Origin of the sequence: Streptomyces sp. NPDC006372, assembly GCF_040612515.1 — a bacterium.
Taxonomy (GTDB): Bacteria; Actinomycetota; Actinomycetes; order Streptomycetales; family Streptomycetaceae; genus Streptomyces.
In genome coordinates, this window is sequence record NZ_JBEXQJ010000002.1 from 169,905 (window position 1) to 227,575 (window position 57,671).

Below are 57,671 nucleotides of genomic sequence, written 5' to 3' on the forward strand. Positions count from 1 at the left end.
CGTACGGCGGCGCGCCCTCCACCGCCGCGTACAGCAGACCGCCGAGCGACCACAAATCGGCCGCCGGGCCCGGCTTGTGCCCGCGCGCCCGCTCCGGGGAGATGTAGGAGGGCGCGCCGACGAGCATGCCCGTCGAGGTGATGGACGGGTCGCCCTCGACCTGGGCGATCCCGAAGTCGGTGAGCACGACCCGGCCGTCCTCGGCGATCAGCACGTTCGACGGCTTCACGTCGCGGTGCAGGATGCCCTCGCGGTGCGCGGACCGCAGCACGTCCAGGACGGCGAGACCGACCTCGGCGGCGCGCTTCGGCTCGAGGAGGCCGTCCTCCCGGATGACCTCGGCGAGCGACTTGCCCTCGACGAGTTCCATCACGATCCAGGGCCGGTCGTCCTCCTGGACGACGTCGAAGACCGTCACGGCGCTGTTGTTGCGGATCCGCGCGATCGCCTTGGCCTCGCGCAGCGTCCGCGTGATCAGCCGCCGCTTCTCCTCCTCGTCGATGTTCGACGGGAACCGCAGCTCCTTGACGGCGACCGTCCGCCCCAGGGTCTCGTCCTGGGCCCGCCACACGGTGCCCATGCCTCCCCGGCCGAGGACCTCGCCGAGCCGGTACCGCTCCGCGAGGAGACGGTCCCTGTTGTCCTTACGAGTGTCCTGACGAGTGTCCTGACGAGATGTGCCCGCCCGCTCCGCCTCCGACATGCGTCCCCTCATACAACCCGCCCTGACAGAGCCTCCATTGTCTCTCACCCGACAAGTGCCCGGCGCCCTGGGGCCCGACCACCGGGAACCCGGGTGCGGTACGCCGGGCGCCGCCCTGCATGATGGGCCCGGACCAGGGAGGAGGCCGCATGCCGCCGTTTCGGACATTGCTGGCGCTTCCTGTGTCCCTCGCCCTCCTCGGTCTGCCCCAGGCCGACTCCTCGGCCCTGTCGGACCCGCCCACGAACGCGGTGCTCCCGCTGCTGGTGACCCGGGGCGGAGCTCCCGCCGCGGCCCTGCTGGCTCGCGAGGGCGGCACCACCCGCTATGCGCACGCCGGGCGGGGAATCGCCCGGTCGGACCACTTCCGCGCGGGCAGCGTCACCAAGACGTTCATCGCGACGGTGGTGCTGCAACTGGCCGCCGAGCACCGGCTGTCGCTGTCCGACACCGTGGCGGAGCACCTGCCGGGCCTGGTGCGGGGAGCGGGCAACGACGGCCGCGCGCTGACCCTGCGCTCCCTGCTCACCCACACCAGCGGCCTGTACGACTTCACCGCGGACACCCGAGGAAGGGCGCCCCTCACCCCGAGTCAGGCCGTACGCATCGCACTCACCCACCCTCCGGGCACGCCCGGCCGCTTCTCCTACTCGAACACCAACTACGTCCTGCTGGGCCTGGTCATCCAGCAGGTCACCGGCCACTCGTACGCGACCGAGACCGAGCGCCGCATCCTCACTCCGCTGCGTCTGACGGGCACCTCGTTCCCCGGCTCCCGCTCCGCACTGCCCTCCCCGCACGGCCGCGCCTACTCCGCCGACGGAACCGACGTCACCGCGCTCGACCCGCGCGTGGCCGGCGCCGCGGGCGAGTTGGTGACCACGCTCGACGATCTGGACCGCTTCTACGCGGCCCTGCTCGGCGGCCGGCTGCTGCCCCCGCACCAACTGCGCGAGATGCTCGACACCCGTGCCGCACACGGCGCGTACGGCATGGGCCTGTTCCCCGAGAGACTGCCGTGCGGCACCACGGTGTGGGGGCACAACGGGTTCATATCCGGCAGCTATGTGCGCACCGCGGCCACCGTCGACGGCCGGCGTGTCCTCACGTTCCGCGTGAACACCGACGCGATCGCGGACCCCGAGCTCGAACCCGCGGTGCTCGCGGCCGAGTTCTGCCCGCGCGCCTCGTAGCAGGGCAGGGGCGCCTACAACGGCACGATGTCCGGCGCTCCCAGCCGCGCCGCGTCCGCCGTCAGGTCGTCCGGCTGGCGCTGCGACTCCCGTTCGGCCTCCACCCGCTTCTCGTAGTGCTGGACCTCGCGCTCGATCTGGTCCTTGTCCCAGCCGAGGACCGGCGCCATCAGCTCGGCGGCGGCGCGGGCGCTGCGAGTGCCCCGGTCGAAGGTCTCGATCGAGATGCGGGTACGCCGGGTCAGCACGTCGTCCAGATGCCGCGCCCCCTCGTGCGAGGCCGCGTACACGATCTCGGCGCGCAGGTAGTCGTCGGCCGCCGGCAGGGGCTCGCCCAGCGACGGGTCCTCGGTGACGAGCTCGAGGAGCTCCTCCGCCATCGCCCCGTACCGGTTCAGCAGGTGTTCCACCCGCACCACGTGGATCCCGGTCCGGGCGGCTATCCGCGCCCGCGCGTTCCACAGCGCCGGGTAGCCCTCGGCGCCCAGCAGCGGCACGTCCTCGGTGACGCACTCGGCGACCCGCATGTCGAGCCCGTGCACCGCCGCGTCCACCGCGTCCTTGGCCATGACCCGGTACGTCGTGTACTTGCCGCCCGCCACGACGACCAGCCCGGGCACCGGATGCGCCACGGTGTGCTCGCGCGACAGCTTGCTGGTGGCGTCCGACTCGCCCGCGAGCAAGGGGCGCAGCCCCGCGTACACGCCCTGGACGTCGTCCCTGGTGAGGGGCACCGCGAGCACCGAGTTCACATGTTCCAGCAGGTAGTCGATGTCCGCGCTGGACGCGGCCGGGTGCGCCTTGTCGAGGTCCCAGTCGGTGTCGGTCGTCCCGACGATCCAGTGCCGGCCCCAGGGGATGACGAACAGCACGGACTTCTCCGTGCGCAGGATGAGCCCGGTCGTGGAGTGGATGCGGTCGCGCGGCACGACCAGGTGGATGCCCTTGGACGCCCGTACGTGGAACTGGCCGCGCTCCCCGACCATGGCCTGGGTGTCGTCCGTCCACACGCCGGTCGCGTTGACGACCTGCTTGGCGCGGACCTCGTACTCCCCGCCTCCCTCAACGTCCTGCACCCGCGCGCCGACGACCCGCTCGCCCTCGCGCAGGAAGCCGGTCACGCGCGCCCGGTTGGCCGCCTGCGCGCCGTACGCCACCGCCGTGCGCACCAGGGTCGCCACGTAGCGAGCGTCGTCCATCTGGGCGTCGTAGTACTGGAGCGCCCCCACGAGGGCGTCCTTCTTCAAGCAGGGCGCCACGCGCAGGGCGTGAGAGCGGGTCAGGTGGCGGTGCATCGGCAGGCCCCGGCCGTGGCCGCGCGCCATGGACATGGCGTCGTACATCGCGACGCCCGAGCCGGCGTACAAGCGCTCCCAGCCCTTGTGCTGCAAGGGGTACAGGAACGGCACGGGCTTCACCAGATGCGGGGCGAGCCGCTCCAGCAGCAGGCCGCGCTCCTTCAGGGCCTCTCGTACGAGCGCGAAGTCGAGCATCTCCAGATAGCGCAGGCCGCCGTGGATCAGCTTGCTGGACCGGCTGGAGGTGCCCGAGGCCCAGTCACGCGCCTCGACCAGTCCCGTGGACAGGCCTCGCGTCGCGGCGTCGAGGGCGGTGCCGGCCCCGACCACGCCTGCGCCCACCACCAGCACGTCCAGCTCGCGCTCGGCCATAGATGCGAGTGACTCGGCGCGCTGCGCCGGCCCGAGTGTCGCTGTCCTCACCGCTGCCTCCCGCTCATCGGTCGCGCCGGCCGCACCCGTCGGGTGAGACCCCGTCCGTACCCCCCATGCCCAAATTCTGACCGGGTTGCCCGACTTCAGCCACCACGGGCCGACAGCCTGTGGACAACGCTCACGGAACACTCACCGAAACTCGGCCGAGCAATCCCACATAACGGTCATATTTACTCCTAGTCTGACATTGCGCTCGCCCGTCCTGTCCACAGGGCTTGCGCACCTGTCCCACTTCGGCTATCGGGAAGGACGGCCACGCCATGCCCGCAGACCTCGCCGTCATCGGACTCGGACCGTACGGCCTGCCCCTGGCCCAGGCCGCCGTCGCCGCCGGCATCCCCACCATCGGCTACCGGACCGGCCCGGAGGCCGGCTCCCTCAGCCCCGCCGAACAGCGCCGGATGCTCTCGGGGGGCTTCCGGCTCACGACGAACGCCGCCGAACTCGGCCGGGTGCGCACCGCGGTCATCTGCGCACCGACCCCCCGAGCCGCGGACGGCGGGCTGGACCTCACGCAGGTGGAGGCCGCTGCCCGCACCCTCTCCGCTCACCTGCGCCCCCACACGACTGTGATCCTTGAGTCCCCTGTGTACCCCGGGACGACAGAGGAATTCCTGCGCACCCTCCTCGAAGAGGGCTCGGGACTGCTGGCGGGCCGCGACTTCCACCTCGCCTACTCCCCCAGCCGCGTCGACCCCGGCAACCGCGACTTCACCCCCGCCAACACCCCCAAGGTCATCGGCGGTCTCACCCCGGCCTGCACCGAGTCGGCCGCCGCCTTCTACGGACGGCTGACCGACAAGGTGGTACGCGCGCGTGGACCACGGGAAGCGGAGACCGTGCAGGTGCTGGAGACCAACTACCGGCACGTGAACATCGCCCTCGTCAACGAGATGGCCGTCCTCTGCCACGACCTGGGCGTCGACCTGTGGGACGTCGTCCGCTGCGCGGAGACCAAGCCCTTCGGGTTCGAGGCCTTCCGTCCCGGCCCCGGCGTCGGCGGCCACACCGCCCCGCAGGACCTGACCGCGCACGGCGGCCGCACCCTGCGCATGGTGGAGCTCGCCCAGCAGGTCAACCGCCGCATGCCCGGCTACGTCGTCCAGCGCGCCGCCGCGCTGCTCAACGAGCACGGCAAGTCGGCCCGGGGCGCGCACGTCCTGCTCCTGGGCGTCACCTACAAACCCGACCTCGCCGACCTGCACGACACCCCCGCCCAGGAGGTCGCGCTCCGCCTGATGGAACTGGGCGCCTCGGTCAGCTACCACGACCCGTACGTCCCCGAGTGGAGCGTCCTGGACCGCCCCGTCCCCCGCGCGGACTCCCTCTACGAGGCTGCTGCCGACGCGGACCTGACCATCCTGCTCCAGCAGCACCGCACGTACGACCTCCAGGGCCTGTCGGTGAAGGCCCAGCTACTGCTGGACACGCGGGGGGCGACGCCCATGGGGGCGGCGCATCGGTTGTGAAGGGGGCGCGTGGGGTGCGCGCACCCCGGGAGCTGGTGGCATGCCGCGCGCGGCGCGGGTACCGTACGGAACCAGGTGGAGCCCACCGCAGTGGCCACTGCAGCGGGCTCCGGGCGATTCACGGAGTGTCCACCCCTAGGTTACGTAGGGGTGGCCGCTCATCGCCCGTAGATCCACAAGACACACCTCCTCCGGAACTTCACGAGCCGCAGCCAGTACTGAGCCGGCCGAAGCCGAATGCGGTCCCATCGGGTGGGCTTGCGGTGACGGCCCATGGGCGCGCCCCCTTCCACGACGCCACCCATTGGCCCGGTAGGCAGCACGTCGGAATTCGGGCCGGGCCCCGAGGGCCGGGGTCCGGAACCGTGTCCTTGGAAGGGGGCGCCCCAGACAACCGGGTCGCCGATCACGGACGCTACCGCCCCGCTACGCCCGTTCGGCCCACATTCGCCCCGAACGCAACCACGCGCCCCTGCCCCACAACGCGCCCCGTCCACGCACCCCCGAGCACGCAAAAGGGCCGGTCACCCCACCCGCAGGGGAGTGACCGGCCCTTTCCCAGACCTTGAGGCCTAGCGTCGGTGCTGTGAGTCCGCCACCGTCACCTCGACCCGCTGGAACTCCTTGAGCTCGCTGTACCCGGTCGTGGCCATGGCGCGGCGCAGGGCGCCGAAGAGGTTCATCGAGCCGTCGGGCGTGTGGGACGGGCCCGTGAGGATCTCCTCGAGGGTGCCGACCGTGCCGAGGGCGACCTTCTTGCCGCGGGGCAGCTCCTCGTTCACGGCCTCCATGCCCCAGTGGTGGCCCTTGCCCGGGCCGTCGGTCGCGCGGGCCAGCGGGGACCCCATCATGACCGCGTCGGCGCCGCAGGCGATCGCCTTCGGCAGGTCGCCGGACCAGCCGACACCGCCGTCCGCGATCACGTGCACGTACCGGCCGCCGGACTCGTCCATGTAGTCACGCCGGGCCGCGGCCACGTCGGCGACCGCCGTCGCCATGGGGACCTGGATGCCCAGCACGTTGCGCGTGGTGTGCGCCGCGCCGCCGCCGAAGCCGACCAGCACACCGGCCGCACCCGTGCGCATCAGGTGCAGGGCCGCCGTGTACGTGGCGCAGCCGCCGACGATCACCGGGACGTCCAGCTCGTAGATGAACTGCTTCAGGTTCAGCGGCTCGTGCGAACCGGAGACGTGCTCCGCGGAGACCGTCGTACCGCGGATGACGAAGATGTCCACGCCCGCGTCGACGACGGCCTTGGAGAACTGGGCCGTGCGCTGCGGGGAGAGCGCGGCGGCGGTGACGACGCCGGAGTCGCGCACCTCCTTGATGCGCTGCCCGATCAGCTCCTCCTTGATGGGGGCCGCGTAGATCTCCTGGAGGCGGCGGGTCGCGGTCTCCTCGTCCAGCCCGGTGATCTCGTCGAGCAGCGGCTGCGGGTCCTCGTGCCTCGTCCACAGACCCTCGAGGTTCAGCACACCGAGGCCGCCGAGCTCGCCGATGCGGATCGCGGTGGCCGGGGAGACGACCGAGTCCATGGGGGCGGCCAGGAAGGGCAGCTCGAAGCGGTAGGCGTCGATCTGCCAGGCGATCGAGACCTCCTTCGGGTCCCGGGTACGGCGGCTGGGGACGACCGCGATGTCGTCGAAGGCGTACGCCCGGCGGCCGCGCTTGCCGCGCCCGATCTCGATCTCAGTCACGTCTGTGGCCTTTCCCTGATGCGTTGCAGCGTCTTCCAGTATCGCCGACGGGCATGACGAGGGCGGCCCCGGATCCTTCCGAGGCCGCCCCATCAGGCCTGGTGCCTACTGACGGCTGTAGTTCGGCGCCTCGACCGTCATCTGGATGTCGTGCGGGTGGCTCTCCTTCAGGCCCGCCGAGGTGATGCGGACGAAGCGGCCCTTGGACTCCATCTCCTCGATGGTGGCCGCGCCCACGTAGCCCATGGTCTGGCGCAGCCCGCCGACGAGCTGGTGCAGCACGTTGGCCAGGGGGCCGCGGTAGGGCACCTGGCCCTCGACGCCCTCGGGCACGAGCTTGTCGTCGGAGGCCACCTCGGCCTGGAAGTAGCGGTCCTTCGAGTACGACTTCGCCTGGCCGCGGGACTGCATGGCGCCCAGCGAGCCCATGCCGCGGTAGGACTTGAACTGCTTGCCGTTGATGAAGAGCAGCTCGCCCGGCGACTCCTCGCAGCCCGCGAGCAGGCTGCCCAGCATGACCGTGTCGGCACCGGCGGCGAGGGCCTTGCCGATGTCGCCGGAGTACTGCAGACCGCCGTCGCCGATCAGCGGGATGCCGGCGGGGCGGGCGGCGAGGGAGGCCTCGTAGATGGCGGTGACCTGCGGGACGCCGATGCCGGCGACCACGCGCGTGGTGCAGATCGAGCCGGGGCCCACGCCCACCTTGATGCCGTCGACACCGGCGTCGATCAGGGCCTGCGCACCGTCGCGGGTGGCGACGTTGCCGCCGATCACGTCGACGGAGACGCTCGACTTGATCTTCGACATCCAGCTGAGGGCGTTGCTGTTGTGGCCGTGCGAGGTGTCGACGACCAGGAAGTCCACCCCGGCCTCGGCGAGCGCCTGGGCGCGCTCCAGGGCCTCGGGGCTGGCGCCCACCGCGGCGCCGACCAGCAGCCGGCCCTCGGCGTCCTTGGCGGCGTTGGGGTACTTCTCGGCCTTGACGAAGTCCTTGACCGTGATCAGGCCCTTGAGGATGCCCGCCTCGTCGACGAGCGGCAGCTTCTCGATCTTGTGGCGGCGCAGCAGCTCCATCGCGTCGACGCCGGAGATGCCCACCTTGCCGGTGACCAGCGGCATCGGCGTCATGACGTCACGCACCTGGCGGCTGCGGTCGGTCTCGAAGGCCATGTCGCGGTTGGTGACGATGCCGAGCAGCTTGCCCGCGGGGTCGGTGACGGGGACGCCGCTGATGCGGAACTTGGCGCACAGGGCGTCGGCCTCGGCGAGGGTCGCCTCGGGGTGCACCGTGATGGGGTCGGTCACCATGCCGGACTCGGACCGCTTCACCAGGTCGACCTGGTTGACCTGGTCCTCGACCGACAGGTTGCGGTGCAGCACGCCGACGCCGCCGAGTCGGGCCATCGCGATCGCGAGGCGGGACTCGGTCACCTTGTCCATCGCCGCCGACAGCAGCGGGATGTTGACCCGTACGTTGCGGGAGATCCGGGACGAGGTGTCGACCGCGCCCGGCAGCACCTCGGATGCGCCCGGCAGCAGCAGCACGTCGTCGTAGGTCAGCCCGAGTGTCGCGAATTTACCGGGCACTCCGTCGACGTTTGCAGTCATGACACCTTCCCCAAATGGCCTTGATCGGTGCGGATGTCCATGCTAACGGGAAGCGCGGCTGTCTCATTCCACGGTTCCGGTCGGCTCCCGGCTTCGTATGTTCGTACGGAAGCGACGCACTGCCTGTTCAACCAAGGGCTGTGGAAGGCCTACTGCTCGGCCAGCGCCCGCAGCCTGCTCAGCGCCCTGTGCTGCGCCACCCGGACGGCACCGGGTGACATTCCCAACATCTGGCCCGTCTCCTCGGCCGTGAGCCCCACCGCGATCCGCAGCAGCAGCAGCTCCCGCTGGTTCTCGGGGAGGTTGGCCAGGAGCTTCTTGGCCCACTCCGCGTCGCTGCTCAGCAGGGCGCGTTCCTCCGGTCCCAGGGAGTCGTCGGGCCGTTCCGGCATCTCGTCGGAGGGCACGGCGGTCGAACCGGGGTGGCGCATCGCCGCGCGCTGGAGGTCGGCGACCTTGTGGGCGGCGATGGCGAAGACGAACGCCTCGAAGGGGCGCCCGGTGTCCCGGTAGCGGGGCAGTGCGAGAAGCACCGCGACGCAGACCTCCTGGGCCAGGTCCTCCACGAAGTGCCGGGCGTCGCCCGGGAGGCGGGACAGACGGGTGCGGCAGTAGCGCAGCGCCAAGGGGTGGACACGGGCGAGCAGGTCGTGCGTGGCCTGCTCGTCTCCGTCGACGGCGCGGTGGACGAGCGCACCGATCGCCCCTTGGGCATGGACCGCCTCGTCGTCACGCATCGGTCCATGGTGCCTTGCGGCCGTCGGGCCCGTGACACCACGCCCGTTGTTGTGCACCGAAGCGTTATGAGCAAGTGCGCCGGAACTCATCCCCTGCGCCCTCCCCTTCCGCTCGACCGACTCGTCCCCGAGGAACTCCACACCCTCAAGGATGCGGCATCAGCCGCGAAACGAGCAGCGGGCACCGGGCGGGCCCCCGGCCCACCCCCGCCCACCTGGCTTTCCGTGCCTCCGCCGCGCTCCCCGCGCCACAGGCGGCCGCCGCTGGAGCCTGCCGTTCGGATCGCCCCGGGGACGCGGGGCCGCGCGTACACCGCCCCGAGCTCTCGACATCGCCCGGGCAGGGCGGCACCGCCGTCGACGGCCGGCCCGCGCCCACGTCCGTGCGGCTCGCGCGGGGGCATCCGCGTGCCCCCGCTCCCCGGTCCGCACCGGCCGCCGCGTGTCGCAGCAGGCCCGACCCTGTCGGTGTCCTGCGACCCGATCCGAACGCCAGGCCCTAGCGCACCAGACCCCACCGGAAGCCGAGCGCCACGGCGTGGGCCCGGTCCGAGGCGCCGAGTTTCTTGAACAGGCGCCGGGCGTGCGTCTTGACGGTGTCCTCGGAGAGGAACAGCTCGCGGCCGATCTCCGCGTTGGAGCGGCCGTGGCTCATGCCTTCGAGGACCTGGATCTCACGCGCCGTGAGCGTCGGCGCGGCCCCCATCTCGGCCGAGCGCAGCCGGCGCGGGGCGAGCCGCCAGGTCGGGTCGGCGAGGGCCTGCGTCACCGTCGCGCGGAGTTCCGCGCGGGAGGCGTCCTTGTGCAGGTAGCCGCGGGCACCGGCGGCGACCGCGAGCGCGACGCCGTCCAGGTCCTCGGCGACGGTGAGCATGATGATGCGCGCACCGGGGTCGGCGGACAGCAGCCGCCGGACCGTCTCGACGCCGCCCAGGCCGGGCATGCGTACGTCCATCAGAATCAGGTCCGAGCGGTCGGCCCCCCAGCGGCGGAGGACTTCCTCGCCGTTGGCCGCCGTCGTCACGCGCTCTACGCCGGGCACGGTCGCGACCGCGCGACGGAGCGCCTCTCGGGCAAGCGGGGAGTCGTCGCAGACGAGGACGGATGTCATGACCGCCCTCCGCAGCTGATGCGCGTCACCTTGAGCCTCCAGGCTGGTACGAAATCGTCACCTGTGCGGTCGACCGTCTCGGACACCAGCCCGAGCACTTGTTCCTTCAACCGCCTCGCACTCTCAACGACGGTCACTCGAAAGAGTTACGGGGCCGTCCGCCATCTTCGGCACTCTACGTGAGGGGGCGGACACGGTGCAGATATGCACAGCGGACCCTCGAACTTTCATCACAACCTATGCCCCATTCAGACCCATTTCTTCCACTTTGCCGGTGTCTGGAGCTAGATTCGCAATGAGTCATATTTTCATCTCCTTAGATCGTAGTTGTACGGTCGTGGACACCGGATCCGCACAGAACGGCTACAAGGGGTCACGTAATGGCAGATTTCTCCCGCCTTCCCGGACCGAACGCGGACCTGTGGGACTGGCAGCTGCTGGCTGCCTGTCGTGGGGTGGACAGCTCGCTCTTCTTCCATCCGGAGGGCGAACGCGGTGCGGCTCGGAGTGCTCGCGAGAACTCGGCCAAAGAGGTCTGCATGAGGTGCCCGGTACGCGCCGAGTGCGCTGCCCACGCGCTGGCGGTGCGTGAGCCGTACGGCGTGTGGGGCGGGCTGACCGAGGACGAGCGCGAAGAGCTCATGGGGCGGGCGCGCAACCGACTGGTGTCGGCGTCGACATCCAGCGGCCACGCCTCCTCGAACAACTGAAGGAACGTTTCTGCGGCACGGGCGTACGTGCCGTCGGCTGTGGCCGCGAGTCCGCCGCCGTCAGCGGCTCGCCGCCCGTGCCAGCTGGTCGAGCGTCGCCGCCACCGCCGGGACCTGCGCGAGATCGGGCAGGGTCAGCGCCACGATCTCCCGCCGTACCACCGGCTCCAGCGCCACGGTCCGCACGCCACGCGGCCGTACGGACTCGACGGCCAGCTGGGGAAGCACGGCCACGCCCAGACCGGCGCCGACCAGGCCGGCGACCGCCGGGTAGTCGTCGGTGGCGAAGTCGATGCGGGGGGTGAAGCCGGCCGCCGCGCACACCTCGACCAGCTGCCCACGGCAGCGCGGGCAGCCGGCGATCCACGGCTCCCGCGCGAGCTCGTCGATGGCGACGGACCGCGCGTCCGCGAGCCGGTGCCGTTCCGGCACGAGGGCGACGAGCCGGTCTGCCAGCAGCGGCCGTACGACGAGGTCGTCCCACTCCTCGGCGCCCGCCGCTCCCTCGTAGCGGAAGGCGAGCGCCACGTCGCAGTCGCCCTCGCGCAGCATCCCGACCGAGGCGGGCGGCTCGGCTTCCTCCAGGAAGACACGGGTGCCGGGGTGGGCGTCGCGCAGGGCGGCGAGGGCCGTCGGCACCAGGGTGGAGCTGCCGCTGGGGAAGGAGACGAGCCGGACCCGTCCCGCGCGCAGCCCGGCGATCGCGGCGACCTCCTCCTCCGCAGCCGTGAGCCCGGCGAGGATCCCGGCGGCGTGCCGCACCAGGGCCTCGCCGGCCTGGGTCAGCCGCATCTCGCGTCCCGTGCGGATCAGCAGAGGGGTGCCGACCGAGGTTTCCAGGGCCTTCATCTGCTGGCTGACGGCGGGCTGGGTGCAGCCCAGTTCCCGCCCGGCGGCGGAGAAGGAGCCGGTGGCGGCGACGGCGCGCAGGACGCGGAGATGACGAGCTTCGATCACCCTTCGAGGATAAGCGACCCTTTGCCTCTGCTCCGGATAATGCATCGACGCTTTGGGGTCCGCCCCCTTACCGTGCGGGCATGAGGCTTCTGTCAGTGAATCTGGGCCGCGCCGAGGCCGTGCCGTACACGGACAACCCGGCGGGCGTGACCGGGATCGACAAGCAGCCGGTGGACACGCCCGTGCGGGTGTCGGCGCCCGGGCCCAAGGGCGTCGGGGGCAGCGGGCTCGCCGGGGACGCGGTGTGCAAGCTGGAGCACCACGGCGGCGACGACCAGGCGGTGTACGCGATGGCACGCGAGGACCTGGACGCATGGGAGCGCGAACTGGGCCGGTCGCTGCCGCACGGGGCGTTCGGCGAGAACCTCACGACCGAGGGCCTCGACGTGTCCGGCGCGCGGATCGGCGAACGCTGGCGCATCGGGCCGGCGGTGGTGCTGGAGGTGACCTCCGGCCGGATCCCCTGCCGCACGTTCCAGGGCCACCTGGACGAGAAGGGCTGGGTGAAGCGGTTCACGCAGCGGGGCGCGCCTGGGGCGTACCTGCGGGTGATCGAGCCCGGGGAGATCCGGGCGGGCGACCGCGTCGAGATCGCGCACCGGCCGGACCACGACGTGACGGTGGCCCTCCAGTTCCGGGCGGTGACCACCGAGCGGACGCTGCTGCCGCGGCTGCTCCCGGCGGGCGAGGCGCTGCACCCGGAGGTGCTGCGGCAGGCACGGGAGTACGCGGAGCGGCACGGGGCCTGACGGCGGCTCACCGCGCCCGTCTCCACGGACCCTTCACCGGGGAAGCCCCTGATCGGAAGCGGACGCACTCCGTCCGGGTCACTAACCTTGCGCCATGACAACGGCTCTGATTACGGGATCGACGGCAGGCATCGGGGCCGCGTTCGCGCGGCGACTGGCGTCCGACGGGCACAACCTCGTCCTGGTGGCCCGCGACACCAAGCGGCTGCGGGAACAGGCGACCGAGCTGCACGACCGACACGGCATCGAGGCGGAGGTGCTGACGGCCGACCTGGCCGAGGACGAGGGCATCGAGGCGGTGGCCGACCGGCTCGGCGACCGCAGGAGCCCGGTCGACCTCCTGGTCAACAACGCGGGCTTCGGCAACAAGGGCCGCTATCTCGACGTCTCCATGGCCGACGAGTTGCGGATGCTGAAGGTGCACTGCGAGGCGGTGCTGCGGCTGACCTCGGCGGCGACCGGGGCGATGCGCGAGCGCGGCCGCGGCGGGGTCGTCAACGTCGCCTCGGTGGCCGCGTTCGTCCCCCGAGGCACCTACGGCGCGTCCAAGGCCTGGGTCGTGCAGTTCACCCAGGGCGCCGCGCGTGACCTGGCCGGCAGCGGTGTACGGCTGATGGCGCTCTGCCCCGGCTTCGTGCGCACCGAGTTCCACGAACGGGCCGGCATGGGCACGGACAATATCCCGGGCTGGATGTGGCTCGACGCGGACAAGCTGGTGACGGCGGCGCTGCACGACCTGGCCCGGGGCAAGACGCTGTCCATCCCGGATCCGCGGTACAAGGCGCTGATGGGGGCGACGAAACTGGTGCCGCGCGGGATGCTCGGGGCGATCTCGTCGCGGACGGGGCGGAAGTACGGGCCGCAGTAGGAGCCTTGGGCCAAGAGGCGACGGGCGGCTCCTGTTGGGACAATGAAGCTGTTCAGCCGGACCCAGGGGGGCCGGAGGCGAGGTCATGACCTTCGTACAGCTCATCGAATGCAGGACCAGTCGGCTCGACGAGATGAACCGGCTGATGGACCGGTGGGTCGAGCAGACCAAGGGCAAGCGGACCGCGACGCACAGTGTGGTGGCGAAGGACCGGGCCGACGCGTCGCATGTCGTCGAGATCGTGGAGTTCCCGTCGTACGAGGAGGCGATGCGCAACTCCGGGCTTCCGGAGACGGACCGGATCTTCCGGGAGATGGTGGCGCTCTGCGACGAGGAGCCCACCTTCACGGATCTGGACGTGGTGCGCGACGAGCAGTTGTACGCGGCCACCGCGCGCAGGTTCTTCGAGCTCGCGCCCGGCCAGGGCGACGCGCCCCCGTTCAACGACGTCTTCATCGAGGACTACCACGACCACGACCCCGCCAACCCGCAGGACGTCATCGGGCTGGACGCGCTGCGCCGCGAGGTGGAGGTGTGGCGGGGCGGCTTCGACTTCTCGTTCACGATCGAGGAGCAGATCGCCCAGGGTGACCGGGTGTGCACCCGGTGGTCCTGGAAGGGGCACCACAAGGGCGACTTCCTCGGGATCCCGCCGACCGGGAAGGACGTCACCATGACGGGGACGACCGTCCACCGGTGCGCCCCGGACGGGAAGATCGCCGAGGGCTGGTGGGAGTACGACCGGCTGGGGCTGATGCAGCAGCTGGGGGCGCTGGAGCCCACGGAGCTCTGACCTCGGGGTGCTCTTCAGGCTTCAGGGCAGCAGACCCGTGCGGCGACGGCGCGCACACGAGGTTGTGCGGCGTCCACACCCCGGTCTGGCGACCGCTGTTGTCGACACCGCACGATGTTCAGGGGGAGGGACGGGCAGCCGGAAACGGTGACCGTGAGCGCGATGCGCTGAGTGCGCCACGTGGCCCGGCGTCGGCAGCATGACGGCCAGGGCTCACGGAGCCGCCGCAGCCGAGACGTCCGGGCGTCGGTGTCAGTGGGGACGACTAGGATTTTGGACCTGTCTTCAGGGGAGGATCACCACGCGCGGCGCGTACGGGGCCTCCCGCCACCGTCTCCCGGAGGTGCTCGGTGCCCGCTGCTCCGAAACCGGCTGCTCCCACACCACGTGAACGCTGGTTTCAGCCGCGACGATCGGGTTTCCGCTGGGAGCAGGAGGGACTGGACCACCTCCGTGGACTGATGCCGGGGACCGAGCCTTATCGGGCGTGGGCCACGTTCCAGTTCACCGGGGCGTCCGGGCGCATCAACGAATGCGATGTACTGATCGCGGTTCCCGGTGGGGTCTACCTTCTCGAACTCAAGGGACATCCGGGCCGCGTCGTGAACCACGGCGACACCTGGCAGTTCCACGGCGACGACCGGGTGCGGACGCTGCGCAACCCTCTGCATCTGACCGACCTCAAGGCCAAGGAGTTGAAGGGGCAGCTGGAGCGGGCGGCCCGCACGCTGGGGATGGATCCTCGGCAGGTCCCCTTCATCAAGCCCGCCGTCTTCCTGCACGACCCGGGTCTGGTAAGCGGCCTCGACGAGTTCCAGCGCACTTCCGTCTACGGTCGCAACGACGGGGCGAGCGGACTGCCGAAGGTCTGGGACGACCTGCTCGGCCGCCCCCCGGAGCGAGAGAGCTGGCGCATCACGCCGGTGATCGGCCAGCGTCTCGAACAGCTGATGCGGCGCATCGGCATCAGCCACTCCACCGCCCACCTGCGGTTCGGCGACGACTGGAAGCTCCAGCCGCGCGCGCTGGACGCCGGCCCCGGCTGGGAGGACCGGCTGGCGGTGCGGGACGACGGGCTGGTGCAGGAGAGCGGACGGGTCCGTATATACCTGGCCGGGCAGGCCGCCTCGGCGGAGCAGCGGGCGAAGGTGGACCGTGCGGCCCGCCGTGAGTACCAGGTGCTCCAGGGGATCAACCACCGCGGCATCGTGCAGGCGGCGCAGATCCGTGAGCACCAGGGCGGTCCGGCGATCCTCTTCCGGCACCGCGAGTCCGATCTGCGGCTCGACGCCTATCTCGACGCGTACGGCGGCCGGCTCACCCCGGCGGTGCGGCTCGACCTGGTGCGCCAGCTCGCCGAAGCAGTGCGCTACGCGCACCACCGCTCCCTGTACCACCGGGCGCTGGCCGCCCGTTCTGTCTATGTGTCTGCCCGGGAGGACGGCAGCGAACCGGTGCTGCGCATCGCCGACTGGCAGACCGCCGCCCGCGACTTCGAGACGACGCTGCACCGCTCACTGGGCGACACCCCGCTCGACGCCGGTCTGATCGCCGACACGGCACAGGTGTATCTCGCGCCCGAGACGGACCAGGAGTTCGCCGACCCCGGCGATCTCGACGTGTTCGGGCTGGGGTCCCTCACCTATCTGCTGCTCACGGGCCGGCCGCCCGCGGACCGGCGCAGTGCGCTGCTGGAGCGGTTGCAGAGCGACGGAGGGCTGCATCCCTACGCGGTCACCGACTCGGTCTCGTCCGCCCTGGACACGCTCGTCTTCCGTGCCACGACGGCGGACGTACGGGACCGGCTCGCCTCTGTCGACGAGTTCCTGGAGCTGCTGGCCGCCGCGGAGGCCGACGCGGCGGCGCCGCAACCGTCCGCGGGGCCGTCGGCCGATCCGCTGACCGTGCAGCCCGAGCAGCCGCTGGGCGACGGCTGGACGGTGGTCCGGGTCCTCGGTACGGGCGCCACCGCCCGTGCCCTCCTGGTGCGCCGGCCGCTGCCGGAGGTCGAGGAGCAGGAAGTCCGCGTCTTCAAGGTCGCCCTCGACCGGGAGAAGGACGCCCGCCTGTACGCGGAGGCCAAGGCGCTCAAGGAGGTCGGCGGCGGCCGGATCGTCAAGCTGCTCGCCGAGCCGAGGGAGCTGGCGGGGCACACGGTCCTCGAGATCGAGTACGCGGGCGGCTACCGCGGCGCGGACGACCGGGAGCCGGTGAGCCTGGGCGCGCGGCTCCGCGACCAGGGCCCTCTGGGGTACGACCAGCTGGAGCGGTTCGGCAACGACCTGTTCCAGGCGCTGGACGCGCTGGCGGCGCGCGGGGTGCGGCACCGGGACGTCAAGCCGGACAACCTGGGTCTGTTCAAGCGCAGTGACGGCTCCTGGCAGTTGATGCTGTTCGACTTCTCCCTGGCCGACGCCCCGGACCAGGACGTGCACGCCGGTACCCGCGGCTACCTCGACCCGTTCCTCGGTGGGGCCGGCCGCTCCCGGTACGACGACCACGCCGAGTGGTACGCCGCAGCCGTCACACTGCACGAGATGGCGTCGGGCGAGCGCCCGGTGTGGGGCGACGGCCAGAGCGATCCCCGTATGGCCGCCGATGCCGCCCCGCACGTCGCCGCTGAGCTGTTCCCGCAGGCGCTCAGCGAGGGTCTGAAGGGCTTCTTCGAGCGGGCCCTGCACCGGGACGTGGAGCAGCGTTTCGACTCGTTGCGGCAGTTGCAGGAGGCGTGGCGGCAGGTCTTCCGGGCCGCCGACGCCGCCCATCCGGCGACCACGCCGGCCACCGTCGGGCTGAGCGCCGAGGATCTGGAGGACGTTCGCGAGCAGGCCGCGGAGGCCGCGACGCTGAAGACACCGCTGGCGGCGGCCGGTCTGTCGCCGCGTGCCGTGTCGGTCGCCGAGGGGTTGAAGGCGCACACGGTCGAGCAGCTCCTCGACATTCCCCCGCACCTCATCTCCCGGGCCCGGGGCGCGGGCAACGCGATCCGCAAGGAGCTGAACCGCCGCCACCGTCAGTGGACACAGGCGCTGCGCCGCCGTCCCGCGCCGACGCGGCCGGTCACTCTGGAGCCGGATGCGCCCGAGGAGGCTCTTGAGTCGGTCGACACCCTGGCCGCCCGGCTCACGCCGCCGGAGGGCAAGCGCCGGACCCGGCCGCGCTCGGACGTGGTACGGGCCACGCTTCAGCTGCCCGGTGTGCTGGAGGAGGATGAGGCGCTGGAGCCGTGGCCGGCGCAGAGCCTGATCGCGAAGGCGCTGGGCATCAGCCAGCCGACGGTTTCGCAGAACCAGCAGGTGGCGGTCGAGCAGTGGGCGGGAATGCCGTGGCTCGGCAGGGTGCGCGACGAGGTGGTGGCCATCCTCACCGAGCGGGACCGGGTGTCCACGGCGGAGGAGCTGGCGGCCGAGCTGCGGGCGCGGCACGGCGCGGAGGCCGGCGCTCCCGCCGTGTCCCTGGCCAGGGCGCTGGCCGTGGTGCGCGCGGCGGTCGAGGCGGAGATCCGCAAGCGGGACGACGCCCCGGCCGGGGCCGGCTCCGGTGGATCGGCCGAGGCACCCGCGCGGCTGGCCGTGCAGCGGCGCGGCGGCCGGGTCGTCCTCGCGCTGGAGGACCAGCCGGGCTCCGACGATCCGACCCCCGCCGAACTGGCCGACTACGCCGCGGCGTTGGGTGAAACGGCCGCCGGCCTGGCCCGCCGGGAACCGCTGCCCGGCCGGACCACGGTGCTGCGTGAGCTGCGTGCCGTCGCGGCTCCCGACGGCATGGCACCGCTCGCCGACACCCGGCTGGTGGAACTGGCCGCGTCGATGGCGGGCGGGGTGGCGTTCTCGCCGCGTCTGGAGCTGTTCCCGCTGGATCTGGGACTCTCCCGTGCTCTGCGCATCTCACAGGCCGCGGCGGGGGTTCGGCCGGAGAGCGGTATCCCGCTCGAGGACCTGCTGTCGCGGGTACGGGCGCGATTCCCCGGTCTGGCCGTGCTGGACGAGACGACGTACGTCGAGCTGACCGAGGCATTGACCGAGGCGGGTTTCCCTCTGGACTGGGACACCGGGCGGCGGCGCTTCTTCCCGAAGGCCGAGGAGGCCGGCGGCAGCCGACTGCCCCTGTCGTCCTCCGTACTGACCAGCACCGGCTCCCTGTACGCGGCGGCACAGGGCCGCATCGCCGAGGGCCGCGACCCGCGGGAGGTGCTGTCCGCACGGCTTGCGGAGTCCCGGCGCCTCGGCGGCTTCCTCGCGCTCACCCTCAAGGGCCCCGACCTGCCGGGCGTCGCCGACGCGCTGGCCGCCCGGTACGACACGGCGGCCGTGTCGCTGAGCGCAGTGTTCCTGGAAGCCCTGCGGAAGCTGGCCGAGGAGCAGTCAGTGCGCTGGCAGGCGCTGCTGAAGGCGGACGCGAAGTTCTCGGCGACGGGCACGCTGGGCGCGGCGCTCGCCTCGTACACGCGGCTGGCGGCGGAGCGGGTGAGGCAGCGGGTCGTGGACCTCGCCGAGGAAACGGGCCCGCGCACCGTGGTCCTGCTGCACGAGGCCGGTCTGATCGCCCGCTACTGGGACGCCGGCGGCCGTGAGCTGCTGGCCGGCCTCCAGCAGGCGGCCCGCCGCCCGGCGGACATGCCGCACGGCCTGTGGCTGCTGCTGCCGGCGGAGGACCCGCGCGCCACGCCCACGCTGGACGGGCGGACGGTGGAGGTGGTGGACCGGGCCACCGAGTGGGAGGTGCTGGACGGGTTGTTCCTCAAAGGGTTGAGAGCACTCTGAGAACGCTTTGTTCACCCACCTGATTACCGAGTTCGGCTTGCCAAGTCTCATTACCGACGATTCACTTGCACGAAGTCCGGTGAAACTAGGTTCTGGAAGGAGGTACGAGGTGCTTCTCAACTTCCGGGTGGCCAATCACCGGTCGATCAGGGACGAGCTGGAGTGGCAGCTGCACCCTGTGTACGACGGGGACCGGCCCACGGGTACATCCTGGCAGGCAGTGCCCGTGGCAGGGATCTTCGGGTCGAACGCGGCCGGCAAGTCGAACGTCGTGGACGCGCTGCGCTACATGGCGACCATGGTGATCCGCTCTCCGCTCCTGGCGGAGGACGGTGAGGGGATGCGCAGGCAGCCCTTCTTACTGGACACGGTGGCCCCCTCGGAGGCCTCCTGGTACGTCGCCGACCTCCTGCTGCGCGGAGTGCGCTACAGCTACGGCTTCGAGGTCGACGACGAAAGCGTCCTCAGTGAGTGGCTCTACGCCTATCCCACGGGCCGCAAGAGGGTGGTGTTCGAGCGGGACGGCGAGGACTTCCGCGTCGGCAGCTCGGAGCGTGAGGCCAAGGCCTTGACCACAGTGGCCGAGGTAACCGCGCCGAACGCCCTCTTCCTCTCCATGGCGGCCAGGTCAAGGGCGTCTGTGACATCGCTCGCGCGGGTGTACCGCTGGTTCCGTGAGGAACTGGTGTTCCGCGGTCCGACGTCGGAGCGTCGTTTCGGCCACCCACATTTCCTGATGCGGAACCTGGCCTCGCGGCTGAGCAGGGTCGGCGAGCCGGCTCACCTGAGGGACCTGCTGCGGGCTGCGGACCTCGGCATCGAGGACTTCCGGGTGGAGACCGTGGAGGAGGACCCCTTCGAGGACCGTCGGTCCCAGTTCAAGGGGCAGCCCGCCGTGGACGCGAAAGCGGCGGAAGCGGCGGAAGCGGTGATCGACACGCCGCGATCGGTACGCCACGTGCGGCACGAGCTCTGGTTGAGGCACACGGGCAGAAACGGCTCGTTCGAACTTCCCCTAAGCGCAGAATCGTTGGGAACGAAGGCGACCGTGGAGTACGCACTCGCACTGGAGCAGGTGACCAGCAGGGGCGGCACGCTCGTCGTCGACGAACTGGACAGCAGCCTCCATCCTCGTCTGAGCGCTTTCCTCGTCGGCCTCTTCCAGGATCCGGAGCGCAATCCGCACGGCGCGCAACTCCTCTTCACTAGTCATGACGTGAGCCTGCTCGGCCGCAAGGCCGGTGAGGACATTCTCAAGCGGGACCAGATCTGGTTCGCGTCGAAGAACGAGTTCGGCGAGACCTCGCTCTATCCGCTGTCCGACTTCCGGCCACGGCAGGACGAGAACAGAGAACGGCGGTACTTGAGCGGAAGTTATGGCGCAGTACCGGTGATCGACGATACCTTCGCGTTGGCGATTGCCGGGCGAGGGGGAGCGGGTGGCGAGGCAGCCGAAACCGGATGGCAGGAAGACACCGAGGCGTGAGTCCACGCTGTGCCGCAGGCCCGCCCACCGGGATCCACTGCCGCCGATCCTGGTGGTGTGCGGGGCGATGAACACGGAGCCGGCCTATTTAAAAGGCTTGCTAGCTTCCGTGGACAACCGCGCCGTCGCCGTGAAGATCAAAGTCTGCGCGCAGGATCCCGTGTCGGTGGTCCGCCACACCGTTGCCGAACGCGACAAGGCTGGCGACCATTACCACCAGGCCTGGTGCGTACTGGACGTCGACGAGTTCGCGCACCTGGACGAGGCGCTGAGGCTGGCCGCGGACAAGGACATCGAGGTCGCCCTGTCCAACCCGTGCTTCGAGTTGTGGCTGCTGCTCCATTTCCGCGACCAACGCGCCGCGGTCACCGGCTACGCGCAGGCCAAGAGGCACCTCTCCGGCCACCACCCCGACTACAGCAAGGCGGCGCGCGAGTTCGACTTCGGCCGGTACCGCTCGGGGTGGCCGGCAGCGGTCGAGCGGGCCCGGAAACTCGCCAAGAAAGGCGAGGAGGCCAAGGTGAATCCGTCGAGCGCAATGTGGCGGCTGGTTCAGCAGATCGTGCCCCACGCGCCCGCGGGTTTGACCGGTCGCCGATTCACAGCTGAGCGCAGGGGACGACAGTGATTGATTACAAGGACTTCATGCACGGCGCCGCGCTGGTGGCGATCGCCGACTCGGAGAAGTTCACCGCGCTCAACCGCGCCAGTGTGAAGTACGGGCACTACGTGGTGAACCACGACCGCCACCTGTTCATCAAGTACAACGCCGGCGAGGGGCCGGGGGATTACTTCTTCACCTTCTCCGGCGAGGACAAGAGGAGGATCGACTCCGAACCGGCACTCCTGGTCTTCGCCATCCTGGTGTGCGGCAACGAAGTGGTCACGGGAATCACGCGGGACGAGTTGTCACATCTCATTCCCCTCACCACCTCCGCCTCCTCGACCGTCAAGGTCGCGGCTCACCAGGGCAGGCAGCTCAGGGTCTCCGGACCGAAGGGACAGTTGCCACGGATCTCCCGCGGATCCTTCCCGGCTCGCATCCTGGCCTAGGCAGAGATCAGGGGTGGAGAGGACATGACGCCGGCAGTGGGGCGGGGCGACATCAGTCGACGGGTTCCTTGAAGTCCAGCCATTGCTCCTTGGCCTCGGACAGGGATTGACGCGACGAAGCTTCGGTCGTTTCGACCGGCCCCAGTTCCTTGCCGTCGACTGTGTACAACCGCTCACCGGAGACGACGAAGTTGGCCTGGGGTGCGCTCCCTCTCGCCGACAGTCTCGGCGAGCTGGGTGACCGCGGCGCGCGGCGAGCCGGATGCCGCGCGGCGTTTCTGGACGCAGGCCGCGGCTCTGTACGAGGAACTCGGCGACGGGCTGGCCGATGTGCTGCGGAGGCGGGCGGAGGATGCCACGGCCTCGGAGATCGGGGAGGGAGACGGCGGCGGTGGCCGAGCCGGGTGAGGTCGTGGTCGAGTGCTGCGGAAAGGAGTCGGCCGCCGACTGGTTTCACCGGATCTGCGAGGTACACGACCGCGTCTTCTCGGCCGAGGCGTTGGGGTCATCGACGGTGGGCCCGTCCTCCGCCGCGACGGACTTGCTGATTCCGTCGAACAGGGAGTAGTTGAAGCGGAAGCCGAGGTTCGCCGTTCCCTTCTTACCGCCCTGTCAGTCTTCCCGCGGGCCCGGTATCGGTCGTAGTGGATGCGGGAGGCGGGATCGTGCAACGCGGCGAACGCCGACAGGAACATCGCGCCAGTTGCTGGTTGCCGCCTCGTGGCGCGTGGGCACGGTCGGATTCGACGGCCGCTCGGCCTTGCCCTGAGCGGCGGCCCGCCGACGACGCACACGTCGGGCACCGCTGTGCAGGGACTCGTGATCGTGGCATCATCGGCTCGCGCCACGTTGGCTTCTCGGGGGAAATCCATGGCGGATCAGGTCAGTTCACGTCGCTCGTCGTACTGGGCCACCGGCGCCCTCTGCGGCACCGTGGCCGCGCTGAGCGCGACCGGTGACATCATCTTCGACCTCTTCGACGGGTCGACCGCCGTCGCCGTGGGAGGTGGAACGGCGGTGCTGATCGGCGGCCTCGCCTGGTACCACGCGGCGCGCACCCGGCCCGAGGCGGTCGCACAGCCGGTCGCACGCGGTGTGGTGCGGCACGAACTGCCGTCCACCGCGCCCTGGGTGGGCCGCCGGACGCTGCTCGACGGCCTGCTCGCCACGCTCCGGGACGTTCCGGCGCCGACGGGCGGGGCCCTGCCCGTCGACCTCTCGCACAGCCAGTCGAAGATCATCGCCGTCCACGGGGCGCCCGGCACGGGAAAGACGACGCTCGCCCTCAACGCGGCGCACCGGGTGAAGGACGAATACCCCGACGGCCAGTTGCACCTCGCGCTGCGGGGTGACGGCGACGAGCCCATGACGAGCGCGGACGCCCTGAAGGAGCTCCTGCTGAGGCTCGATGTCGCGCGCGAGGACATCCCCGCCCGCGTCGCGGACCGGGCCGCGCGCCTGCGGTCGCTGACCAACGACCTCCGACTGTTGATCATGCTCGACAACGCGCACAGCGCCGAACAGGTGCGTCCCCTGCTGCCGGTGGGTGCGGGGTGCGCGGTGCTGATCACGAGCCGCAGGGCGCTGTCCGTCGGGGACGTGGCCCGTCCCCCCGTGCACGTGTCCCTCCCGAACGAGGACGACGCGCTGAGTGTCCTCGCGCACTGGGCCGGCGAGGACCGCATCGCCGCCGATCTCGCCGCCGCCCTCCGGATCACGCGGTTCTGCGGCCGGCTCCCCCTGGCCCTGCACATCGTCGGCTCGAAGCTCAGGAACCGGCCGGACCTGAGTCTGGCCCAGATGCAGGACCGCCTCGAGGACGAGCGGGAGCGCCTGCGGGAGCTCTCCCGTGCCGACAGCAGCCTGGAGGCCTGTCTGGGCTTCAGCCACCGGGAGCTGGCGGAGCCCACGCGGGCGGCCTTCGGTCTGATCGCCTCGTTACCGGCAGGGCGGCTCACCGACTGGCACTTCGCGTCCGTCCTGGAGACCCGGGGAGCGGCGGTCGCGGCCTGCGACGAGCTGGTCGAGGTCAGTCTGATGGAGGCCCAGAGCGACGGGGAAGCGGACCCCGGCTACCGCGTCCACGACCTGATCCGGGTCTACGCGGCCGAGCAGTACGACCGGCTGCCGCCGGACGACCGACAGCACCTGGAGGCCCGCCTGGTGCGGGCGTTCCGGGACGCCGTCGTCCACCTCGCCGCACAGCGTGCCCCGGAGCTCGCGACGGAGGTGTCCGCGGAGCAGGTCGACGGCCTGGACCGCTCGTCGGCCGCCGCCTGGGTTGCGGGCGAGCAGAAGCGGCTGGAGTGGGCCATCGGCCGGGGCCGGAGTCTCGGCATGGACGTGGAGGCGGCCGAGATCGGCGAGGCGCTGTCGTACTTCCTCAACGACGTCACCCTGCCGTCCGGTGCCGCGGACTGGCTGTTCAGCGCGCCGTCCGGGACCAGGCCGCGGGTGCGGCGCAGTCTGCGGCGGGCCCGCGCGACGATGGCGCTGGCCGAGGGCTCGCCGGACACGGCACTGGCGCTGCTGGTGCCCGGCGGCACGGAGGACGGGGAGACGCCGGACGCGGTGGACCGGGCCAGGGACGAGATGGTCGTCGCCGCCGCTCACGCGGCGAAGCACGACTTCCGGGACGCGCTGCGGCACATGACCGCGGCGGTGGACCGGTTACGGACGGCCGGTGACTCCTGGCACGTCCTGAACTCCCTCGAGAGGCTGGGCGAGTTCCAGAGGTGGCGGGGGAAGCCGGAACTCGCGGAGCGGAGCCAGCGGGAGGCGCTGCGGCTGGCCGAGCAGGCCGGTGACCTTCGGGCGTGTGCCCGGCTGCGGCGGACGCTCGCGGAAACCCTCGGCTACCTGCGCCGGCCGGAGGAGGCGGCACCGCTGCTGGAGGCGGCGATCCACGACTTCCGTGTGCTGAACGACCGCAGATGGGAGGGCGCCTCCCGCTACGCCCTCGGAAAGATCTTCCGTCTCCTCGGCCGCCGCGACGAAGCGCTCGACTGCTACCGGCGGGCGGAGGAGATCTTCGGGCCGATGGGCGAACGGCACTGGGTGGGGCGGGTCGCCAACGCCAGGATCCGCGTCCTGGCGGGCCTGGGCGACCTGGACGCGGCCGGCGAGACGGCCCAGACGGCGATCGGGATCTTCCGGCAGGTCGGCGACGAGATGTGGGTCGCCCACACCCAGCGGGACGTCGGCTGGCTGCGTCTGAAGGCAGGCAGGCCCGCGGAGGCCCTCGGACCGCTCACCCATGCCGTCGAGATGACCGAACGCGCCGGTGACGCCTACGCCAACGCCATGGCCCGTCATCTGCGCGGGGTCGCCCACCGCGACCTCGGCCACTACGCGGAGGCGCACGCCGACTTCGACGCCGCCCTCGATGTCTACCGGTCGGGGGACTACGCGTGGAACGAGGCGGCGGTGGTCCACGACGTCGTCCGTGCCCTGCGGGCGGAGGGCCGGTCCGACGAGGCCGCCGCCCTGGAGACCGGCACCGCCGCGGCCAACCCGTTCTTCACGGGGATGCACGGGCGGAACGGCGCCGAGGCCGTCCCGGACGAGGACTGAACTGACGGCCTTCCGCTGTCCGGCCGGGCGCCGCACGTCCGCGGTGCCCTCGGACGTTCCCGGGGCCGGCCGGTCCGGCCCGCGCAGCACGTCATGGCGGGCCGGGAGCCGTGCCCCGGGGCGTCGGGTCCGCCCGGTGCGGGGGGCTTCGGCGCCGTCCGTGGCCGGCCCCGCCGTCAGAACCACTTCGTGCAGGTCCAGGAACCGCCGGCGCCGTCGTACTGCTCGACACAGGCCCGGTAGGCGTGGCTGTTCCACACCATGGCGGTGTACGCCGGGTAGTCGGGCGAGGCGTGCTCCACGTACGGAGAACGGTTCTTGATCTCGAGCTTGAAGCGCCAGTTGCTGTTGGCCTTCTCGATACGGGCCCAGGCCGCGCTGCAGGACGGTGAGACTCGCAGCTCGACCGCCGGGCCGCCGCCGGCCGGCCGGATCCTGCTGCCCTTGAGCGTGTAGGCGTCGGCGCCGCAGCGCGTCGCCTGCGGGTTCTTGCCCGTGCAGCCGGAGCCTTTGCAGGTGGCGGCCTGCGCCGTCCCCATGGGCAGCAGCGCGGTCAGGGCCACGGCCGCCGTGACGATGCCCAGCGTCTTCTTGAGCATGGTGTCCTCCCCGGGAGTCGCCGACTCCCGTGTTCAGTGACGGTGTCGGCCAGAAGGTACATATCGACACCCCTGCCCGGCGCGCACGCCACAGCCGGTGGGTGACGCCGCGGCGGCCGTCCGCACTGCGGGCGCGCGGATGCATCGTTCCTGCGGCGCCGGAGTCCGCTGCCCCCTTTCGGGGCAACGGTGGTCACGCGAGGTTGACGAGGGCGACCAGGCGTCCGACCCACGAGGCCGTCTGCGGCGAGTCGGCCCAGGGCTCGGGAGGCCGCGAGGCCCACGGTCCTCGTGGTGGCTCCGCCGACCCGGGACCGACTCGGGGCCGGGTGTTCCGTCGTTCTGCGACGGACGGTCCCACAGCCGTTCCTCAACGGTCGGGGCTCGGATGTCCGTCCCCGTCGCCGTCAGGGCCCGACGGCCCCGGGCCCGGTGCCCCGTCACGCCCTGTGAATAGTTCACTGTGCACCGATCTGCCTGAGACCGGCGCGGCCGGGCTGGCAGGATGGGACGGCGGACCTTGGGGGGTTCGCCGGGAAATGAGGGCATCCGCGGTGACCGCGGGGCCGGCTAGCGGGATGTGAGGTGCGGCTGTGACCGTGACGGCTGAGGAGCAGCAGGGGGCGGGGGCCTCGCTGGACCGGGTACGGCTGCTGAAGGATCTCCAGGCGCAGGCGCGTGTGCTGGAAGACGATCTCCGGGCACGGACCGACAGCGAGCCCGAGTTCCGGGACGCGCTGCGCGGGGAGTACGAGAAGGCCGTCGCGGCGGAGCGTACGGCGGCCATGTACGAGACGTGGCGGGACGAGCGGGTCGTGCAGATCGCCGCGGCGTGGGTGCTGGCGTGTGTGTTCGTGCGGTTCAGCGAGGACAACGGGCTGATCCCGGACGCGTGGCTGTCCGGCCCCGGTGACCGGCTGGCGGAGGCGCAGGACCAGCACGACGACTTCTTCCGGCGGAACCCGTCGCTGAACGACCGGGACTGGCTGCTGGCGTCCTTCGAGGCGCTGGCCAAGTCGCACCGGACGGTGGCGGGGCTGTTCGATCCGGCGCACAACCCGTTGTTCGAGGTGCTTCCGTCGTACGAGGCCGCCACGGCGCTGCTCGCGTTCTGGCGGCAGCGCGGCGCGGACGGCGAGGTCGTGCACGACTTCACCGACCCCGAGCTGAACACCCGTTTCCTCGGTGATCTGTACCAGGACCTGTCGGAGCACGCGCGCAAGACGTACGCGCTGCTCCAGACGCCGGAGTTCGTGGAGGAGTTCATCCTCGACCTGACGCTGGAACCGGCGGTGGAGGAATTCGGCCTCACGCCGGCGTGGAAGCACCGGCCCGGTGGGTGGGACGGGGAGGTCTTTCCTGACGGTCCCGGTGGGGAGGAGGTCGTGCGGGGGCTGCGGTGCATCGACCCGGCGTGCGGGTCCGGGCACTTCCTGCTGGGGATGTTCGAGCGGCTGCTCGGGAAGTGGCGGGAGGCCGAGCCGGGCACGGAGGCGTGGGTGCTGGTGCGGCGGGCGTTGGAGTCCGTCCACGGGGCCGACAAGAACCCGTTCGCTGTGGCGATCGCGCGGTTCCGGTTGCTGGTGGCTGCGCTGAAGGCCTGTGGGGTGCGGGAGTTGAGTGCCGCTCCTGAGTTTCCTGTCCGGGTGGCTGTGGCGGACTCGTTGCTGCATGGGCGGGGTGCGGAGACGGTCACCGAGGCGCTGGACACGCTGTTCGCGGAGAACGAGCCGTTCTTTTACCGGACGGAGGATGTGGAGGGGTTCGCCCGGGAGGTGGATCTGCTCGGGCGGGGGTCGTACCACGTGGTGGTGGGGAATCCGCCGTACATCACCGTGAAGGACGCGAACGAGAACAAGAATTACAAGGCCGCATATGACGCCTGCTATCGGCAGTATGCGTTGTCGGTGCCGTTTGCTCAGCGGATCTTTGAGTTGGCGGTGCGGGCGGGGGGTGAGCATCGGGATGGGGGGTTCACTGGGCAGATCACCGCTAATTCTTTTATGAAGCGAGAGTTTGGGAAGAAGCTGATTGAGGAGTTCTTTCCGAGGGTTCAGCTGACGCACGTTATTGATACGTCCGGGGCTTACATTCCGGGGCATGGGACGCCTACGGTGATTCTGGCGGGACGGAATCATCTAGCTCGCCAGAACGAATCAGTGCGGGCAGTCCTGGGCGTGCGAGGAGAGCCGAGCCAGCCGGAACATCCGGAGAATGGGCTAGTGTGGCGGTCCATCGTTACTCAGGTGGGAGTTCCCGGGAGTGAGTCGGCGTGGACTTCAGTCGAAGACACCAGCCAAGCGCGTTTTAGGGATCATCCTTGGTCGGTAACAGGCGGCGGCGCCGAAGCCGTACAAACACGCATCGAAACGGCATGCTCCTCACGGCTTAAGGATGTAACCGACGCGATCGGATTTGGGGCAGTCACACGGGCAGACGATGTCTACTTGCTGGGAGAAGGAGCCCTCCGCCGGGCGGGCGTACCCGGCGAACTGACGTCTCCTATGGCAGATGGCGAGACCACTCGCGAGTGGACGATCACACAGGCAGAACATGCTTTGTGGCCCTACGACGCGACCCAGGAGCTAGTACCCAAAAGCACTCCAGAGGTCAACCGACTCTTGTGGCCGAATCGCGTGATTTTGCGAGAGCGCGTCGCCTACGGCAAAACGCAAGGTGAGCGCGGGCTGACATGGTACGAGTACTCGATGTTCTTCAGTGGGCGATATGGCGGCCAAACGCTTTCATTCGCCTGCGTAGCTACGCACAACCACTTCGTCCTGGATCACGGACCGCACGTATTCAACAGGCACTCACCCGTGGTCAAGTTGCCAGAGGGGGCGAATGAGGAGCGGCATCTGGAGTTGTTGGGGGTACTGAACTCCTCCGCCGCATGCTTTTGGCTCAAGCAGGTGAGCCAGGGCAAGGGTGGCAGCGGCCTCGGCCGTGGTCTGCAAGACGAGGAATGGGAGGAGCGGTACGAGTTCACCGGCACCAAGCTCCAAGAGCTCCCGCTTCCCCAGCAGCTCCCCCTCGCCCTCGGTCGAGAGCTGGACGCGCTCGCACAGCAGCTGGCCAAGCATGAGCCCTCCACCCTCACACGCGACGCCGTTCCTGCCCGTGAAGCGCTCGACGAGGCCCACCGAGCCCAGGAGCTGATCCGGGCGCGGATGATCGTCCTCCAGGAAGAGCTGGACTGGACCGTCTACGGGACCTACGGCCTGCTCACCGCTGAGGAGATCGCGCGAACCACCCTCACTGACCTGACTGATGCCGACGTGCCCGAGCTGGCCCTCGGACAGCGTGCGTTCGAAATTGTGCTCGCACGGAGTGGCACCGAGACAGCCTGGTTCGAGCGGCACGGGTCCACCCCCGTTACCGAGGTCCCCGCCGGCTGGCCCGAGGCATACCGGAAGGTAGTGCAGGCGCGGATCGATCTCATTGAGGCCAACAAGGACATCCGGATCATCGAGCGGCCCGAGTACAAGCGTCGCTGGTCCATCGAGCCCTGGGAGAAGCGTGAGGCCGCTGCAGTCCGCAACTGGCTGCTCGATGCTGCCGAGCGGGAGGAGTTGTGGTTCGAGGAGCGGGACGGGTTTACCGTGCCTCGGCCGCTTACTGTCAACCAGCTTGCCGACGAGCTGCGGCACGACCAGGACGTACATGACGTTGCCGCTCTGTACGCCGCCGATCACCTCCGTAAGCGGGACGCCTCCCTCGCCACCGTGCTCGCCGCCGTCATCGAGGCCGAGCACGTGCCCTACCTCGCCGCCCTCCGCTACAAGGACTCCGGGCTGCGCAAGCGGGCGCAGTGGGAGCAGGTCTGGGAGCAGCAGCGGGAGGAGGACCGGACCGGGAAGCGGCTCGATATCAAGGTGCCGCCGAAATACACCAGTGCGGACTTCCTCAAGAACTCCTACTGGTCGAACCGCGGCAAGCTCGACGTGCCCAAGGAGCGGTTCATCTCCTACCCCGGTGCCTCCCCCGAGGCCGACGGCTCCCTGCTGCTCGGCTGGGCCGGCTGGAACCACCGCGACCAGGCCGACGCCCTCGTCGGGCTGATCCGCAGCCGCGTCGAGACCGGCGGCTGGACCAAGGACGACCCCCGCTTCGTACCCCTCCTCGCCGGTCTGCGCGAAGTGCTGCCCTGGGTGCACCAGTGGTACGGCGAGTACGACGAGGAGTGGGAGGGCAACCCCGCCGAGGAGTTCCAGGCCGCCCTAGAGTCCGGCCGTACGGAACGCCAGCTCTCCGAGTCCGACCTCGTCAACTGGCGTGCCGAGAAGAAGACGCGGGGACGGACGAAGAAGAGCGAGTGAGCAGAGCAGTCCCCTTCGGGCATGAGTGAGGGGCGGTGGGAGCGCAAATGGTTCCCCACCGCCCCTCGTTCGTTTCAGTCGCTCGCGGCCATCCGCACGAACGCCGTCCATTGGGCAGTGGGAACACTGAGGGGCGCCATGTCCGGTCGCTTGGAATCCCGGATCATCACGGCCGTACCGGCATCGGCGATCTCAACACAGTCACCGCCGCTTCCAGAGCTGTAGCTGCTCTTGAACCAGCTCAGCTTGTCAGCGGCAGGCTCGGGGCTGCTTGCCTTCATTGCTCTCCCAACAGCTTCGTGATGAAGGCCAGCGACTCCCGGGGAGTGAGCGCCTGCGCTCGGAGAACGCCGTACGTTGCTTCCAAGGGACTGACCTTCTTGGGCGCGGTGTACAGGATGCTCGCCTCCTGCACCTCCATGTAGCCCATCCTGCTCTGGTCTTTGAGGTGGATCAACGTGAAAGCCCCGCCCAAGCCTGCATGTTCGTCGCGGTCCGTCGGCATGACCTGCATCTCGACGTTACGCTCGTGCCCGTAGAGCAGCAGTTGTTCCAGTTGGCCGCGCAGTACCGGGCGGCCACCGACAGGGCGGCGCAGGGCCTGTTCTTCGATCACGAAGCTGAGGAGAGGTGCTGGCCGCCGAGCGAAGAGCTTCTGCCTCTCCAACCGCGCAGCCACTCGCTGCTCGATGACTTCCGCGTCCAGCAATGGCCGCCACATGGTGAAGACGGCGCGCGCGTACTCCTCTGTCTGCAACAGCCCCTTGACCACGTGATTGTCGTACGCGTGCAGCTCAACCGCCTCGGCCTCCATCTCCGCATAACGCCGGAAGAACCCCGGATACCGAGCCTTCGCCACCTCCCCCTTCATAGCCACCAGCACCCCCCGTCCGCCCACCTCCCGATCCACCGCGTCCACCAGCTCCGGCCGGGGAATCCGCCGCCCCTGCTCCACCGCCGCGATCTGCGCCTCGCCGTACCCGACCCGCTCGCCCAACTGCGCCTGTGTCAGCCCCGCGGCCTCCCGCAGCAGCTTCATCTGCCGTCCGAAGCACCGCAGGAACTCCCCGTTGGAATCGGCGCCCGCCCCGCTCTCCACGCCCGCACCCGAGTCCGCACCCGACTCCATCGCACCCGCCCCCTCAGCACATCCGTCCACCCGTGACCCGTGCTGGCACCGTAGGACGCCCCCGCGTCAACCACGCCGAGAGCGGCGCACGTTACGTCGCACGAGTGAACGCCTGCGCGGATGCCGATGCGGCAAGGCCGACAGCACCGCACGAACAAGCCGAGTGACCCGGCTTCAGCTCGCCGAACAGGACTGCGGCCGCACCGGTTTCCACTCCCTGCCGTCCGGGTCCCACCGCCACAGGGTGACCTCCGCATCACCCGTCACCCAGGCCTCCCAGGCCTTCCGGGATCCGTCCCAGGAAATCCCGACCCGTTGGCTCCCGAATTGCTCGAACGTCACGCCCAAGAGCACCTGCACGGCTTCCGCCGTCTCGACCGGATCGCGCGGCAGCCTGATCCTGATGTTCGTGTCGCTCACCTGCAGCACATAGTCGAAGTTCCGAGCGCCCACCAGCGAAGCGGTTTCCTCCCGTCTCCTGCGGAGCAGGTCGACCACCTTCTTCGGCGCCTGCGCCGACAGGAAATCGGCGACCTTGCCTCCCAGGGCTCCCGTGACCGCTTGCAGGAACGGCACGAGCGCGAGAGTCACCGTCACGGAGACGATGTCGATGCTTCCCCCGCCCGCCCCCGTCCCTTCGCCGACGCTGTCCGCGCTGTGTCTGAAGGAGTGGTCGATTCTCGCCGAAACCAGCTCTGGGTTGACGACAGCAATGCGATCCCAGTCGGACCCCGCTATGTACACCCTGGTAGTCATGCCCCGAAGCCTCATCAGCGCGTTGACAACGAGCAAGGGCGTACAGAAGCGCGTCGGCGCACGAGCACGGGCCCGGCGGATGAGACATCAGGGCGGACAGACCGACGAAGGCGAGAGCCGACACCCCCTCGAACGACGTTTCACTCAACGCGTCCATTCGCACACGCAGTGTGCGGTAGCGTCGCCTCGACATCACGTCTTCGCCGCGCTTAGCCGAGCGCAAGAAGACGGCCCCCGCGACGGTAGCCGCCGTCCGCGAGGGCCTGAACCACCAGTGGAAGTAAGGGCTCCCACCGTGATTTACCGGCACCATATCGCGCCCCCGCGCGCCTTCACGCAGTTCTCCCACGACCTCATCCGGCACCCCCGGCTGTCCTCCGACGCCGTACGGCTGCTGACCTGGCAGCTCTCCCTCCCGGAGGGAGCGCGCGAGTCGTTGTCGCGCACCGCCGAGCGTGCCCGCATCGGGGCGTGCTCCTTCACGCGGGCCAAGCGGCAGCTCAAGGAGGAAGGGTTTGTGCACGAGCGGCGGGTCCAGGGGCCCGGCGGGCATTGGGTGACCCAACAGCTCGTCTCCAACGTGCCGTTGAGCGACGCCGAGGCCGCCAAGATCCTCGCCCGGATGCCCGTCCACACGCCCTCCGCCACCGTGCCTCCGCAGGTCACTCCGAGTCCCCGCATTCCGGCGGCGGGTGCTCCGACCCCTCGGCCCACCGACGGTCATCCAAGAAGAGACCCCGGGGAAAACACCTCCCACCGTCCCGCCGAGCCGGAGCCAGAGCCGAAGCCGGAACCGGAAGCGGAACCGCAGACGGACGCCGCTCCGCACGCAGCCGACGTCCCCGAAGCCGCCCGCGCTCTCGTCGCCGCCCTGCCCCGCCTCTCCCCCGACCTGCGCCGCATCCCCCGGGGCATGTACGACGAACTGGCCCGGCTCGTCTCCCGCTGGCTCGCGGCCGGTCACACCCCCACCGACATGCGCACGCACATCCTGCGTGGCCTCCCCGACAACGGCACCCCCGTCCACCGCCCCGGCGGCCTCCTGCGCTATCTGCTCCGGGACGTGCCACCCTCACCCACCCCAAGCGGCACCGCTCCGGCCACCGCCCGGCAGTCCAGTCGCCTCGCCGCCCTCCGCGAATGCGAGGGCGACCACGTCCAGGCGACCCTCTTCCGACCCACGGGCGACGAGAACCTCTGCCGCCGTTGCCTCGACTCGCCACCACCCCATGCCGGGCCGCTGGACAGCGGCGCGGTGGCGCACCAGCTGAAGGAACAGGTCTGAGCAGAGCGGGAATGTCGCCGCAGCAGAGGCCCGTCTGAACTCCTGGCGGGCCTCGCACCGGCTCGCCTCAGGGAGCAGGGTGATCTCCGTACACGTACCAGCAGCTCCGAACAGTCACCAAGAGGCACGAAGTGACCGCCTACCGCCATGACGGGTCCCCGGCACGCCCAGCCCACGCTGCCGAACCCTTGGTTGTCAGGCAGGACGGATGCATATCTCTCGCCATTTCTCCTGTCCGATTCCCTCTCGTCCGGGTGAAAGCGCCGGGGCTGAGCGTCACCATGGACTCGGGCACTGCGTACCGTGGCGTGATCGGAACGTGTGCAGGGGGAAGGAGGCGTGACATGAGCGTGGAGCTCGAAGTGAAGCTGAGAGGCCCCCACCCCGGCATGGACGCGCAGGAGTCACTCCGCACCGTGCAGAGCGTGCTGTCACTGCTGCGCGAGCTGGAGAACACCGAGACGGAGCGGTCGAGCCGCCACCACACCCGGTGGTCCTTCAGCGAGCTGGGTCTGGGCAGCGTGACGTGTGTCCTCGAACCCCTGCGGATCGGCGAGCACTCCGATTACCGGGTCGTGGAGCGGGTGCTGCGCACAGCCGTGTCAGGGCTGGTGGAAGCCGAGGCGGCGGAACGGATTCCGACCGGCTGGACCACCCGTGCGGCATCGATGGGGCAGCAGATCGCCCGCTCTCTCGGAGCCTCACCCGATACCGGTATGTTCATCGCGGTACGTGCTGACGGAGTCGCGCTGCGGACGGCTGAGGTCACCCAGCGGACAGCGCTTCATCTTCGGGCCGCCACCCGTGCGAGGCTGCGCACGTTCGGTTCACGACGGGGACGCCTCAGCGGGCTTGTGGAGGAGAGGCGTCACCGCCCCCGGGCCGTGCTGCGAACCGAGGTCGGGGGCGAAGTGGTTCCCGTGTACTTCGACGACGATCTGGACACCGATCTGCGGCGGGCATGGCGACGCGACCGGGTGGAGATCACGGGGGAGATCACCGAGAACGCCCACGGGCAGGTGGTGCGGATGCGGGCGCGAGAGATCGAACTCCTTCCGACGGAGCCGCAACTCTCGGACGACGAGCTGCGGGCCGGCTTCTGGCCGGACATGACCGACGGCCAGGACTCGGTGGACTACATGGAGGTAGGGCGGCCCGGGACTCTTCTCCGCCTCGGACACCGATTGAGCTCGCCTTGCGAGCGCTCAGCCGAGGACGCCGAAGAGGCATGGCTCAACCGGCTGGCCGACGAAGCGGAGTCCGAAGGCACTGAGGGGTCGGTTTCCCTCGAAGAGATGGCCGTTCTGCTCCGCAGCCGGCAGCACTGACGCGCACGGCCCCTACGGCCTGCCCGGAGGTCGCCCCCGACAGGCCCGACACTGTCGCCCGCCGCCCCGACAGACAACCGCCGTGGGGGCGTCGTACCTGGTGAGCAGGGGTGCGGGCGCGGGATCTTCAGGGCATGACCACTTCCCCCCGCACGGAGCGGCGGTCCGCGCTGCCGCTCCCGCTCGCCGATCAGACGGTGTTCTCGTTCCGCTTCACCGCCTCGCCCCGCGGCGCCCGGCTCGCCCGCAGGCTCGCGTCCTGCCAGATGGACGCCTGGGGCTGGCGGTACGGCACCCCGGTGCACGACTCCGTCGAGCTGATCGTGGCGGAACTGGCCGCCAACGCGGTGACCCACGGCCGGGTCCCCGGCCGGGACGCCGAGCTGCGGCTCAGCAGGGAGGACGGCGGGCACGTACGCATCGAGGTGAGCGACGCGCGGGGCGAGAGGCTGCCCGAGACGCGGGACGCCGGAAGCGGGGAGGACGGCGGGCGGGGCCTCCTCCTCGTCGCCGCCCTGGCCAAGGAGTGGGGGACGGCCCAGCGTCCCGGCGCCCCCGGCAAGACGGTGTGGGCTGTGGTGCCCACCGTGCCGGTCCATGAGTGAGCCGGGACGGCCCTCGGACCGTCAGTAGTGGTACCGGGCCTTGATGATCACGACTTCCTTCTCGGTGGCCCGGTACACCAGGCGGTGCTCGTCGTCGATCCGGCGTGACCAGTAGCCCGACAGGTCGCCCTTCAACGGCTCCGGTTTGCCGATACCCGTGAAGGGGTCCCGCTGGATCTCGGCGATCAGGCGGACGAGCTTGCGGAAGAGCTTCCTGTCGGCGGCCTGCCAGTAGAGCAGGTCCTCCCAGCCGGTGGGACGGAACCGTACGTCCCTCACTCGCCGTCCTCGGCCAGGGCCTCAAGCTCCGCCATGCTCCTGGTGATCACCGGGGTGTCGGCGGCCTTGTCCGCGGCGACGGCCGCCATGAGATGGGCGGCATTGGCGGGCGAGCGCAGCAGGTAGACGGTCTCCTGCCAGGAACGGAAGTCGTCGGCCGACATCAGTATGGCGTTGCCACCCCTGGAGGTGATCTCCACCGGTTCATGGTCGTCGTTGACCTGCTGGATCAGCGGGAAAAGCCGGGCCCGGGCCTCGCTGGCAGTGATGGACATGCTCCTCCTCCAGGAACTGGTACGGAAAAGCCGTACCAGTCGGATGGTACAGGGATCCGGTACGAGTCGCCGGCCTCACGCTTCCCCGACCGGGATTCCCGCCCCGGCTGGCAGGATAAGGAGAGCTGTAAGGGGGCCCTGGTTTCACCGTGCGGGCCCGGAACGAGGCCCGGCCGCGGGGGTGGCCGGGCGTGTGCTGTGGGGAGTGGAAGCGGCTGATGGCCAGGGGCGCGGGCGAGACGGTCGTACTGAGGGACGTACTCGACATCAAGGAGGACGTCTACGCCGGCGACTTCAAGGTCGAGCTGTCCCAGGGGTTCAGCGGGCGGGCCGCGGGGCGGGTCGAGGAGTACGTGGTCACGCCGCAGCTCCAGGAGCAGTTCGGCAAGGCGCTGAAGCTGATCCGCGGCGCCGTCCGCAAGAACGCCTCGTACGCCGCCTACCTGCACGGATCGTTCGGCGCCGGTAAGTCCCACTTCCTGACCGTGCTGCACGCCGTGCTCAACGGCGAGCCCGCCGCGCGTGCCAAGCCGCGGCTTCGGGAGGTCATCGCCGAGCACGACGAGTGGCTGCGCGGGCGGCGGTTCCTCATGGTGCCGTACCACCTGGTGGGCGCGGCCAACCTGGACGAGGCGCTGCTCGGCGGGTACGTGCGGGCCGTGCGGGAACAGCACCCGGACGCGCCGACGCCGACCGTGTTCCGCTCCGACGCCATGCTGGCCGACGCCCGGCGGATGCGGGAGCAGCTCGGCGACGACGCCTTCGTGCGGCTGCTGCCCGCCGACAGCGGTGCCGGCGGGGCGGACGAGGACGACGACGAGCTCCAGGTCATCGGCGCGGGCGGCGCCTGGACCGCGGCCGAGCTGGATGAGGCGTTCACCGCGCCCGCCGGTGACGCGCGCCGGGAGCGACTGGAGTCCGCCCTGCTCACCGGGCCGATGCGGTCGTACGCGGAGAGCGCGCGGGGTGACGCCGCGAAGTACGTGCCGCTGGAGAACGGGCTGGCCGCGATCAGCCGGCACGCCCGCTCGCTGGAGTACGACGGCGTGGTGCTGTTCCTCGACGAGCTGGTGCTGTGGCTCCAGGCGCACATGCGGGACCGGACCTTCGTCAACAGCGAGATCCAGAAGCTGGTGAAACTGATCGAGTCCGGCGACGCGGACCGGCCGGTGCCGATCGTCTCGTTCATCTCCCGTCAGCGCGACCTGTCCCAGCTCGTCGGCTCCGACGTGCTCGGCGCCGACGTCAAGGCGATGGAACAGGCCCTCGAATACCTCAACGAGCGGTTCGACACGGTCGACCTGGAGGACCGCAACCTGCCGGAGATCATCAAGGAACGGGTGCTGAAGCCGCTGCCCGGCAAGGACGCGGTCCTGGAGGCCGAGTTCGCGAAGATCGACCGGACCGGGCAGCAGGTCAAGGACATCCTGCTCGACGGAAGCGGCGCCACCCAGGCCGACTGGACGGACTTCCGGGCCGTGTACCCGCTCTCCCCGGCCCTGCTGAACGTGCTGGTCGCGCTGTCGGGCGCGCTCCAGCGGGAGCGGACCGGTCTGAAGCTGGTGCAGCAGTTGCTGGAGCGGAACGCCGACGCCGCCGTCGGCCGGCTCATCCCGCTGGGCGACCTGTGGGACGTCCTCGTGGACGGCACCGGGGCCGCCTTCACCGACAAGCTGAAGCGCGAGTCGGAGGCGGCGGTGAAGTTCGCCGCGAAGGCACGCGCCCACCTGCTGGAGAAGTACGGCTCGGACACGCACGCCGACTTCCAGGCCGACGAGCGGTTCGTGAAGACGATGCTGCTCGGCGCGCTCGCCCCTGACGTGCCCGCGCTGCGGCGGCTGACCGGGGCGCGGCTGGCCGCCCTCAACCACGGCTCGGTGCGCTCGCGCACCGTGCCCGCCGGGGACGTCGTCGTGCGGCGGATGCGGGACCTCCAGGCCGCGTTCCCGTCCGAGATCCGCTCCGACGGCGAGGCCGACCCGGTGTTCTCGCTGCACCTGTCCGACCTCGACATCGAGCCGCTGCTCGACGCCGTCGCCGAGGAGGACAAGGCGGGCGCGCGGCGGGTGTGGCTGCGGGACCGGCTGTGGGAGGCGATCGGCGTCCGCGACGGGCAGTTCGTCGCCGAGAAGGAGATCGTCTGGCGGGGTACCCGGCGCATCGTGGAGTTCGTCTTCGGCAACGTGCGCGACCGGGCCGACCTGCCCGACGAGCAGTTCGTCCCGGCGACCGCGGGGAACGTGCGGTTCGTCGTCGACTACCCCTTCGACGACGGCGACCACTACCCCAGCGACGACTACCATCGCGTCGAGGAGCTGCGGAAGTCCGGCGTCACCGCGCCGACGCTGGTGTGGCTCACCGACTTCTTCTCCGACCAGCGCCGCGCCCAGCTCGGCCGGCTGATGCGCATCACCTTCCTGCTGGAGCGGGACCGGCTCGCCGACTACACCGGCACTTTCCCGCCCGACGACCGGGCCAAGGTGCGGCGGCAGCTGGAGGTGGCCCGCGACACCCTCACCGACCAGCTGACCGGTGCGCTCGCCGAGGTCTACGGGCTGGCGCGGCCGACCGACGCCAACCCCGGGCCCGAGGTGCCGGACGGGCGCCACGTGCTGTCGCTCCAGCCGGAGTTCGCGCACCCCAGGGAGGAGGGCGGCAAGGGCTTCGAGGCCAACGCGCTGCACCTCGCCGACGGCATGTTCTCCGCGCTGTACCCCAAGCACCCCGACTTCGGGACCGACCGCACCGGGCAGCGCAAGGCGGTCACCCCGGCCGAACTGCGGACCACGCTGGAGTGGATCACCCGCGCGATGGACGAGGGCGGACGGGCCAACAACGTCGACAGCCACCACCTGAAGACCGTCAAACGGATCGTGGAACCGCTGGAACTCGGCACCGTGCACGACGGGCCGCTGGTGATGCGCAGCGACTGGCGCGCCCGCGTCAACCAGGTCGCGGCCGGGCACCGGCAGCGCGGCGACCTCGACGTCGAGGACATCCGGACCTGGATCACCAAGGACCTCGGCTACGCCGGACTCGACAAGCTCACCGGCAACCTCCTCATCGCCGCCTACGCACTGCTCGACGACCGTGCCTGGGTGCTGCGGGGCGGCCCGGAGCGGGAGGCGCCCGCGCTCCAGGAGATCGGGCCCGGCTGGTCGCTGCGGGCACAGCCGCTGCCGAGCGACGAGGAGTACGCGGCGGCCCGGGAGCGGGCCGCCCGGTTGTTCGGGGTGTCCGCCAAGCCCGCGCTGTACGCGCGCAACGTCAACCGGCTCGCCGAGGACCTGCGCGCCCGTGCCGAGGTGTGGGAGCGGGACGTCGCCGGGGTGCGGTCCTCGCTGGAGCGGCACGCCGCGCTGCTCGGACTCGACGACCCCGGTGAGGCCGCTCCCCGTACCGCGATCCTGCGCGAGGCGGCCGGGCTGCTGGCCCGGCTCTCCCGGCACGGCGGTGACGCCACCGCGCTGGTGCGCGAGCTGGCCGGCTTCTCCCCGGCCGCCGGGGAGCGGGACCTCAACACCGCCATGGGCAGCGCGGGCGAGGTGCTGGCGGCGCTGGACGGCACGGACTGGCCCGCGCTACGGAACGTGCACGGGCTGACCGGCCGTGAGGACGGCGTCGGCGACCGCGCCCGGCGGCTGTTCACCGAGATCGCGCAGGCCGCGCGGTCCTCCGAGTTCGAACGGTCCCTGGTGCAGGTGCTCCCGGGGGTCCGGGAGCAGGCCAACGCCATCATCAACGCGGCGCTGAAGGTGGAGAGCGTCGTCACCGACCGGCCCTCGCAACCCGCGGCCCAGGACGTGCGCGTCAGCGAGCCGGAGGTGGCCACCTCTCACCCCGTCGTACCGCCGCAGCCGAAGGCGGGCCCGGACACTCCGTCCGGCTCGTCCACGGACACGGACACGGACACGGCCGGAGACGGTACGCCGCCGCGCCGCTCCGGACGCCGGCTGATCCCGGCCGGGGGCGACGCGACGGCGCTGGAGCAGCGGCTCGCGGTGCAGCTGGCGGCTGTGCAGGAGGAGATCCGCGCCTTCCGGGCCGCGCACCCGGACGCCGACGTCGAGATCGTGTGGCGGCCGGCCGAGAAGTCGGGCGCGGACCGGGAGGCGGGAAACTCCGGGGCGGCCCATGCCCCGGGGACGGCCGAGGACCCCAGGGCGGCCTACGGCACCCGCACGGCTGAGCACACGCAGCAGGCCGACGGCACCCGGGCGCCCGGAGACTCCGGGGAGGAGCGCTGATGCCCACGCGGCCCGCCGCCGGGCGGCGTGCCATCGAAGTGCTGCTGGAGGCGGAGCTGCCGCGCGCCGAGGGGCGGCGACTGGTGCTGGTCGACGCCGTCTGGGCGGACGGCAACGAGGAGCGGGACTTCACCGTCCAGATCGACGGCACCGCGCGCCGCGTGCACGTCACCGACCAGGACTCGCCGCTCGGCATCACCGAGGCCTGGCAGCGGCACCTCGCCGACACCGGTCCCGACGGGGAGGGCGTCCTCGTGGTCACCGGCAAGGTGCCCGCCGACCAGCTCGGCTGGGACCTGCGCGGCCACGCGGTGCGCCGCCGCCCGCTGGCCGTGGACCGGGCCGGTATCGTCACCCAGCTCTTCGGCGCGGAGAACCTCGACACCCGGATGGTCCGGGAGGAGTGGCTGCTGGACGCCCTCCTCGACGCCGAGCCGTCCGGCGGCTGGCCGCGCGTCGGTGGCGTCCTCACCCGCGACCGGGCCCTGCGGGCCCTTCTGGCCGCCCGGACCGGCCTCGGGGACACCGGCGCCGACTCCCTCGACCTGGACGCCGACACCCTCTTCGACTGGAGCCGCGGCCCGGCCGGACCCCGCCGGTTCGCCGAACTGGCCGAACCGGAACGTGCCGGGCTCACCGAGTGGCTGGCTCAGGTGACGGGGCCCGCCGCGCCCACCCTGCTCGCCCTGGCAGCCGACGGCCGCGGAGCCGACGCGCTGCCGCTCGGCGCGCTCGCCGCGGCGGCCCTCGGCTGCCCGGCCGCGGCCGACGCGGGTTTCGCCCTCGGCACCCTCTTCGGCAGCGCGCTCGGCTCGCTCGACGCGCTCACGCCCTTCGCCGCCGCCGCCACCGGTGTGCTCACCCGGTGGATCGCCCAGGCGGAGGCTGGCGGCCCCGCCGGGGCGGACGCCCGCGCCCGCGTCGTCGCCGTACTGGAGCGGGCCGACCAGCTCGCCGGCACCGCACGGCTGACTCCGCTCCTCACCGAGGACCGGCTCCTGCCCTCCGGGTACCGGACCCGGCTGCGCGCCCTCGCCGCCACCCTCGACGGACGTCCGGGGGCCGCGCAGAACGCGCTGCGCCGGCTCGCCGACCACCAGCTCGCCACGCTGTACGGCGAGTCCACCGAACGCGCGCGGACCGCCGTACGCCTGGTGCGGTGGCTCGACGCCCCGGAACCCGCCGTCTCCTCGGTGGGGCAGGCCGTACGGGAGCACCTGCGGTCCACCGGCCGGGTCGACCTGGCCACCGGCATCCTGGCGGAAGGCGACGCCTCCCGGGACGGGGTGCTCGGGGAGGCGTACCACCGGCTCATCAGCCGGGTACGAGAACGGCGGCGGCAACTCGACGAACAGTTCGCGCAGATCCTGGCCACCTGGACCGAGGCCGCCTCCCAGCAGGCGCCGAACGGGGCCCTGCTGATCGAGGACGTGCTCGCGGAGGTCGCCGCGCCCCTCGCCCGAGACGGCGGACGGCCCCTGGTCCTCGTCCTCGACGGGATGAGCGCCGACGTGGCCGTGAACCTCGCGGCGGGGCTGGACCCGCGCGCCTGGACGGAGATCTGCCCGGCCAGGGACGCCGGACGCCGGCCCGGCCGGCCGGCCGCCGTAGCCATGCTGCCCACCGTGACGCGCGTCAGCCGCGCATCCCTGCTCTGCGGCACCGCCTCCGACGGCGGGCAGGACGTGGAACGCGCCGGTTTCACCGCCTTCTGGAAGAAGCGCAGGCGCAGCGCCGTGCTCTTCCACAAGGGCGGGTACGAGGGGACGGCCGGTCACCGGCTCGCGCCCGCGCTCCTGGAGGAGCTCGCCCACGAGGAGCGGATCGTCGGGGTGGTCGTGAACACCATCGACGACGCCCTCGCCGACGGACGGGAGAACGGACGGGCCCGATGGCGCACCGCGGACGTCGCCAAACTGACCGACCTCCTCGACGCGGCCCGCGGCAGCGGACGGCCCGTCCTGCTCGTCTCCGACCACGGACACGTGCTGGACCGCGGGCCCCGGGACGCGGGCCCCACCCCCGCCGACGGCGTGCAAGGAGCCCGCTGGCGCACCGGGGACGCCGGGCCCGGCGAGGTCCACCTGGCCGGGCCCCGAGTGCGGGCGGCCGACGGGCGGATCACGGCGGCGTGGCGCGACGACCTGCGCTACACCGCCCGCCAGGCCGGTTACCACGGCGGCGCGTCCCTGGCCGAGGTCACCGTGCCCGTGCTCGCCTTCGTCCCGTCCGACAGCCCTATCCCCACCGGGTGGACGGCACTTCCGGCCGAGGACACGGTGCCCGACTGGTGGCGGGGCGGCACGGAACCGGTCGCCGAGTCCGCATCCGAACCGAGGGCGCAGGGGCGCGGACGCAAACAGACCGCCCCTCAGGAGGAGAGCCTCTTCCCGCAACCCGGCCAGGGCACCCTCGGCGAAGAGACGGTGCGCAGCGCGGCGTACCGGTCGCAGCGCGAGTTCGTGCGACTGCCGCCCTCCGACACCGCCGTGGCCGCCGCCCTCGACGCGCTGGTGGCCGCCGGCGGCAAGCTCTCCCCGGCCGCCGTCGCGGCAGCGGCACAGACCGCGACGGGCAAGTCGCAGCGCAACCCCGAGCGGTTCGTCACCGTGCTGGAGCGGCTTCTGAACATCGACGGCTACCCCGTACTCCAACTGCTGGAGTCGGGCCGCACCGTCCACCTGGACAGGGAGTTGCTGCGGCAGCAGTTCACCGGAGGCACCACTTCATGAGCAGCATGCAGGCGGACACGCCCGACGGGCGGCCCGGCGTCAGCGCCGCACGCGCCCGAGACGTCGTCGACGCGCTGCGTCGCGGCACCGTGCCGCACCAAGGGCTCGGGCTGTTCGCCGTCGGGCTCGACCGCTTCGCCGAGGCCCTCGACGACGACCTGGCCACCGTCGCCCGCGGCGGCTCCGCCTTCCACGCACTGCGCGGGGAGTACGGGTCCGGCAAGACGTTCTTCGCCCGCTGGCTCGCCGAGCGGGCCAAACGCCGCGGCCTGGCCGTCAGCGAGGTGCAGATCTCCGAGACGGAGACACCCCTGCATCGCCTGGAGACCGTCTACCGGCGGCTCACCGAGCGCCTCACCACCGCCACCCACCCGCCGTCCGCGCTGCGCGCCGTCGTCGACTCGTGGTTCTACGCGCTGGAGGAGGAGGTCCTCGACGCCGGGGCGGCCGAGGAGAACGACGAGACCGGGCTCGGCCGCGCCGTGGACGAGCTGCTGGAGCGCAGACTCGCCGACGTCGCCCGTACGACCCCCGCCTTCTCCGCCGCGCTGCGCGGCTACCGCGACGCCGTGGCGGCCGGGGACGGGGCACGTGCCGAGGCTCTGATCGCGTGGCTCGGCGGGCAGAAGTCCGTCGCGGCCGCGGCCAAGCGCGCGGCCGGGGTGCGCGGCGACCTGGACCACTTCGGTGCCCTCGGCTTCCTCCAGGGACTGCTGACCGTGCTGCGGGACTGCGGTCACCCCGGACTTCTGCTCGTGCTCGACGAGGTGGAGACCCTGCAGCGCGTGCGCGGCGATGTACGGGAGAAGTCGCTCAACGCGCTGCGCCAGTTCCTCGACGAGATCGACGCGGGCCGGTTCCCCGGACTCTTCCTCGTCATCACCGGCACCCCCGCCTTCTACGACGGGCAGCAGGGCGTACAGCGTCTCGCACCGCTCGCGCAGCGGCTGGCGACCGACTTCACCACCGACCCGCGCTTCGACTCCCCACGCGCCGTACAGCTCCGGCTGACCGGCTTCGATCTCGCGTCCCTCGGCGAACTGGGCCGCAAGGTGCGGGAGGTGTACACGGTGACGGCCAGACATCCCGAGCGCGTCGCCTCGCGCGCGGACGACGCCTACCTCGGCGAGCTGGCACGGGCGGTGACCGGTTCGCTGGGCGGCAAGGCGGGCATCGCGCCCCGGCTCTATCTGCGCAAGCTGGTGGCCGATGTCCTCGACCGGCTCGACGCCTTCGACGAATTCGACCCACGGCGGCATTACACGCTCACGGTCAACAGCGCGGAACTCGACGAGGTGGAGCGCAACGCGGCCGCGCGTGCGGGCGACGTGGAGCTGGAGCTGCCGTGAGCGGCGACGCCCTGGACCTGCTCGACCCGATCCTCACCCATCACATCGTCAACTCCCTCGGCTGGCGCTCGCTGCGGCCGTTGCAGCAGGAGTCGATCGAACCGGTGCTCGCCGGGCAGGACGCCGTCCTGCTGGCACCGACCGCCGGCGGGAAGACCGAAGCCGCCGTGTTCCCCCTGCTCACCCGCGCGCAACGGCAAGGCTGGAAGGGCACCGGCATCCTGTACGTCACACCGCTGAAGGCCCTTCTCAACAACCTGCACCCGCGTATCGAGACCTACAGCGGATGGGTGGGGCGCACCGCCGAGCTGTGGCACGGCGACATCGCCTCCACCCGGCGCCGCCGCATCCTGGCGAACCGCCCCGACGTACTGCTCACCACGCCCGAATCACTGGAGGCGATGCTGGTGAGCACCCACGTGGACCACCGGGTCTTCTTCTCCGGGCTGCACAGCGTGGTCGTCGACGAGGTGCACGCGTTCGCCGGTGACGACCGTGGGTGGCACCTGCTCGCCGTGCTGGAACGCCTCCAGCACGTCCTCGGGCGGCCGGTACAGCGCATCGGCCTGTCGGCCACCGTGGGCAATCCGCGTGAGCTGCTGGACTGGTTGCAGGGGTCGGGCCTGGGACGGAGGCCGGGACGGGTCGTCGCTCCGGGAGTGACCCTGCCGGACACCGGCGTCCGGGTCGCGCCCTCGCCTCCGCCCCCGGGCGACGTGGAGCTGGACTACGTCGGCTCCGTCCCCAATGCCGCCACCGTCATCTCAGCTCTGCACAGAGGTGAGAAGCGCCTCGTCTTCTGCGAGAGCCGGCGCACCGTCGAGGAGTTGGGCGAGCAGCTCCGGCTGCGCGGCGTGACCACCTTCCTCTCGCACGCCTCCCTCTCCACCGACGAACGGCGCCGTGCGGAGGAGGCGTTCGCCGAGGCCCGGGACTGCGTCATCGTCTCCACCAGCACCCTCGAACTCGGCATCGACGTCGGCGACCTGGACCGGGTGATCCAGCTCGACGCCCCGGCGACGGTCGCCTCGTTCCTGCAACGCCTCGGCCGCACCGGACGCCGCCCCGGCACCCGGCGCAACTGCCTCTTCCTCGCCCTGGACGACGAGGGCTTCCTGGCCTCCGCCGCCCTGCTGCTGGCCTGGTCGCGCGGCTGGGTGGAGCCGGTGACACCGCCTCCCGAACCGCGCCACCTCGTGGCCCAGCAGCTGCTCGCCCTGTGCCTACAGGAGCACCGGATCGGGGAAAACCTGTGGCGGGAATGGTGGGGTGGCCTCGGTGTGTTCGGCACCGCCGCCGAACCCGTCGTACGGCACCTGGTGGAACAGGGCTATCTGGAGCGCGATTCGGGCACCCTGTTCATCGGGCCGGAGGCCGAACGCCGTTTCGGCCAGCGGCACTTCATGAACCTGACGGCCTCGTTCACCGCGCCGCCCGAGTTCACCGTGCTCAGCGGACGGACCGAGATCGGCCGCACCGACCCGGACCTGCTCACTGAGGAGACCGACGGCCCGCGCAAGCTGCTGCTGGCGGGCCGCAGCTGGCTGGTGACGTACATCGACTGGCGGCGCAGGCGCTGCTTCGTGGAACCGGTGGACGAGGGCGGACGCGCCAGATGGAGCGGCTTCGGGGCGCAGCGCGTCCGGTCCTTCACCCTGGCCCGTGCCGCACATGACGTGCTGCTCGGCGGGGACCCGCCCGTGTCCCTGACCCGCAGGGCGCAGGCGAGGCTCGCGGCGGCCCGGGAGAAGTACCTGGACGTGGTGCACCCGGCCGGCACGGTCATCACCCGCCGGGGCGACGGCGACGTGCGCTGGTGGACCTGGGCCGGACACCGGGCGAACGCGACCCTGGCCGCGTCACTTCCCTCGGTCGCCCTGCGTCACCGGCTCCTCGACGACCGCTTCATCCGGCTGCGCGACGACGTCACGCCGCAGTCGTGGCGGACGGCGGTGGCGGACGCCGCCACGGGCCTGACACTGCCGGACGTGGACCGGCACGCCGTGCGAGGCCTGAAGTTCGCGGAGGCACTGCCCGTGCGGCTCGCGGAGGCCACGCTCGCCGCGCGGCTGGGGGACGCTGAAGGAGCACGAGGGGTGTTGGCGGAGCCGGTCCGGTTCCACTTGCGTCCGGACGGCTGACGAGGCCGGAACGGCTGACGAGGCCGGGACGGCTGACGAGGCCGGGACGGCTGACGAGGCCGCCGTAGTGCCTGCCCGCGGATTCGCCTCCTGACGCCCGTCAGCCGTCGACCTGCGCGTTGCGCCGAACGGGCTTTGAACGGCGAGGGCCCGGCACCCCGTTTCCGGGGTGCCGGGCCCTCGCTCAGGCTCTGGCGACCTTGGTCGTCAGTGGGCGTGGCCGTGGCCGTGGCCCGCGGCGGCCGGCTCCTCCTCTTCCTTCTTCTCGACGACCAGGGTCTCGGTCGTGAGGAGGAGGGAGGCGATGGAGGCGGCGTTCTCCAGGGCGGAGCGGGTGACCTTGACCGGGTCGATGACGCCGGCCTTGACCAGGTCGCCGTACTCGCCGGTGGCCGCGTTGAAGCCCTGGCCCTTGTCGAGCTCGGCGACCTTGGAGGTGATGACGTAGCCCTCCAGGCCGGCGTTCTCGGCGATCCAGCGCAGCGGCTCGACGGCGGCGCGGCGGACGACCGCGACACCCGTGGCCTCGTCGCCGGTCTTGCCGAGGTTGCCCTCGAGGACCTTCACGGCGTGGACGAGCGCGGAGCCACCACCGGAGACGATGCCCTCCTCGACCGCAGCGCGGGTCGCGGAGATGGCGTCCTCCAGACGGTGCTTGCGCTCCTTGAGCTCGACCTCGGTGGCGGCACCCACACGGATGACGCACACGCCGCCGGCCAGCTTCGCGAGGCGCTCCTGGAGCTTCTCGCGGTCCCAGTCGGAGTCGGTGGACTCGATCTCGGCCTTGATCTGGGCGACGCGGCCCTGCACGTCGTCCTTGTTGCCGGCGCCGTCGACGACCGTGGTGTCGTCCTTGGTGACGGTGACGCGGCGGGCGGAGCCGAGGACGTCCAGACCGACCTGGTCGAGCTTGAGGCCGACCTCCTCGGAGACGACCGTGGCGCCGGTGAGGACGGCGAGGTCCTGCAGCATCGCCTTGCGGCGGTCGCCGAAGCCGGGGGCCTTCACCGCGACGGCGTTGAAGGTGCCGCGGATCTTGTTCACGACGAGGGTGGACAGGGCCTCGCCCTCGACGTCCTCGGCGATGATCAGCAGCGGCTTGGAGGCGTTGGCCTGGATGACCTTCTCCAGCAGCGGCAGCAGGTCCGCGATGGCGGAGATCTTGCCCTGCGTGATGAGGATGTACGGGTCGTCCAGGACGGCTTCCATGCGCTCCTGGTCCGTCACGAAGTACGGCGACAGGTAGCCCTTGTCGAAGGCCATGCCCTCGGTGAAGTCCAGCTCCAGACCGAAGGTGTTGGACTCCTCGACGGTGATGACACCGTCCTTGCCGACCTTGTCCATCGCCTCGGCGATGAGCTCGCCGACCTGCTGGTCCTGGGCGGACAGCGCGGCGACGGCGGCGATGTCGGACTTCTCGTCGATCGGGCGGGCCGACGCGAGCAGGTCCTCGGAGACGGCGGCGACGGCGGCGTCGATGCCCTTCTTCAGGGCGGCCGGGGAGGCACCGGCGGCGACGTTCTTCAGGCCCTCGCGCACGAGCGCCTGGGCGAGCACGGTCGCGGTGGTCGTACCGTCACCCGCGATGTCGTTGGTCTTGGTCGCCACCTCCTTGACCAGCTGGGCACCGAGGTTCTCGTACGGGTCCTCGACCTCGACCTCACGGGCGATGGTCACACCGTCGTTGGTGATGGTGGGGGCGCCGAACTTCTTGTCGATGACGACGTTGCGGCCCTTGGGGCCGATCGTCACCTTGACCGTGTCGGCAAGCTTGTTGACGCCGCGCTCGAGGGCGCGACGGGCGTCCTCGTCGAACTTCAGGATCTTCGCCATGGGAGCGTGAGCCCTCTTCCGGAATCTGGGATATACGGCACTGCGCCCCGGGCGCCCGGCTTCTTATCGATCGCGGGGGCCAGGGGCGCAGCTCAAAGCAATGTGCTTGGGGTGAATTACTTCTCGACGATCGCGAGCACGTCGCGGGCCGAGAGGACGAGGTACTCCTCGCCGTTGTACTTCACCTCGGTGCCGCCGTACTTGCTGTAGAGCACGACGTCGCCGACGGAGACGTCGAGCGGAAGACGGTTGCCGTCCTCGAAGCGGCCCGGGCCCACGGCCAGGACGACGCCCTCCTGGGGCTTCTCCTTGGCGGTGTCCGGGATGACCAGGCCAGAGGCGGTGGTCTGCTCGGCGTCGAGCGGCTGGACCACGATGCGGTCCTCGAGCGGCTTGATGGCAACCTTGGAGCTGGTGGTCGTCACGATCCGACCTCCCCCTTCGGAGATCTCACGGGGTTAACTGTCTGAGGTGGCGACCAGGTGGATCCGTCGTCGCGGGTGCCGGACCTGCCCGTCGCTGTGTTGGCACTCTCCAGTGGGGAGTGCCAGAGCCGAGACTATGACCGTGATTAGCACTCGGTCAAGCGGACTGCTAATTGCGAACGGCGCGTCGGCCAGGCGATCCTCCTGGAGGCGGTCCTCCGGCCACCCCGCCCGCGGCCTCACAGGTAGTCCTCCAGCCGCCCCACCGCGTACCCGTCGGCCGTGACCCTGTCCAGGAAGCGGCGGATCATGTCCGGCATGCTGCCCTTCCACTGCCCGCGCCCCCGGAAGTGGGTGAGGACGATGTCGCCCGGGCGCAGTTTCCCGTCCCCCTCGCGGTACTCCCAGTGGTCGACGAACACCTCCTCGGCCCACAGGGGCACGTACTGGATGCCGCAGGACTTGGCCGCGCGCAGGGTCGCCCTGTCGTAGTTGCCGTAGGGCGGGCGGAAGAGGGTGGGGCGGGTGCCGTAGCGCAGTTCGAGGTACCGCTGCATGCTGCAGATCTCGCGCCGCTGCCCGCGGTACGTCAGGCCCGGCAGGTAGCGGTGGCGGACGGTGTGGTTGTTCAGGGCCACCCCCCGGTCCTGCATCTTCTTGAAGTAGCGGTAGTCGTCCTTGACCAGCAGGCCGCTGAGGAAGGCGCTGTACGGGATCTTCAGGTCGTTCATCATGCTCAGGAACGCCGGGTCCTTGTCCACGCCGTCGTCGATGGTGAGGAAGACGACCTTGTCCCGGGTGGGGATCGTGGTGAAGACGGGCGGGAGGTTCAGCCTCCGGTGGCCTGTCACCTCGAAGCCCTTGCGGGTTTTGATCCTCGGCTTCTTCGCGGGGGCCGGCGGGGCGCTCAGCGGGACCTTCTTGAGGCCCCAGCGTCGTGCGGCGGCGACCCGGACGGCGTACGCGGCGCGCAGCCTGGAGGCGTAGGAGTCGAGCGCCTGGGCAGCGGGGGCGTCGAGGGGCTGCTGGCCGCCGGCCGGAGTGATCCGCTCGTCCGCGTCCTGCGTGCAGCCCGAGGCGATGGCGGCGAGGGCGAGCACGATGAGACCGATCCGCACACCGCCCGATGCCCGCCTTTTGTCATTTTGTACGACTGCTCGCATGGTGCCGGATCCTCGCAGCCGGCCGGCTCGGAGCGGCCCCGACACCGCGACCGGCGGCCCACCATCCACCGACTGGCCCACACACCGCCCGCACGACGCCGTGGCCGACAATGATCCGGTGAACGACCTCGCCCTCCTCCTCACCCCCGAAGGCCGTGCCCTCCTCGAGGAGGTGCGGGACACCGACCCGGCCCGGGAACTGGCCGTCGCGACCCGGTTGCGGCGGGAGCACCCCGCCGAGCTGGTGTCGGCGGCGCTGGGCCAGGCGCGGTTGCGGCAGCGTGCGGTGGTGAAGTTCGGGGCCGAGGACGCGGCGCGGATGTTCTTCACGCCGAACGGGGTGGAGCAGTCGACCCGGGCGAGCGTGGCGGCCTACCGGGCGCGGCGGTTCGCGGAGCTGGGCGTGACCTCGGTCGCCGACCTGTGCTGCGGCATCGGGGGCGACGCGATCGCGCTGGCCCGGGCCGGGATCCGGGTGCTGGCCGTGGACCGGGACCCGCTGACGGCCGCGGCGGCGCGGGCGAACGCCGACGCGCTGGGGCTGGCCGGCCTGATCGAGGTGCGGGAGGCCGATGTCACGGAGGTGGACACGGCCGGGTACGACGCCGTGTTCGTCGACCCCGCCAGGCGCGGCGGACGCGGCCGGATCTTCGACCCGGAGGCCTACTCGCCGCCCCTGTCCTGGGCGGTGTCCGCCGCCCGCCGCGCTCCCCGTGCCGCCGCGCTGAAGATCGCCCCCGGCGTCCCGCACGAGGCGGTACCCGAGGACGCCGGGGCCGAGTGGATCTCCGACGGCGGTGACGTGAAGGAGGCGGTGCTGTGGTTCGGCACCGAGCCCGGGGCGGTCCGGGCCACCCTGCTGCCGGGCCCGCGCACCCTGCTCTCCGGGGGCCTGCCCGACCCGGACGTCCGCCCGCCCGGCCGTTACCTCTACGAGCCCGACGGCGCCGTCATTCGCGCTCACCTGGTCGCCGAGGTCGCCGACGAGGTCGACGGCGGCCTCCTGGACGCGACCATCGCCTACGTCGCCTCCGACACCCTGCGCCCGACCCCGTACGCCACCGCCTACGAGATCACCGACCACCTCCCCTTCAACGTCAAGAAGCTGAAGGCCCTGCTGCGTGAGCGTCAGGTCGGCAACCTCACCGTGAAGAAGCGAGGCTCGGCGGTGGAGCCGGAGGAACTCCGCAGGAAGGTCAAGCCGCAGGGCCCGCACGCGGCCACGGTGTTCCTGACCCGGGTCGCGGGAGCCCCGGCCATGCTCGTCGGGCACCCAGTCCGGGTGTAGCCGTCAGGCCTGTTCCGCCGCCCTGCGCAGCAGCAGCTCCCGCTCCCGTTCGTTCCGGGTGAGGGACGCCGCCCGTTCGAACTCCGCGCGGGCCTCCGCCGGTCGGCCGAGGCGGGCCAGGAGGTCGGCCCGGACACTGGGGAGCAGGTGGTAGTCGCGGAGGGCGGGTTCGCAGGCGAGGGCGTCGACGAGGGCCAGGGCGGGGCCCGGACCCTCGGACATCGACACGGCCACCGCGCGGTTGAGTTCCACGACCGGGGACGGCGCGCGGACGGCCAGGAGGCCGTACAGGGTGGCGATGCGGGACCAGTCGGTCTCCTCGTAGGTGTACGCGTGCGCGTGACAGGCGGCGATGGCGGCCTGGAGGAGGTACGGGCCCGGGGCGCCGCAGGAGGTGGCCTCGGCCCTGCCCAGCGCGGCGATGCCGCGGGCGATGAGCATGCGGTTCCAGCGGGCGCGGTTCTGGTCCTTCAGGAGGACGGGTTCGCCGGAGGGGCCGGTGCGGGCGGCCGTGCGGGACGCCTGGAGCTCCAGGAGCGCGGTCAGTCCGTGCACCTCGGGTTCCTTCGGCATGAGGCCCGAGAGCACGCGGGCCAGGCGCAGGGCGTCCTCGCACAGGGAGGGGCGCAGCCAGTCGTCGCCGGCCGTGGCGGCGTACCCCTCGTTGAAGATCAGGTAGATGACGTCCAGGACCGAGCCGAGGCGGGCTTCGCGGTCGGGGCCGTAGGGCACCTCGAAGGCGATGTTCCTGGTCGCCAGGGTGCGTTTGGCGCGGACGATGCGCTGGGCGACCGTCGGCTCGGGGACCAGGAAGGCACGGGCGATCTCGGCCGTGGTCAGGCCGCCGAGCAGGCGCAGGGTGAGGGCGGTACGGGCCTCGGTGGACAGCACCGGGTGGCAGGCGGTGAAGACCAGGCGGAGCAGGTCGTCGTCGATGTCGTCGGGGTCGGCGGGCTCCTCCGGCGGGGCCGCGTCCGGCAGGGCCCGGCCGATCTCCGCGAGCTTGCGGGCGTAGTTCTCGCGGCGGCGGACCAGGTCGACGGCGCGGTGGCGGGCGGTGGCCATGAGCCAGGCGCCCGGGTTGTCGGGCACCCCGTCCCGCGGCCACTGCTCCAGCGCGGCGACCAGCGCGTCCTGCGCGAGTTCCTCGGCGATCCCGACGTCCCGGACGATGCGGGTGACGCCGGCGATGATGCGGGGCGACTGGAGTCGGAAGACCGTCTCGATGGCCGGGCCGGCGTCGCTCGGGCCGGCGGTGGGCTGCGGTGTCACAGCCCACCATCAGACACCCTCGGCCGCCCCCGGCCAAGCAGCTCCGGTCAGTCCTCGGCGATCTGCCGGACCTCCGCGGTGATCGTCCAGTAGTCCTCGTGCAGGGACAGGAACCGCTTGGTCCACTCGATCGCCTCGGCCTTGTCCTTGCACTGGCTGATCGAGTAGCCGCCGATGACCTCCTTGGACTCGGTGAACGGCCCGTCGGTGACGGACAGCTGCCCGCCCTCCCAGGTCACCCGGGTGCCGTCCGCGGTCGGGGTGAGCCCGGCCGTGTCGAGCATGACCCCGGCCTTGGTGATCTCCTCCAGCAGCTTGCCCATCCGCTCCATGAGCTCAGGGCTCGGCCCCTCGGCGGGGGCGTTCTTCTCGTCGACGCGGATCAGGGTGAGAAAGCGCGGCATGGTGACTCCTCGGTGCCTAGGCGAGCGGGGCCTCTCCCCGCTCTCACCCCTGCGTCGATCGGGAGACCGGCGGATCGACACGGTCGCCGCATTTCTTCGAAGATTTTTTCCGGATCGCATCTACGCAGGTCAGCGCAGCGACTCCCACAGCTCCCGCGCCTCCGGCTCCTTGGCCACCACCCGGTTGGGGTCCGACGGTGCCCGTACCACCGGCATCGTCACCGTCCGCACCTCGCTCGCCGGCAGGCCCCTCAGGCTCTCTCCGAGCCGGGTCAGCTCGGCGAGGGAGTCCAGGCCGGTGTCGGTGGTGAGGCCGGCGGTCGCCGCGTCCGCCACCCGGTACAGCCTGGCCGGGTCGGTGAGCAGGCGCTGCGCGGCGACCTGTTCCAGCAGTGACTTCACCAGCTGCTGCTGGAGGCCTATGCGGCCGAGGTCGCTGCCGTCTCCTATGCCGTGGCGGGTGCGGGCGAGGGCGAGGGCCCGGGTGCCGTCCAGATGGTGGGTGCCCGCCTTCAGGTGCAGATGGCTGTCGTCGTCCGCGATGTCCTCGTCCGTGGTGACGGTGACGCCGCCGAGCGCGTCCACGAGCTTCGCGAACCCGGAGAAGTCGATCTCGACGTAGTGGTCCATGCGGACGCCGGTGATCGACTCGACGGTCTTCACCGCGCAGACCGGGCCGCCCACCGCGTAGGCGTCGTTGAACATGGAGTCGTACGCGACAGCCGTCGAGCCACCCGACGGACGGGGGCAGGACGGGCGGGTGACCAGGGTGTCGCGCGGGATGCTCACCACCGTCGCGGCGGTCCGCCCGGCGTCGAGGTGGACGACCATGGCCGTGTCGGAGCGGGCACCTGAGCTGTCACCGCCGCCGAGCCGCTGGTTCTCCGCGCCGCTGCGCGAGTCGGAGCCCAGGACGAGGATGTTGAGCGCCCCGCCGGGCAGGACCGGCGCCGAGGGCGACGGCGTGGTCACCGGCTTCGGCGGGCGGTCGTCTCCCAGCGCGTCGTCGATGTCGACGCCGGTGATGTTGTTGTCGAGATGCCAGTAGGCCCAGCCCGCCGCCCCCGTGCCCAGCACCAGCGCACCTGCCAGGGCGATGCCCGCGATCTTCAGCGCTCTCGACCGCCGGCCCGTTTCGCCGCCCTCGTCCCGGTCCGAGTCGTGTCCCGTCACGGGCAGGAACATAAGTCCGAATTATGGCCGCCAGGGACCTCAGAGAGCGTTTTCTTCGGAAATTCTCAGACTTCCGAACCCCGGACCTCACCCAGCGTCACCACCGGCACCGAATGACCCAGAGACCTCATCCGCCCATCCGAAAGTTTCGATTGGGCAGCCGATTGGCTTCGGAGGAGTGGGAGACGCCTGTTTCCACCCGTCAATACGTCAGCTTCCGGCCACGGGCCCCGCCGTGCTGCTCCGCACCACCAGGCTCGTCGCCAGTTCCACCCGCGTGGCCGCCGGAGTGCCCTCCTCCCGGCCGAGGTCCAGGACCAGCTTGGCCGCCGCCTCGGCCATCTCCGTCAGCGGCTGCCGTACGGTCGTCAGCGGCGGGCCGACCAGAGGTGCCACCGGCAGGTCGTCGAAGCCGACCACGCTCAGGTCCTCGGGGATGCGCAGCCCCAGCTCGCGGGCGGCCTCGTACAGCCCCAGCGCCTGGAGGTCGTTCCCGGCGAAGACGGCGGTCGGCCGGTCCGGGCGGCGCAGCAGCTCCAGGCCCAGCCGGTAGCCGGCCTCGTGGTGGAAGTCGCCGTTCGCGATCAGCGCGGGGTCCACCGGCAGCCCGGCCGTCTCCAGGGCGGCCCGGTAGCCGTCGACGCGGGCGCGGCTGCACATCATCTGCGACGGCCCGCTGATCGCGCCGATCCGGCGGTGCCCCAGCTCCACCAGGTGCCGGGTGGCCGCGAGACCGCCCTGCCAGTTGGTCGCGCCGATCGACGGCACGTCGGCCCCCGGGTCACCGGCCGGGTCCATCACCACGAACGGGATGGAACGGCTGGTCAGCAGCGCCCGCTGCGACTCGTCGAGCCCGGACAGAACCAGGATCACGCCGTGCGGGCGACGGGCGGCGACCTGGTCGGCCCAGGTCCGGCCCGGGGTGAGCCGCCCCGCGCTCTCGGACAGCACCACACTGAGCCCCGCGTCCCGGGCGACGTTCTCCACGCCCCGGATGACCTCCAGCGCCCAGGCGCTCTCCAGTTCGTGGAAGACCAGGTCGATCAGGGGCGAACGGGTCGCCTCGGCGCGGCGGCGCCGGTAGCCGTGGGCGCGCAGCAGTTCCTCGACGCGGGCCCGGGTGGCGGGGGCGACGTCGGCCCGGCCGTTGAGGACCTTCGAAACAGTCGGTGCCGACACACCGGCCTCACGGGCGATCTCGGCGAGCGTCGCGGTCTGCGCCGTGCGCCCCTGCGTCCGGGTTTGTGTCCGGCTTTCAACGGGCTCCGGGGAAGTCATGGCGGCGATCGTATCCCTGCGGGCCCCCTTGACGAAGTCCTCGGGGCGCCATAGGTTCCCGGAACATTCGACGTGCATATCGAAACATTCGTGGAAGCGGGCGCGGGAGACGATCGTCAGCACCGTTCACGCGCTCGTCAGCACCATTCGTGAGAGGGCCGTCCCGTCCACCCGACAGGAGCTTCATGACCACCGCGCCCTGGCGTGACCCCGCCCTGCCTGCCGCCGCCCGCGTCGACGACCTGCTCTCCCGGATGACTCTGGAGGAGAAGACCGCCCAGCTGTACGGCGTGTGGGTGGGCGCCGCGACGGACGGTGGCGGTGTCGCCCCGCACCAGCACGACATGACCGCCGACTACGACTGGGACGAGCTGATCACCCACGGCCTGGGACAGCTCACCCGTTCCTTCGGCACCGCCCCCGTGGACCCGGCGCTCGGCGCGCAGGCCCTCGCCCGCGCCCAGCGCCGTATCACCGAGGCCGGCCGGTTCGGCATCCCGGCGATCGCGCACGAGGAGTGCCTGGCCGGCTTCACCGCCTGGCAGGCCACGGCCTACCCCGTCCCCCTGGCCTGGGGCGCCACCTGGGACCCGCCGCTGGTCGGGGAGATGGCCCGGCGCATCGGCGACGACCTGCGCTCGGCCGGCGTCCACCAGGGTCTCGCGCCCGTCCTGGACGTCGTGCGCGATCCGCGCTGGGGGCGCGTGGAGGAGACCATCGGCGAGGACCCGTACCTGGTCGGGACGATCGGCTCGGCGTACGTGCGAGGTCTGGAGTCCGCCGGAGTCGTCGCCACGCTCAAGCACTTCGCCGGATACGCCTCCTCGGCCGGGGCGCGCAACCTGGCGCCGGTGCGGGCCGGTGTCCGCGAGTTCGCCGACGTCACCCTGCCGCCCTTCGAGATGGCGGTGCGCGAGGGCGCGCCCCGCTCGGTGATGGCCGCGTACACCGAGACCGACGGCGTCCCGGCCTCCGCGGACCCCGAGCTGCTGACCCGCCTGCTGCGCGAGGAGTGGGGCTTCACCGGCACGGTGGTCGCGGACTACTTCGGCATCGGCTTCCTCCACACCCTGCACCGGGTCGCCGGCACCCCCGCCGAGGCGGCCCACGCGGCGCTCACGGCCGGCATCGACGTCGAACTGCCCACCCTCAAGTGCTACGGACCGCCGCTGCTGGACGCCGTCCGGGCGGGCCGGGTCCCCGAGGAGCTGGTGGACCGCGCGGCCCGCCGCGTCCTGCTCCAGAAGTGCGAACTGGGCCTGCTCGACGAGGACTGGGCCCCCGAGCCGGCCACCGCGGTCAACCTGGACTCGACGGGCAACCGCATCCTGGCCCGCCGCCTGGCGGAGGAGTCGGTCGTCCTGCTCGACAACCCCGACGGCCTGCTGCCGCTGGCCCCCGACACCCGCATCGCGGTGGTCGGCCCCCGGGCCGCCGACGCCCTGGCCATGCTGGGCTGCTACTCCTTCCCGTCCCACGTGCTGCCCCACCACCCCGACGTGCCGGTCGGCGTCGAGATCCCGACCGTCCTGGACGCCCTGCGCACCGAACTCCCCGACGCCAAGGTGACGTTCGCGCAGGGCTGCGACGTGACGGACCCGGACACCGCGGGCTTCGAGGAGGCCGTCGCCCGTACCGCGGAGGCGGACGTGTGCGTGGCGGTCCTCGGCGACCGGGCGGGCCTGTTCGGCCGCGGCACCTCGGGCGAGGGCTGCGACGCCACGGACCTGAACCTCCCGGGCGTCCAGGGCGAACTGCTGGACGCGCTGCTGGCCACGGGCGTCCCCGTGGTGCTGGTCCTGCTGACCGGCCGCCCCTACGCCCTGGGCCGCTGGCACGGCCGCCCGGGCGCGGTCGTCCAGGCCTTCTTCCCCGGGGAGGAGGGCGGCCCGGCGGTCGCGGGAGTGCTGTCGGGCCGCGTGAACCCCTCGGGCCGCCTCCCCGTGAGCGTCCCGCAGCTTCCCGGTGGCCAGCCCTGGACGTACCTCCAGCCGCCCCTGGGCCTCGCGGGCGAGGTCAGCAACCTCGACCCGACGCCGCTGTACGCCTTCGGCCACGGCCGCTCGTACACGACGTTCGCGTGGGAGGACGGCACGGGCGGCGAGGAGCCGGCGGAGCTCGGCACGGACGGGACGTACGACGTGTCGGTGACCGTCCGCAACACGGGCGACCGCGAGGGCGCGGAGGTGGTGCAGCTGTACCTGCACGACCCGGTGGCCTCGGTGACCCGTCCGGACATGCGGCTGATCGGCTACCAGCGTGTGACGGCGGCGCCGGGTGAGGCGGTCCGGGTGACGTTCCGCTTCCATGCGGACCTGTCGTCCTTCACCGACCGCTCGGGCCGCCGGGTCGTCGAACCGGGCGCCCTGGAACTGCGGCTGGCGGCGTCCAGCGCCGACGTGCGGCACACCGCGCGCCTCGCCCTCACGGGCCCGCTCCGGGTGCTCGGCCCGGACCGGATGCTGCGGTGCGAGACGGAGGTGCGCCGCGCGGACTGAGCGGCCGGGTCAGCCGGCGCCCAGCGACTCGAACCGCCACCGGTGCACCGCCCTGGTGACCAGCTCCCCGCCCGGCTCCGGCAGCTCGGG

42 protein-coding genes and 1 pseudogene (2 of these 43 cut by a window edge) are annotated in these 57,671 nt (G+C 71.4%); 22 read left to right on the forward strand and 21 right to left on the reverse strand.

Annotated elements, in window-relative coordinates; translation table 11 throughout:
* Positions 1-703: the 5' end (the start) of a serine/threonine-protein kinase gene (locus tag ABZ016_RS05210; RefSeq protein WP_356915195.1), read on the reverse strand. It extends 1,334 nt beyond the left edge of the window; 703 of the gene's 2,037 nt are visible here — the first part of the coding sequence; the start codon lies at positions 701-703; its stop codon lies off the left edge, out of view.
* A 149-nt stretch (positions 704-852) separates the two neighbouring features.
* Here ABZ016_RS05210 and ABZ016_RS05215 point away from each other — a divergent pair, with 149 nt between their 5' ends.
* Positions 853-1,896, forward strand: a complete 1,044-nt coding sequence (locus ABZ016_RS05215; protein ID WP_356915196.1) for a serine hydrolase domain-containing protein — start codon at positions 853-855, stop codon at positions 1,894-1,896.
* A 14-nt stretch (positions 1,897-1,910) separates the two neighbouring features.
* Here ABZ016_RS05215 and ABZ016_RS05220 read toward each other — a convergent pair whose 3' ends face one another.
* The gene (locus ABZ016_RS05220) at positions 1,911-3,617 is read right to left on the reverse strand and encodes a glycerol-3-phosphate dehydrogenase/oxidase (RefSeq protein ID WP_356915197.1); all 1,707 of its coding nucleotides are present in this window, start codon (positions 3,615-3,617) and stop codon (positions 1,911-1,913) included.
* Between the two features lie 272 nt (positions 3,618-3,889).
* Here ABZ016_RS05220 and ABZ016_RS05225 point away from each other — a divergent pair, with 272 nt between their 5' ends.
* Positions 3,890-5,098, forward strand: coding sequence for a nucleotide sugar dehydrogenase (locus ABZ016_RS05225; RefSeq protein ID WP_356915198.1), 1,209 nt, complete (start codon positions 3,890-3,892; stop codon positions 5,096-5,098).
* 572 nt (positions 5,099-5,670) lie between these two features.
* Here the strand turns inward: ABZ016_RS05225 and ABZ016_RS05230 are convergent.
* The 4 genes from ABZ016_RS05230 to ABZ016_RS05245 form a co-directional block, all read right to left on the reverse strand.
* On the reverse strand, positions 5,671-6,795 hold the full coding sequence (locus ABZ016_RS05230; protein WP_356915199.1) for a GuaB3 family IMP dehydrogenase-related protein: 1,125 nt from the start codon (positions 6,793-6,795) through the stop codon (positions 5,671-5,673).
* A gap of 105 nt (positions 6,796-6,900) precedes the next feature.
* Positions 6,901-8,403, reverse strand: coding sequence for an IMP dehydrogenase (gene guaB, locus ABZ016_RS05235; protein ID WP_356915200.1), 1,503 nt, complete (start codon positions 8,401-8,403; stop codon positions 6,901-6,903).
* 149 nt (positions 8,404-8,552) lie between these two features.
* Positions 8,553-9,140 (reverse strand): sigma-70 family RNA polymerase sigma factor, encoded by a 588-nt coding sequence (locus ABZ016_RS05240; protein WP_190195893.1) that lies wholly within the window; start codon positions 9,138-9,140, stop codon positions 8,553-8,555.
* A 499-nt stretch (positions 9,141-9,639) separates the two neighbouring features.
* The gene (locus ABZ016_RS05245; protein WP_003948568.1) at positions 9,640-10,251 is read right to left on the reverse strand and encodes a response regulator transcription factor; all 612 of its coding nucleotides are present in this window, start codon (positions 10,249-10,251) and stop codon (positions 9,640-9,642) included.
* A gap of 380 nt (positions 10,252-10,631) precedes the next feature.
* Between ABZ016_RS05245 and ABZ016_RS05250 the strand changes: the two genes are divergently transcribed.
* Positions 10,632-10,961 carry a WhiB family transcriptional regulator gene (locus tag ABZ016_RS05250; RefSeq protein WP_345660699.1) on the forward strand — a complete coding sequence of 110 codons (330 nt, stop codon included), beginning with the start codon at positions 10,632-10,634 and terminating at the stop codon, positions 10,959-10,961.
* A 60-nt stretch (positions 10,962-11,021) separates the two neighbouring features.
* On the opposite strand, the gene ABZ016_RS05255 is transcribed toward ABZ016_RS05250, so the two are convergent.
* Positions 11,022-11,918 carry a LysR family transcriptional regulator gene (locus ABZ016_RS05255; protein ID WP_356915201.1) on the reverse strand — a complete coding sequence of 299 codons (897 nt, stop codon included), beginning with the start codon at positions 11,916-11,918 and terminating at the stop codon, positions 11,022-11,024.
* A gap of 80 nt (positions 11,919-11,998) precedes the next feature.
* Here ABZ016_RS05255 and ABZ016_RS05260 point away from each other — a divergent pair, with 80 nt between their 5' ends.
* The 9 genes from ABZ016_RS05260 (at position 11,999) to ABZ016_RS05300 (ending at position 25,203) form a co-directional block, all read left to right on the forward strand.
* Positions 11,999-12,667 (forward strand): MOSC domain-containing protein, encoded by a 669-nt coding sequence (locus ABZ016_RS05260; RefSeq protein WP_356915202.1) that lies wholly within the window; start codon positions 11,999-12,001, stop codon positions 12,665-12,667.
* A gap of 94 nt (positions 12,668-12,761) precedes the next feature.
* Positions 12,762-13,535 carry an SDR family oxidoreductase gene (locus tag ABZ016_RS05265; protein WP_356915203.1) on the forward strand — a complete coding sequence of 258 codons (774 nt, stop codon included), beginning with the start codon at positions 12,762-12,764 and terminating at the stop codon, positions 13,533-13,535.
* An 85-nt stretch (positions 13,536-13,620) separates the two neighbouring features.
* Complete coding sequence (locus tag ABZ016_RS05270) at positions 13,621-14,328, forward strand: ester cyclase (protein ID WP_356915204.1); 708 nt, start codon at positions 13,621-13,623, stop codon at positions 14,326-14,328.
* A 350-nt stretch (positions 14,329-14,678) separates the two neighbouring features.
* A complete protein-coding gene (gene pglW, locus ABZ016_RS05275; RefSeq protein ID WP_356915205.1) occupies positions 14,679-19,091 on the forward strand; it encodes a BREX system serine/threonine kinase PglW in 4,413 nt (1,470 codons plus the stop codon).
* A 7-nt stretch (positions 19,092-19,098) separates the two neighbouring features.
* Complete coding sequence (locus ABZ016_RS05280; RefSeq protein WP_356915206.1) at positions 19,099-20,577, forward strand: ATP-binding protein; 1,479 nt, start codon at positions 19,099-19,101, stop codon at positions 20,575-20,577.
* Between the two features lie 55 nt (positions 20,578-20,632).
* Complete coding sequence (locus ABZ016_RS05285) at positions 20,633-21,205, forward strand: RloB family protein (RefSeq protein WP_356915500.1); 573 nt, start codon at positions 20,633-20,635, stop codon at positions 21,203-21,205.
* Positions 21,202-21,630 (forward strand): hypothetical protein, encoded by a 429-nt coding sequence (locus ABZ016_RS05290; protein ID WP_356915207.1) that lies wholly within the window; start codon positions 21,202-21,204, stop codon positions 21,628-21,630. Before ABZ016_RS05285 ends, ABZ016_RS05290 begins: the two co-directional genes overlap by 4 nt.
* A gap of 237 nt (positions 21,631-21,867) precedes the next feature.
* Positions 21,868-22,038, forward strand: coding sequence for a hypothetical protein (locus tag ABZ016_RS05295; protein WP_356915514.1), 171 nt, complete (start codon positions 21,868-21,870; stop codon positions 22,036-22,038).
* A 462-nt stretch (positions 22,039-22,500) separates the two neighbouring features.
* Positions 22,501-25,203, forward strand: a complete 2,703-nt coding sequence (locus tag ABZ016_RS05300) for a tetratricopeptide repeat protein (protein WP_356915208.1) — start codon at positions 22,501-22,503, stop codon at positions 25,201-25,203.
* A 176-nt stretch (positions 25,204-25,379) separates the two neighbouring features.
* Here the strand turns inward: ABZ016_RS05300 and ABZ016_RS05305 are convergent, their stop codons facing one another.
* Positions 25,380-25,802, reverse strand: a complete 423-nt coding sequence (locus ABZ016_RS05305; RefSeq protein ID WP_356915209.1) for a DUF2690 domain-containing protein — start codon at positions 25,800-25,802, stop codon at positions 25,380-25,382.
* 593 nt (positions 25,803-26,395) lie between these two features.
* Here ABZ016_RS05305 and pglX point away from each other — a divergent pair.
* Positions 26,396-30,121: a BREX-2 system adenine-specific DNA-methyltransferase PglX gene (gene pglX, locus ABZ016_RS05310; RefSeq protein ID WP_356915210.1), complete on the forward strand. Its 3,726-nt coding sequence runs from the start codon at positions 26,396-26,398 to the stop codon at positions 30,119-30,121.
* A 74-nt stretch (positions 30,122-30,195) separates the two neighbouring features.
* On the opposite strand, the gene ABZ016_RS05315 is transcribed toward pglX, so the two are convergent.
* The 3 genes from ABZ016_RS05315 to ABZ016_RS05325 all read right to left on the reverse strand — a co-directional run bounded on the left by ABZ016_RS05315 (position 30,196) and on the right by ABZ016_RS05325 (position 32,006).
* Entirely contained in the window at positions 30,196-30,402 is a 207-nt protein-coding gene (locus ABZ016_RS05315) for a DUF397 domain-containing protein (RefSeq protein WP_356915211.1), read from the reverse strand.
* Complete coding sequence (locus ABZ016_RS05320; protein ID WP_356915212.1) at positions 30,399-31,250, reverse strand: helix-turn-helix transcriptional regulator; 852 nt, start codon at positions 31,248-31,250, stop codon at positions 30,399-30,401. Before ABZ016_RS05320 ends, ABZ016_RS05315 begins: the two co-directional genes overlap by 4 nt.
* Before the next feature lie 174 nt (positions 31,251-31,424).
* Entirely contained in the window at positions 31,425-32,006 is a 582-nt protein-coding gene (locus ABZ016_RS05325; RefSeq protein ID WP_356915213.1) for a hypothetical protein, read from the reverse strand.
* 295 nt (positions 32,007-32,301) lie between these two features.
* Between ABZ016_RS05325 and ABZ016_RS05330 the strand changes: the two genes are divergently transcribed.
* The 3 genes and pseudogenes from ABZ016_RS05330 to ABZ016_RS05340 all read left to right on the forward strand — a co-directional run bounded on the left by ABZ016_RS05330 (position 32,302) and on the right by ABZ016_RS05340 (position 35,224).
* Positions 32,302-33,291 carry a hypothetical protein gene (locus ABZ016_RS05330; protein ID WP_356915214.1) on the forward strand — a complete coding sequence of 330 codons (990 nt, stop codon included), beginning with the start codon at positions 32,302-32,304 and terminating at the stop codon, positions 33,289-33,291.
* Between the two features lie 1,208 nt (positions 33,292-34,499).
* Positions 34,500-34,619 (forward strand): annotated as a pseudogene (locus ABZ016_RS05335) (prevent-host-death family protein); the annotation flags it as partial.
* 134 nt (positions 34,620-34,753) lie between these two features.
* Positions 34,754-35,224 (forward strand): ATP-binding protein, encoded by a 471-nt coding sequence (locus tag ABZ016_RS05340; RefSeq protein WP_356915215.1) that lies wholly within the window; start codon positions 34,754-34,756, stop codon positions 35,222-35,224.
* A 21-nt stretch (positions 35,225-35,245) separates the two neighbouring features.
* Here ABZ016_RS05340 and ABZ016_RS05345 read toward each other — a convergent pair whose 3' ends face one another.
* Both ABZ016_RS05345 and ABZ016_RS05350 read right to left on the reverse strand, forming a co-directional pair.
* A complete protein-coding gene (locus tag ABZ016_RS05345; RefSeq protein WP_221756440.1) occupies positions 35,246-35,503 on the reverse strand; it encodes a Txe/YoeB family addiction module toxin in 258 nt (85 codons plus the stop codon).
* Positions 35,500-35,778: a type II toxin-antitoxin system Phd/YefM family antitoxin gene (locus ABZ016_RS05350; protein WP_037939490.1), complete on the reverse strand. Its 279-nt coding sequence runs from the start codon at positions 35,776-35,778 to the stop codon at positions 35,500-35,502. Before ABZ016_RS05350 ends, ABZ016_RS05345 begins: the two co-directional genes overlap by 4 nt.
* A gap of 218 nt (positions 35,779-35,996) precedes the next feature.
* Between ABZ016_RS05350 and ABZ016_RS05355 the strand changes: the two genes are divergently transcribed.
* From ABZ016_RS05355 to ABZ016_RS05370, 4 genes are read left to right on the forward strand one after another with little or no spacing between them, the layout of a single operon-like run.
* Positions 35,997-40,025, forward strand: a complete 4,029-nt coding sequence (locus ABZ016_RS05355; protein ID WP_356915216.1) for a hypothetical protein — start codon at positions 35,997-35,999, stop codon at positions 40,023-40,025.
* Positions 40,025-42,757: a BREX-2 system phosphatase PglZ gene (gene pglZ / locus ABZ016_RS05360; RefSeq protein WP_356915217.1), complete on the forward strand. Its 2,733-nt coding sequence runs from the start codon at positions 40,025-40,027 to the stop codon at positions 42,755-42,757. Before ABZ016_RS05355 ends, pglZ begins: the two co-directional genes overlap by 1 nt.
* Positions 42,754-44,106, forward strand: coding sequence for a BREX system ATP-binding protein BrxD (gene brxD / locus ABZ016_RS05365; protein ID WP_356915218.1), 1,353 nt, complete (start codon positions 42,754-42,756; stop codon positions 44,104-44,106). Before pglZ ends, brxD begins: the two co-directional genes overlap by 4 nt.
* Positions 44,103-46,247 (forward strand): DEAD/DEAH box helicase, encoded by a 2,145-nt coding sequence (locus ABZ016_RS05370; RefSeq protein WP_356915219.1) that lies wholly within the window; start codon positions 44,103-44,105, stop codon positions 46,245-46,247. Before brxD ends, ABZ016_RS05370 begins: the two co-directional genes overlap by 4 nt.
* 207 nt (positions 46,248-46,454) lie before the next feature.
* On the opposite strand, the gene groL is transcribed toward ABZ016_RS05370, so the two are convergent.
* The 3 genes from groL to ABZ016_RS05385 all read right to left on the reverse strand — a co-directional run bounded on the left by groL (position 46,455) and on the right by ABZ016_RS05385 (position 49,623).
* Positions 46,455-48,080 carry a chaperonin GroEL gene (groL, locus tag ABZ016_RS05375; RefSeq protein ID WP_356915220.1) on the reverse strand — a complete coding sequence of 542 codons (1,626 nt, stop codon included), beginning with the start codon at positions 48,078-48,080 and terminating at the stop codon, positions 46,455-46,457.
* A 116-nt stretch (positions 48,081-48,196) separates the two neighbouring features.
* Entirely contained in the window at positions 48,197-48,505 is a 309-nt protein-coding gene (gene groES / locus ABZ016_RS05380; protein ID WP_003974211.1) for a co-chaperone GroES, read from the reverse strand.
* Between the two features lie 239 nt (positions 48,506-48,744).
* Complete coding sequence (locus tag ABZ016_RS05385) at positions 48,745-49,623, reverse strand: polysaccharide deacetylase family protein (RefSeq protein ID WP_356915501.1); 879 nt, start codon at positions 49,621-49,623, stop codon at positions 48,745-48,747.
* A 163-nt stretch (positions 49,624-49,786) separates the two neighbouring features.
* Between ABZ016_RS05385 and ABZ016_RS05390 the strand changes: the two genes are divergently transcribed.
* Entirely contained in the window at positions 49,787-50,956 is a 1,170-nt protein-coding gene (locus ABZ016_RS05390) for a methyltransferase domain-containing protein (protein ID WP_356915221.1), read from the forward strand.
* Between the two features lie 3 nt (positions 50,957-50,959).
* Here ABZ016_RS05390 and ABZ016_RS05395 read toward each other — a convergent pair whose 3' ends face one another.
* The 4 genes from ABZ016_RS05395 to ABZ016_RS05410 form a co-directional block, all read right to left on the reverse strand.
* A complete protein-coding gene (locus ABZ016_RS05395) occupies positions 50,960-52,228 on the reverse strand; it encodes a sigma-70 family RNA polymerase sigma factor (protein WP_356915222.1) in 1,269 nt (422 codons plus the stop codon).
* Between the two features lie 47 nt (positions 52,229-52,275).
* Complete coding sequence (locus ABZ016_RS05400) at positions 52,276-52,632, reverse strand: YciI family protein (RefSeq protein WP_356915223.1); 357 nt, start codon at positions 52,630-52,632, stop codon at positions 52,276-52,278.
* A 129-nt stretch (positions 52,633-52,761) separates the two neighbouring features.
* Entirely contained in the window at positions 52,762-53,817 is a 1,056-nt protein-coding gene (locus ABZ016_RS05405; protein ID WP_356915224.1) for an LCP family protein, read from the reverse strand.
* 198 nt (positions 53,818-54,015) lie between these two features.
* Positions 54,016-55,083, reverse strand: a complete 1,068-nt coding sequence (locus ABZ016_RS05410) for a LacI family DNA-binding transcriptional regulator (protein WP_003992406.1) — start codon at positions 55,081-55,083, stop codon at positions 54,016-54,018.
* 185 nt (positions 55,084-55,268) lie between these two features.
* Here ABZ016_RS05410 and ABZ016_RS05415 point away from each other — a divergent pair, with 185 nt between their 5' ends.
* The gene (locus tag ABZ016_RS05415) at positions 55,269-57,581 is read left to right on the forward strand and encodes a glycoside hydrolase family 3 N-terminal domain-containing protein (protein ID WP_356915225.1); all 2,313 of its coding nucleotides are present in this window, start codon (positions 55,269-55,271) and stop codon (positions 57,579-57,581) included.
* Between the two features lie 9 nt (positions 57,582-57,590).
* On the opposite strand, the gene ABZ016_RS05420 is transcribed toward ABZ016_RS05415, so the two are convergent.
* Positions 57,591-57,671, reverse strand: partial view of a hypothetical protein gene (locus tag ABZ016_RS05420; RefSeq protein WP_356915226.1) — the 3' portion only. Its footprint extends 177 nt past the window's final position; only the last 81 of its 258 coding nucleotides appear in the window; the start codon falls outside the window, past its right edge; the stop codon is at positions 57,591-57,593.

Coding starts and splice junctions, on each gene's coding strand:
- ABZ016_RS05250 (WP_345660699.1), top strand. CDS start 10,632: ATGGCAGATTTCTCCCGCCTTCCCGGACCGAACGCGGACCTGTGGGAC.
- ABZ016_RS05245 (WP_003948568.1), bottom strand. CDS start 10,251: ATGACATCCGTCCTCGTCTGCGACGACTCCCCGCTTGCCCGAGAGGCG.
- pglZ (WP_356915217.1), top strand. CDS start 40,025: ATGCCCACGCGGCCCGCCGCCGGGCGGCGTGCCATCGAAGTGCTGCTG.
- ABZ016_RS05340 (WP_356915215.1), top strand. CDS start 34,754: ATGACCACTTCCCCCCGCACGGAGCGGCGGTCCGCGCTGCCGCTCCCG.
- guaB (WP_356915200.1), bottom strand. CDS start 8,403: ATGACTGCAAACGTCGACGGAGTGCCCGGTAAATTCGCGACACTCGGG.
- ABZ016_RS05325 (WP_356915213.1), bottom strand. CDS start 32,006: ATGACTACCAGGGTGTACATAGCGGGGTCCGACTGGGATCGCATTGCT.
- ABZ016_RS05240 (WP_190195893.1), bottom strand. CDS start 9,140: ATGCGTGACGACGAGGCGGTCCATGCCCAAGGGGCGATCGGTGCGCTC.
- ABZ016_RS05265 (WP_356915203.1), top strand. CDS start 12,762: ATGACAACGGCTCTGATTACGGGATCGACGGCAGGCATCGGGGCCGCG.
- ABZ016_RS05315 (WP_356915211.1), bottom strand. CDS start 30,402: ATGAAGGCAAGCAGCCCCGAGCCTGCCGCTGACAAGCTGAGCTGGTTC.
- ABZ016_RS05300 (WP_356915208.1), top strand. CDS start 22,501: ATGGCGGATCAGGTCAGTTCACGTCGCTCGTCGTACTGGGCCACCGGC.
- ABZ016_RS05405 (WP_356915224.1), bottom strand. CDS start 53,817: ATGTTCCTGCCCGTGACGGGACACGACTCGGACCGGGACGAGGGCGGC.
- ABZ016_RS05270 (WP_356915204.1), top strand. CDS start 13,621: ATGACCTTCGTACAGCTCATCGAATGCAGGACCAGTCGGCTCGACGAG.
- ABZ016_RS05400 (WP_356915223.1), bottom strand. CDS start 52,632: ATGCCGCGCTTTCTCACCCTGATCCGCGTCGACGAGAAGAACGCCCCC.
- groL (WP_356915220.1), bottom strand. CDS start 48,080: ATGGCGAAGATCCTGAAGTTCGACGAGGACGCCCGTCGCGCCCTCGAG.
- ABZ016_RS05215 (WP_356915196.1), top strand. CDS start 853: ATGCCGCCGTTTCGGACATTGCTGGCGCTTCCTGTGTCCCTCGCCCTC.
- ABZ016_RS05260 (WP_356915202.1), top strand. CDS start 11,999: ATGAGGCTTCTGTCAGTGAATCTGGGCCGCGCCGAGGCCGTGCCGTAC.
- ABZ016_RS05305 (WP_356915209.1), bottom strand. CDS start 25,802: ATGCTCAAGAAGACGCTGGGCATCGTCACGGCGGCCGTGGCCCTGACC.
- ABZ016_RS05410 (WP_003992406.1), bottom strand. CDS start 55,083: ATGACTTCCCCGGAGCCCGTTGAAAGCCGGACACAAACCCGGACGCAG.
- ABZ016_RS05355 (WP_356915216.1), top strand. CDS start 35,997: ATGGCCAGGGGCGCGGGCGAGACGGTCGTACTGAGGGACGTACTCGAC.
- ABZ016_RS05225 (WP_356915198.1), top strand. CDS start 3,890: ATGCCCGCAGACCTCGCCGTCATCGGACTCGGACCGTACGGCCTGCCC.
- ABZ016_RS05415 (WP_356915225.1), top strand. CDS start 55,269: ATGACCACCGCGCCCTGGCGTGACCCCGCCCTGCCTGCCGCCGCCCGC.
- brxD (WP_356915218.1), top strand. CDS start 42,754: ATGAGCAGCATGCAGGCGGACACGCCCGACGGGCGGCCCGGCGTCAGC.
- ABZ016_RS05320 (WP_356915212.1), bottom strand. CDS start 31,250: ATGGAGTCGGGTGCGGACTCGGGTGCGGGCGTGGAGAGCGGGGCGGGC.
- ABZ016_RS05350 (WP_037939490.1), bottom strand. CDS start 35,778: ATGTCCATCACTGCCAGCGAGGCCCGGGCCCGGCTTTTCCCGCTGATC.